General features: G+C 67.8%; 31 protein-coding genes and 1 pseudogene. 12 read left to right on the top strand and 20 right to left on the bottom strand.

What is annotated here, in order from left to right; translation table 11 throughout:
* Positions 1 to 2,835: CHAT domain-containing protein (locus ACFSNB_RS05345; protein WP_377315005.1), on the bottom strand; the 2,835-nt coding region annotated here is incomplete at its 3' end.
* Between the two features lie 322 nt (positions 2,836 to 3,157).
* Here ACFSNB_RS05345 and ACFSNB_RS05340 point away from each other — a divergent pair.
* From ACFSNB_RS05340 to ACFSNB_RS05300, 9 genes are all read left to right on the top strand, one after another.
* Complete coding sequence (locus ACFSNB_RS05340) at positions 3,158 to 3,748, top strand: TetR/AcrR family transcriptional regulator (protein WP_377315004.1); 591 nt, start codon at positions 3,158 to 3,160, stop codon at positions 3,746 to 3,748.
* Positions 3,749 to 4,027: 279 nt separating this feature from the next.
* A complete protein-coding gene (locus tag ACFSNB_RS05335; RefSeq protein WP_377315003.1) occupies positions 4,028 to 5,221 on the top strand; it encodes an efflux RND transporter periplasmic adaptor subunit in 1,194 nt (397 codons plus the stop codon).
* 42 nt (positions 5,222 to 5,263) lie between these two features.
* Positions 5,264 to 8,422 carry an efflux RND transporter permease subunit gene (locus tag ACFSNB_RS05330; RefSeq protein ID WP_377315002.1) on the top strand — a complete coding sequence of 1,053 codons (3,159 nt, stop codon included), beginning with the start codon at positions 5,264 to 5,266 and terminating at the stop codon, positions 8,420 to 8,422.
* Positions 8,415 to 9,836: an efflux transporter outer membrane subunit gene (locus tag ACFSNB_RS05325; protein WP_377315001.1), complete on the top strand. Its 1,422-nt coding sequence runs from the start codon at positions 8,415 to 8,417 to the stop codon at positions 9,834 to 9,836. Before ACFSNB_RS05330 ends, ACFSNB_RS05325 begins: the two co-directional genes overlap by 8 nt.
* Positions 9,837 to 10,418: 582 nt before the next feature.
* The gene (locus tag ACFSNB_RS05320; protein WP_377315000.1) at positions 10,419 to 12,503 is read left to right on the top strand and encodes a methyl-accepting chemotaxis protein; all 2,085 of its coding nucleotides are present in this window, start codon (positions 10,419 to 10,421) and stop codon (positions 12,501 to 12,503) included.
* Between the two features lie 181 nt (positions 12,504 to 12,684).
* Positions 12,685 to 13,044, top strand: a complete 360-nt coding sequence (locus tag ACFSNB_RS05315) for a hypothetical protein (RefSeq protein ID WP_377314999.1) — start codon at positions 12,685 to 12,687, stop codon at positions 13,042 to 13,044.
* A 49-nt stretch (positions 13,045 to 13,093) separates the two neighbouring features.
* Positions 13,094 to 14,575, top strand: a complete 1,482-nt coding sequence (locus ACFSNB_RS05310; protein WP_377314998.1) for a methyl-accepting chemotaxis protein — start codon at positions 13,094 to 13,096, stop codon at positions 14,573 to 14,575.
* Between the two features lie 178 nt (positions 14,576 to 14,753).
* The gene (locus tag ACFSNB_RS05305; RefSeq protein WP_377314997.1) at positions 14,754 to 15,566 is read left to right on the top strand and encodes an amino acid kinase family protein; all 813 of its coding nucleotides are present in this window, start codon (positions 14,754 to 14,756) and stop codon (positions 15,564 to 15,566) included.
* Between the two features lie 11 nt (positions 15,567 to 15,577).
* Positions 15,578 to 16,411 carry an amino acid kinase family protein gene (locus ACFSNB_RS05300; RefSeq protein ID WP_377314996.1) on the top strand — a complete coding sequence of 278 codons (834 nt, stop codon included), beginning with the start codon at positions 15,578 to 15,580 and terminating at the stop codon, positions 16,409 to 16,411.
* Between the two features lie 222 nt (positions 16,412 to 16,633).
* Here ACFSNB_RS05300 and ACFSNB_RS05295 read toward each other — a convergent pair whose 3' ends face one another.
* The 4 genes from ACFSNB_RS05295 to ACFSNB_RS05280 all read right to left on the bottom strand — a co-directional run bounded on the left by ACFSNB_RS05295 (position 16,634) and on the right by ACFSNB_RS05280 (position 20,583).
* Entirely contained in the window at positions 16,634 to 17,428 is a 795-nt protein-coding gene (locus ACFSNB_RS05295) for a MetQ/NlpA family ABC transporter substrate-binding protein (RefSeq protein WP_377314995.1), read from the bottom strand.
* Between the two features lie 42 nt (positions 17,429 to 17,470).
* The gene (locus tag ACFSNB_RS05290; RefSeq protein ID WP_377314994.1) at positions 17,471 to 18,811 is read right to left on the bottom strand and encodes a phenylacetate--CoA ligase family protein; all 1,341 of its coding nucleotides are present in this window, start codon (positions 18,809 to 18,811) and stop codon (positions 17,471 to 17,473) included.
* Between the two features lie 67 nt (positions 18,812 to 18,878).
* A complete protein-coding gene (locus ACFSNB_RS05285) occupies positions 18,879 to 19,556 on the bottom strand; it encodes a methionine ABC transporter permease (protein WP_377314993.1) in 678 nt (225 codons plus the stop codon).
* On the bottom strand, positions 19,525 to 20,583 hold the full coding sequence (locus ACFSNB_RS05280; protein WP_377314992.1) for a methionine ABC transporter ATP-binding protein: 1,059 nt from the start codon (positions 20,581 to 20,583) through the stop codon (positions 19,525 to 19,527). The genes ACFSNB_RS05285 and ACFSNB_RS05280 overlap by 32 nt, the downstream gene beginning before the upstream one ends.
* A gap of 136 nt (positions 20,584 to 20,719) precedes the next feature.
* On the opposite strand from ACFSNB_RS05280, the gene ACFSNB_RS05275 reads away from it, so the two are divergent.
* Complete coding sequence (locus ACFSNB_RS05275; protein WP_377314991.1) at positions 20,720 to 22,033, top strand: 3-hydroxyacyl-CoA dehydrogenase family protein; 1,314 nt, start codon at positions 20,720 to 20,722, stop codon at positions 22,031 to 22,033.
* Between the two features lie 115 nt (positions 22,034 to 22,148).
* Here ACFSNB_RS05275 and ACFSNB_RS05270 read toward each other — a convergent pair whose 3' ends face one another.
* The gene (locus ACFSNB_RS05270; protein WP_377314990.1) at positions 22,149 to 22,919 is read right to left on the bottom strand and encodes an alpha/beta fold hydrolase; all 771 of its coding nucleotides are present in this window, start codon (positions 22,917 to 22,919) and stop codon (positions 22,149 to 22,151) included.
* A gap of 5 nt (positions 22,920 to 22,924) precedes the next feature.
* Complete coding sequence (locus tag ACFSNB_RS05265; protein WP_377314989.1) at positions 22,925 to 24,223, bottom strand: O-acetylhomoserine aminocarboxypropyltransferase; 1,299 nt, start codon at positions 24,221 to 24,223, stop codon at positions 22,925 to 22,927.
* Positions 24,224 to 24,606: 383 nt separating this feature from the next.
* Here ACFSNB_RS05265 and ACFSNB_RS05260 point away from each other — a divergent pair, with 383 nt between their 5' ends.
* Both ACFSNB_RS05260 and ACFSNB_RS05255 read left to right on the top strand, forming a co-directional pair.
* Positions 24,607 to 28,902, top strand: a complete 4,296-nt coding sequence (locus tag ACFSNB_RS05260) for a PAS domain S-box protein (protein WP_377314988.1) — start codon at positions 24,607 to 24,609, stop codon at positions 28,900 to 28,902.
* Between the two features lie 222 nt (positions 28,903 to 29,124).
* Entirely contained in the window at positions 29,125 to 30,435 is a 1,311-nt protein-coding gene (locus ACFSNB_RS05255) for an aminotransferase class V-fold PLP-dependent enzyme (protein ID WP_377314987.1), read from the top strand.
* On the opposite strand, the gene ACFSNB_RS05250 is transcribed toward ACFSNB_RS05255, so the two are convergent.
* The 13 genes and pseudogenes from ACFSNB_RS05250 to ACFSNB_RS05190 all read right to left on the bottom strand — a co-directional run.
* Positions 30,416 to 32,197 carry a recombinase family protein gene (locus tag ACFSNB_RS05250; protein ID WP_377314986.1) on the bottom strand — a complete coding sequence of 594 codons (1,782 nt, stop codon included), beginning with the start codon at positions 32,195 to 32,197 and terminating at the stop codon, positions 30,416 to 30,418. The genes ACFSNB_RS05255 and ACFSNB_RS05250 overlap by 20 nt on opposite strands.
* A 397-nt stretch (positions 32,198 to 32,594) precedes the next feature.
* Positions 32,595 to 32,900 (bottom strand): type II toxin-antitoxin system RelE/ParE family toxin, encoded by a 306-nt coding sequence (locus ACFSNB_RS05245; RefSeq protein WP_377314985.1) that lies wholly within the window; start codon positions 32,898 to 32,900, stop codon positions 32,595 to 32,597.
* Positions 32,890 to 33,180, bottom strand: coding sequence for a type II toxin-antitoxin system ParD family antitoxin (locus tag ACFSNB_RS05240; protein WP_377314984.1), 291 nt, complete (start codon positions 33,178 to 33,180; stop codon positions 32,890 to 32,892). The genes ACFSNB_RS05245 and ACFSNB_RS05240 overlap by 11 nt, the downstream gene beginning before the upstream one ends.
* Before the next feature lie 105 nt (positions 33,181 to 33,285).
* The gene (locus tag ACFSNB_RS05235; RefSeq protein WP_377314983.1) at positions 33,286 to 34,065 is read right to left on the bottom strand and encodes an HNH endonuclease; all 780 of its coding nucleotides are present in this window, start codon (positions 34,063 to 34,065) and stop codon (positions 33,286 to 33,288) included.
* Complete coding sequence (locus ACFSNB_RS05230; protein WP_377314982.1) at positions 34,062 to 36,032, bottom strand: chromosome segregation protein SMC; 1,971 nt, start codon at positions 36,030 to 36,032, stop codon at positions 34,062 to 34,064. Before ACFSNB_RS05230 ends, ACFSNB_RS05235 begins: the two co-directional genes overlap by 4 nt.
* Positions 36,016 to 40,581, bottom strand: coding sequence for an Eco57I restriction-modification methylase domain-containing protein (locus ACFSNB_RS05225; protein WP_377314981.1), 4,566 nt, complete (start codon positions 40,579 to 40,581; stop codon positions 36,016 to 36,018). Before ACFSNB_RS05225 ends, ACFSNB_RS05230 begins: the two co-directional genes overlap by 17 nt.
* A 3-nt stretch (positions 40,582 to 40,584) precedes the next feature.
* Positions 40,585 to 43,347, bottom strand: coding sequence for a helicase-related protein (locus ACFSNB_RS05220; RefSeq protein WP_377314980.1), 2,763 nt, complete (start codon positions 43,345 to 43,347; stop codon positions 40,585 to 40,587).
* Positions 43,344 to 48,518: a DEAD/DEAH box helicase gene (locus ACFSNB_RS05215; protein WP_377314979.1), complete on the bottom strand. Its 5,175-nt coding sequence runs from the start codon at positions 48,516 to 48,518 to the stop codon at positions 43,344 to 43,346. Before ACFSNB_RS05215 ends, ACFSNB_RS05220 begins: the two co-directional genes overlap by 4 nt.
* 81 nt (positions 48,519 to 48,599) lie before the next feature.
* Positions 48,600 to 48,902 carry a DUF2274 domain-containing protein gene (locus tag ACFSNB_RS05210; RefSeq protein WP_377314978.1) on the bottom strand — a complete coding sequence of 101 codons (303 nt, stop codon included), beginning with the start codon at positions 48,900 to 48,902 and terminating at the stop codon, positions 48,600 to 48,602.
* Positions 48,903 to 48,914: 12 nt separating this feature from the next.
* Positions 48,915 to 50,105, bottom strand: a complete 1,191-nt coding sequence (locus ACFSNB_RS05205) for a TraB/TrbI/VirB10 family type IV secretion system protein (RefSeq protein ID WP_377314977.1) — start codon at positions 50,103 to 50,105, stop codon at positions 48,915 to 48,917.
* Entirely contained in the window at positions 50,102 to 51,079 is a 978-nt protein-coding gene (gene trbG, locus ACFSNB_RS05200; protein WP_377314976.1) for a P-type conjugative transfer protein TrbG, read from the bottom strand. Before trbG ends, ACFSNB_RS05205 begins: the two co-directional genes overlap by 4 nt.
* Positions 51,076 to 51,786 (bottom strand): conjugal transfer protein TrbF, encoded by a 711-nt coding sequence (trbF, locus tag ACFSNB_RS05195; RefSeq protein ID WP_377314975.1) that lies wholly within the window; start codon positions 51,784 to 51,786, stop codon positions 51,076 to 51,078. Before trbF ends, trbG begins: the two co-directional genes overlap by 4 nt.
* Before the next feature lie 2 nt (positions 51,787 to 51,788).
* Positions 51,789 to 52,147, bottom strand: a pseudogene (locus ACFSNB_RS05190) (P-type conjugative transfer protein TrbL); the annotation flags it as partial.

The following is a 52,147-nucleotide window of genomic DNA, read 5'->3' as shown; positions in this document are numbered from 1 at the left end:
CCGGCGCGAGCGCACATCACCGAGTCTGTCATAGACCGGCAGTTCTTCCTCCTGGCGGATCTTGAGCGCGGCATCCAGCTCGCCGCGGGCCTGAAGGATGTCGGCGATCTTGCCCATCGTCACCGCGCGCGAGCGCACGTCGCCGGCTTCGCCGAGTTGCTCGGCGGCACGGGCCAAGCGCGCCAAGGCGACCTCGGGACCATCAGTCGCCAAGGTCGCTTCCGCATGCAGAACCGCGACCTGGGCCAGCAGGACCGGGTCCCCATCGGTTTGGGACAAACCACGTGTCAACAGAGCAAGCCGCCGGTCGTTTTCGCCGATCCGCGCGGCACACTGCGCCGCGGCCATCAGCAGCTTAAGGGACAGCTCGCTTCCGGCCGCCTCCAAGCGGGACAAGGCCAGATCAAACACCGCCAGGGCCGCCAGGGCCTGATGCTGAACGCTAAACAGGTATCGCATTGCCGCCAGGGTGGTCGCATCAATCACCGGGCTGGGAGCACTGGCGAGCAAAGCGAGGCGGGCCGCTTCGACTCCGCGCGGGTCGATGACGATATCGCCCTCGTCGTCCCGCCACAGTTCGGCCAGAACCGTCATCGCCGCGCCGGCGAGGTGAGCCTGATCCCCGGGACTGAGCTCCCCACCACCCAGCGGCCGCGCCAGCGGGTTGGGGGCGGCCTGGGGGATGCCGTTGATCTCACCCCAATCATCGAGCAGGCCCAGCCCGAGCAGGCGGTCGAGCACCGGCTCCGGGTTCACCACTCCGGCCGCCTTGGCGACCGCGGCCAGCGCCGGACGCGGCAATGGGATCCCCTCGCTGAACAGACCGGCCGCCCGCAACGCGTTCGCTTCGGTCGAGGTCAAGGCGTTGCGGTAGATGTCGAACGACACCCGGCGGAAGAATTCCTGGGCGGCGTTGTCCTCGGCCGGCATTTCGCCGCTCTGCCGATAGGCCTCGACCGCCGCCACGGCCTGCTCGGCCAGCGTCCCCTCCCCGCACAACAACGGCCGGCACAGGATTTCTTGCAACCCGGGATTCCCCGCCGCCGCCGCCAGTGCCCGCGCCGCCACCGCGGCGGCGGTTTCCTCCGCGACGCCACCAACCGTCTGCGCCGCCCGCCACTGCTTGGCCCGCTCGCGCTCGTCCATCGGCCGGAGCTGGAGCGGGAACAACCGTCGCTCCCAGTCTCCGCCTTTGCCATCGGGCAAGGTGAAGCGATAGCGGCTGGTCAGCAGCAGGCGCGAGGCGCCGCCCCCCCGGTCGAAGGCCATGATCACCGCCGCCAGCGGATCACGATAGAGGTCCTGGACCGGAGTCCGCTCCTGCCCCGGGGCCGGGATGTCCAGGATCCGCTCCAGATCGTCGATCACCAGCAGGACCGGATGCCTGGCCAGCGGTCCGGTCAGCATCGCCTCCAAAGCGTCGGCCAGCTTGGCCGCCGAGCGCGCCACCGCCTCGCGCCAGCGCAGCACGCTCTCTTCGCGCGCGGCCACCGGCACCGCTTCGGTCACCGCATCGAAGATCGTCAGCGCGTCGTAGCGGCCGAAGATCACCACCGCCCGATGGCGCGGCGCCAGTCGCTGGACCACCCGATGGGCCAGGCTGGACTTGCCGAGATTGCCCATGCCATGCACCAGCACCCCGGCCGTTTTCCCCTCGGCGAACACCCGCAGCACGGTCTGAATCGCCCGGCGCCGGCCGACGAAGGTCCGGCTGCCGGCCACCGGCACCACCCCGGCCGCGGTCTTGACCAGGAACTCCCTGTCGCCCGCGTCCCGCGCCAGTGCTCGCGTTTCGCCGCCTTTCCGGCAGAGCGGGCCGCCCCCGTGCCGGCCGAGATAGACCCGGGCCAGATGCCAATCCCGGCCGCGTTGCGGGTCGGTGCGGTGGGCTTGCAGCACCGCCAGCCGCCCGGCCGCCGCCGCCTGCGGCACCGTTTTCGCTTCCGCCAGCCGGCGGTAGAACACCGAGGCGAACAGGATGGCGTCGCCGTCATTGACCGAACCGTCCCAGCCGACGACGTTGCCGTCGCCGCCCCGGGCCAACGCGCGGGCAAACGGCTCCATCCCTTCGTCTTCGGCGCTGCGACAGGCGGACAGGAACACCAGCGGCGGCAGTTGGTCCGCCAACTGGCCGGTGAAATCGGGCAACGGGACCTTATCGAGAGCGCCGACCGCGTCCTCCAGCGCCAGCACCGGCCCCTGGCCCTTGACGATCTCGCCATGGCAGGACAGATGCAGCGCCTCGAACGGGCCATCGGTGCCCAGACGCACCTCCAACCCCGCCAGGGAGCCGCTCTCCTCGACCGCCAGCGCCAGCGGCAAGCGGCAGGTCGCCTCCAGGATCGCCGCCTCCTCGGCCTCGAAATCGAGCAGGTGCTGGCCCTCCGGCGCGGCGGCCATGAACAGCACCGCCACATCGCCGTTTTCCGGCACGGCCGGGCGGGCCTCGGCGGGGGAGCCGAGCCGGCGCCACACCACCAGGGGCTGGGCTGGCTCGGCGGCCAGGAAGCCGTCCCGCGTCGCCAGCACCTCCCACGGCAGGTCAAGCAGGGCCGCCTCGGCCTCGGTCGGCTGCGCCGTGCGGCTGAACACCTCCAACTCGCGCGCGCCGCCGCCGCTGGCCCACGCCGTCAGCCAACCGTCCCGGTCGAGCCAGTCGGCCATCTCCCGCCCGACCGCGAACACCGCGCCCTCGTCCCTGGCGAGAACCGCACCGCCGTACCGACGGGACCAAGCCGTCATCAGGTCGAGGGCGTCGGACAGCGGCAGCCGGAGCTCGCGCGCCGCAGCTCCCGCCCCGGCGCGGCACAGAACATCTGAGCCGTAGACTTCCATACTGGCTTTCATTCCGTCCCCCGCGGCCGTGTAACCCAGGGAAACTATCCCTGGTCAGATCATCCCTGTAAAGGCGTGGCCGCCGGATGGGATGTCTTTCTTACGGGGGGCACTGCCATTAAAAAAAACCAAAAGGATAGACGTGCGCTTCCCGGCGATGCCGATGTTGCGGGAGGGGGGGACGAAGGCGGGACCCGACCCGTTGAGATGGCCCCCGCTTTGGCCTTGACCGATCGGTCAAGATGCGCCTAGTGTGACCCTCGTCCATCAACCGCAGAGGTCCACCGTCATGGGGCGGCCCGTATCCGATACCAAGCAGACCTTGATCGACACCGCCCTGGAACTGATCTGGAAGAACAGCTACGGGTCGGTCAGCGTCGATGATATCTGCAAGGCCGCGGATGTGAAGAAGGGGAGCTTCTACCACTTTTTCCCGTCGAAGGTAGACCTCGCCATCGCCGCGATGGAGGAATCCTACCGCGAGACCAAGCCGCTTTACGACGCGATGTTTTCGCCGGCCTCCCCGCCTGTGCGGCGGTTCGAGCAAATGGCCGACTTCATCCTCGCCAAGCAGGCCGAGGCCGCGGCGAAATATGGTCGGGTCTGTGGCTGTCCCTGCGCCTCGCTCGGCTCGGAAATGGCCGGGCAGGAAGAGGGCATCCGCGCCAAGTTCGAAGACATCGCCCACCGGCAGGAGCGGTACTACGAGAATGCGTTGCGCGACATGGTCGCCGAGGGCCTGCTGCCCGAGGCGACCGATGTCAAGGTCCTGGCGCAGGAGATCTACACCTATCTGCTGGGGCAGATCATGATCGCCCGCATCCAAAACGACCTGGAACCGCTCAAACGCGATCTGAAGCCCGGTTTGCTGCGGCTTCTGGGAATCGGGGAGCTGCCATCCCAGCCGGTCTGACGGTTCCCGATCGCGGCGCACCCTGGGTTGGCCTCTGCGTCGGCGGGCGCCCGGCGAGAGGCGACCAGGAGGATCAAATCATCGATCCTCCGCCTGACCCCATTTGCGCTCCGGACCACGGAGCGGTCGTCAACACCGGTTCGGGAAGCCCCCGAAGCCGCCGCGAAGGCGGCATTTTTTAGCCCCCTTTGTAAACCGACCGGTCAATTCAAAAGCAACTGCAATGCCGGGGCAGTCCCCCCAATTTCTCCGGCCCCACGCCTGTTCAGGAGAGCCTCGATGGCCAAGATGTCCCGTTTCGGCAAAAGCCGCTCCATCCTGCTCGGTTCCGTCGCCCTGATCGCCCTGATCGGCATCGGTGTGGCGGTCAGCGGCGCGTCAAGCGCCCGGACGCAACCGGCGACCGCCACGGCGGCCCCCGTCCTGGTCGGCGTCCAGACCATCACCGCGCAGCCGGTCCAGGTGTGGTCGTCCTTCTCGGGCCGGATGCGGGCGGTCGATCAGGCCGAAATCCGCCCCGAGGTCAGCGGACGCATCCTCGCGGTGCGGATCGACGACGGCCAGACCGTCAAGGCCGGGGACGTGATGTTCGTGATCGATCCGGCCCCGTTTGAAGCCGCCCTGGCCAAGGCCCAGGCCAGTCTGGCCTCGGCGCGGACCAATGCCGCCTATGCCCGGACCGAATTCGAGCGCGCCGCCGCCCTGATCAGGACCCAGGCCATCGCCCAGCGGCTGTATGACGAGCGCGCCAACGCCAGCCGGGTCGCCCAGGCTTCGGTCCTGGCGGCCGAGGCGGAGGTGCGGCAGGCCCGGATCAATCTCGATCACGCCTATGTCAAGGCGCCGATCTCGGGCCGGGTCAGCCGGGCCGAAATCACCCAGGGCAATCTGGTGCAGGCCGGACCGGGCGCGCCGCTGCTGACCTCGATCGTTTCCAACGACGGCATCTACGCCGATTTCGAGGTCGATGAGCAGACCTTCATGACGGGGCTCCGCGCCCAGACCGGCCCCCACGGCGAGGAGAAGCGGATTCCGGTCGTCGTCACCTTGCGCGGAGACGAAGCCCATCCCCACGAGGGGACGATTCACAGCTTCGACAACCGAATCGACACGGCGTCGGGCACCATCCGGGCGAGAGCGCGCTTCGCCAATCGCGACGGCACCCTGATGCCCGGCATGTTCGTCTCGGTCAAGGTGGCGAACGGCGGCGGCCCGGCCCTGCTGGTGCAGGAACGGGCGATCGGCAACGACCAGAGCAAGAAATTCGTCTACGTGGTCGGCGAGGACGGCAAGGTGGCCTATCGCGAGGTCGGGCTGGGGCCGCAGGTCGGGAGCCAGCGCATCGTGCTCAGCGGTCTGAGCGCGGGCGAGCGGGTGATCATCGACGGCCTGCAACATGTCCGTCCCGACATGACCGTCGCGGTCCGCGACGCCCTGGCGACCCGTGCCGCGCCTGACGTGGCGGCGAACTGAATCCCGACCAACCTTTCGCCCCGTGTCTGGAAAGGCCACGCCATGACTCTCTCCAAATTCTTCATCGACCGGCCGATTTTCGCCGGGGTGATCTCGGCGGTCATTCTGCTGGCGGGGTTGATCTCGATGTTCCTGCTGCCGATCTCGGAATATCCCGAGGTCGTGCCGCCGTCGGTGATCGTCAAGGCGCAGTTCCCCGGCGCCAACCCCAAGGTGATCGCCGAAACCGTCGCAACCCCGCTTGAGGAGCAGATCAACGGCGTCGAGAACATGCTCTACATGTTCTCGCAGGCCGCCAGCGACGGCACCCTGACCCTGACCATCAGTTTCAAACTCGGCACCGATCCCGATCTGGCGACCCAATTGGTCCAGAACCGGGTCAATCAGGCGCTGCCCCGGCTGCCCGACGTCACCCGCCAACTGGGTGTCACCACGGTCAAAAGCTCGCCCGACCTGACCATGGTGGTGCATCTGACCTCGCCCAACGAACGCTACGACATGCTCTACCTGCGCAATTACGCCCTGCTCAACGTCAAGGACCAGTTGGCGAAAATACAGGGCATCGGCAGCGTGCAGCTTTTCGGCTCGGGCGATTACGCGATGCGGATCTGGCTCGACCCGCAGAAGGTCGCCGAACGCGGCATGACCGCCAACGAGGTGGTCGCCGCCATCCGCCGCCAGAACGTCCAGGTCGCCGCCGGCGTGATCGGCGGGCCGCCTTATGGGGCCGGGGTCGAACTGCAATTGCCGATCAACGCCCAGGGCCGGCTGACCGATGCCGATCAGTTCGGCGAAATCATCATCAAGCGCAATGGCGGCGTCGTCACCCGGCTGAAGGATGTGGCGCGGATCGAGGTCGACGCGGCTCAGTACGGTCTGCGCTCGCTGCTCGACAACAAGCCCGCCGTCGCCATTCCGGTGTTCCAGTCGCCCGGCTCCAACGCCATCGAGATTTCCAATCGGGTCCGCGCCACCATGGAGGAACTGAAGAAGAATTTCCCAGAGGGGCTGGATTACCGGATCGTCTATGACCCCACCATCTTCGTGCGCGGCTCGATCGAGGCGGTGGTGCATACCCTGCTCGAAGCCGTCGCCCTGGTCGTGCTGGTGGTGATCCTGTTCCTGCAAACCTGGCGGGCGTCGATCATCCCCCTGCTGGCGGTGCCGATCTCGATCATCGGCACCTTCGGGGTGATGCATCTGTTCGGCTTCTCCATCAACGCCCTGTCGCTGTTCGGCCTGGTGCTGGCGATCGGCATCGTCGTCGATGACGCCATCGTCGTGGTCGAGAATGTCGAGCGCAACATCGAGAACGGCCTGGCCCCCCGCGACGCCACCGTCAAGGCGATGCGCGAGGTGACCGGCCCGATCATCGCCATCGCGCTGGTGCTGTGCGCGGTGTTCGTTCCCATCGCCTTCATCAGCGGGCTGACCGGTCAGTTTTATCGCCAGTTCGCCCTGACCATCGCCTTTTCCACGGTGATCTCCGCCTTCAACTCGCTGACCCTGTCGCCGGCTCTGGCGGTGACCCTGCTCAAAGGTCATGGCGCGCCGAAGGATGCCCTGACCCGGGTGATGGACCGGGGGCTCGGCCGCTTCTTCAACGGGTTCAACCGGGTGTTTCATCGCGGCTCGACCCGCTATGGCCGGGGCGTGTCCGGCATTCTGGGGCGCAAATCGCTGACCATGCTGGTCTATTGCCTGCTGCTGGGCGCGACCTATCTCGGCTTCGCCCAGGTTCCGCCCGGCTTCGTTCCGGCCCAGGACAAGCAATATCTGGTCGGGTTCGCCCAACTGCCCGATGGCGCGACGCTGGAGCGGACCGAAAACGTCATCCGCGCCATGTCGGACATCGCGCTGAAGGAACCCGGCGTCGAGAGCGCGGTGGCCTTTCCCGGCCTGTCGATCAACGGGTTCATCAACAGCCCCTCGGCCGGCATCGTGTTCGTGACGCTGAAACCGTTCGAGCAGCGCGCCACGGCCGACCTGTCGGGCTTTGCCATCTCGCAGCGGCTGCAACAGAAATATCTGGGGGTCAAGGACGCCTTCATCGCGATTTTCCCGCCACCGCCGGTTCAGGGGCTGGGCACCATCGGCGGCTTCAAGCTCCAGCTGGAAGACCGCACCGACCAGGGCTACGACGCCCTCGACCAGACGGTCAAGGCGGTGCTGGCCAAGGCCGCGACCACCCCGGAACTGGCCCGGGTGTTCTCCAGCTACAAGATCAGCACGCCCCAGCTCTACGCCGAACTCGACCGGACCAAGGCGGCCCAGCTCGGCGTCGACGTTCAGGACGTGTTCGATACGATGCAGATCTATCTGGGCTCGCTCTACATCAACGATTTCAACAAATTCGGACGGACCTATCAGGTGGTCGCCCAGGCCGACCGCCAGTTCCGCTCGCAGCCCGACGACATCCTGCGGCTTCAGACCCGGAACTTCGAAGGGCGGATGGTGCCGCTGGGCGCGCTGATCGACGTGTCGGAAACCACCGGTCCCGACAATGCGATGCGCTACAACGCCTTCCGCTCCGCCGACCTGAACGGCGGGCCGGCCCCGGGCTATTCCACCGGTCAGGCCCAGGCGGCGATGGTCCGGATCCTTGACGAAACCCTGCCCAAGGGCATGGGCTACGAATGGACCGAACTGACCTATCAGCAGATTCTGTCCGGCAACACCGCGATGATGGTGTTCCCCGTCTGTGTGCTGCTGGTGTTCCTGGTCCTGGCGGCGCAGTACGAAAGCCTGCTGCTGCCGCTGGCGATCATCCTGATCGTGCCGATGTGTCTGCTGTCGGCGATCACCGGGGTCTGGCTGACCGGCGGCGACAACAACATGTTCACCCAGATCGGCCTGTTCGTGCTGATCGGGCTGGCCTGCAAGAACGCCATCCTGATCGTCGAGTTCGCCCGCGAACTGGAAATCGGCGGCCAGGGAACCGTCGAGGCCGCCATCGAGGCGGCGCGGCTGCGGCTGCGGCCAATCCTGATGACCTCGTTCGCCTTCATCATGGGCGTGGTCCCCCTGGTCCTGTCATCGGGCGCCGGGGCGGAAATGCGCCACGCGATGGGGATCGCGGTGTTCTCGGGGATGCTGGGCGTCACCGCCTTCGGGCTGTTCCTGACCCCGGTGTTCTATGTCCTGATGCGCGGCCTGGAAAAGCGCCTCACCGGAACCGAAAAGGTGCATCACCATGTCTGATCCGATCAAGACGTCGCTGGCGGTGGCGCTGGCCGCCGCCCTGGTCTCGGCCTGCACCAGCCCGGTCGGGCCGCAGGAATCCGGGATCGGTCCCGTCTCGGGATGGGCCCGCCTGACCGGTGCGCCGGCACCGGCGGACGCCCCCCTGGTTTCCACCGCCGACGCCGAGGTCGAACAGCGTTGGTGGCGCCGCTTCGACGACCCGGTGCTGAACGGCCTGATCGTCGAGGCGCTGGAAGGCAGCAAGACCCTGCAAATCGCCAAGGCCCGGGTGGAGGAGGCGCGGGCCGCCCGCGGGGGAGCGCGGTCGCTTCTGTGGCCCGAGATCAGCGGCACCGCCGGGGGGCAGCGGGTCAATCAGGGCGTCTCCGGCAACGACAAGACGATCGGCCTCGCCGGTGCCGATCTCGAGGCGACGTGGGAACTCGATCTGTTCGGGCGCAATCAGGCCCGCGTCGCCGAAGCCACGGCCCTGCTCGACTCGGAGGAGGCCACCCGCCAGGGGGTTCGGGTCGGGCTGCTGGCGGACGTCGCCCGCAGCTATTTCGATCTGCGCAATTCCCAGCGTCAGATCGGATTGACCCGGCAGAATCTGGCCACCCAGACCCGGACGCTCGACCTGATCCGCGACCAGAGGCAAGGCGCGCTGGCCAGCGATTTCGATGTCGAACGGGCGGGGGCCCAGGTTTCCGCCACCGAGGCGCTGATCCCCGCCTGGGAGATCCGTCGCGACGCCGCCCTCAATCGGTTGAGCGTGCTGCTGGGCCATCCCCCCGGCAGCCATGACGCCCTGCTGGCGGCGGAGACCGGGGTCAAGCCGCTTGATCCGGGGATCGTCGTGGCCGCCCCGGCCAAGGTTCTGGCCGCCCGGCCCGACGTGCGGGCCGCCGAACGCCGCTTCGCCGCCAGCCTGTCGGCCAAGGACGCCGCCACCGCCGCGCTGTTTCCCAATATTTCCCTGACGGCGCTGTTCGGCGCCCAGGTCGCGACGCCGATGGAGGCGACGCCATGGGGGATCGGTCTCTCGCTGGCGCAGCCGATCCTCAATTTCGGTCGGATCCAATCGCAGATCGATGCCGCCGATGCCCGCCAGACCCAGGCCTTCCTGGCCTATCAGCAAACGGTGCTCGAAGCACTGGAGAACATGGAGACCGCGCTGGCGGGCTATGGCCACGAAGCCAGCCGCAACGCCGCGCTGACCACCGGCGTCGCACGGAACCGCAGGGCCGCCGACCTCGCCCGGCAACAATACGCCAACGGCTATACCGGCCTGCTTGACGTCCTGGTGGCCGAACGCGCGCTGCTGGAGGCGGAAGCCGCGCAAGCCGCCTCCGATGCCAGCCTGCGGCGCGATCTGGTCGATATCTATGCCGCGGCGGGGGGTGGCTGGAGCGACGGGGACGCGGCCCGGTGAACAAGAGCCCTGGCCCCCCTTCCTTTTCAAACAGAGGGGGAGGTCTGGAGGCGCCAGCCTCCAGGCGGGGCCGGGGCGGCAGCCCCGCTGAGGGCGGGAGCGGCCAACATCTCGTGGCCCCAAAAGAGGAACCCCGCGGGAGACGGATCTCGGCGCGGGGTCACTTCTTTGATGGGGCCTCCAGGACCCCGTGATTCCGGCACATGCGGCCGGCGGTAGAGTATCCAGCTATGTAGAAAGCGGCGGCACCAACTTTGCGGCGCCTCATTTCAAACCCGGTGGGGTCATATCCAACACGATGCCTTTCACACAGTGAAAACGATCGTCCAAGAGAAGCGCATCAACAGAAGTCGTTACTTTGTCGGGCCGATGGGGGATCTTTCCGATATCAGACCTCTTCTGTGATTTAAGTATCGCGCCACTTTCACCACGATGTCAAGCGATGACAAAGGCCGGATCGCCCTCCCCGCTCCGACCGCATCACACGTCCCCGCGCCGGCTCCAGACCAGGGAGGCACCCGGGGTTGATTCCGCCAGGAGGAGCCCCCTTATCCAAAGGATTATCGTCGGGAGGGCTCCGTCATGTTCGACCGTCTGCCTCTGGCCGCCAAATTGCTGGCCGCCTGCGCTCTTGTCGCTGTGGTCGCGATCACCATCACCGCCGCGGTTACGTTGTGGTATGCGGAACAATCAGCCAAGAAAACCCTGGAGGAGCAGGGGGCGCTGCTGACCGAAAGCCACGCCCACACCATCGCCGGCGAATACAGTGGCGCCCTTGAGGCGATCAAGACGGTGCGGGGCGCGATTCTCAGTGCCCGCGCCTCGGGCACCGCGACCCGGCCGGCGCTCGACCGTCTGCTGCACGATTTGCTGGTCGACCGGCCCGATTTCCTCGGCACCTGGGCCGGATTCGAGCCCAATGCCCTCGACGGCCAGGATGCCGCCTACGTCAACGCCCCTGGCTCCGACGCCACCGGCCGCTACCTGTCCTATTGGAATCGTGGCGGCGGAACGGTGGTGCGGGAGGCCCTGGTCGATTACGACCAGCCCGGCCCGGGCGATTACTACCAGATTCCCCGCCGGACCCGGATGGAGACGGTGATCGAGCCCTATCTGTATCGGGTCGCCGGCCAGGATGTTCTGATGACCTCGATCGCGGTGCCGATCATCGAGAACGGCACGGTGATCGGGGTGGTCGGCGCCGATCTCCGGCTCGACACGGTGTGGGATCGCCTCAAGACCCTGCGGCCGTTCGACACCGGGGCGGTCTATCTGGTGTCCAATGGCGGGCTGTGGATCGGCTATCACGATCCCGAGCAGCGCGCCAAGCCGCTCGAGTCCGCCCTGCCCGCGCTGGCCGCCGCCAAGCCGGCGATCCAGGCCGGACAGGTCTTCACCTCGCCGGTCTACCGCTCGCCCCGGCTGGGCCAGACCGTCCATGCCATGATCCATCCGGTCAAGATCGGCGCCGCGCCGACTCCCTGGGCCGTGGTCGCCGAATTGCCGACCCGCCCGGTCGAAGAGGCGGTGGCCCGGATCCACACCCTGGTGCTGGGCGGCGGCGGGCTGGTCGTCGTCGCCCTGCTCGGGGTGCTGTGGCTGACCATCGTGGTGGTGGTCCGCCGCCCGCTGGCCCGGATCATCGCCGTGATCACCGCCCTGACCGAGGGGCGGCAGGAGGTCGAGGTGCCGGAAACCGGACGTGACGACGAAATCGGCCGGATCAGCCGCGCGCTGGTGCAGTTCCGCGACACCAGCCGGGAAATGGCCCGGCTGCGCGACCAGCAGCGCGACCAGGACGCCCGCGGCGCGGCGGAGCGCCGCCAGGCGATGGCCGCCCTGGCCGACGCCTTCGAATCCTCGGTGCGGGCCGTCGCCCGCGACGTGGCCGACGCCGCCCGGGTGATGGCGGAAACGGCGGGCCAGATGGAGGGCAATGCCGGCAAGGCCAGCGCCTCGGCCGGGGTCGCGGCCGACGCCGCCGGTCAGGCCTCGGAGAACGTCAGCTCCGTCGCCGGCGCGTCGGAACAGCTGGCGGCCTCGATCCAGGAAATCAGCCGTCAGGTCGCGGCGTCGAGCGAGATCGCCCGTCAGGCGGTAACCGACGCCGAGGACACCAACCAGCGGATGGAGCGGCTGTCGGCCTCGGCCAAACAGATCGCCGAGGTGGTCGCCCTGATCGACGACATCGCCAGCCAGACCAACCTGCTGGCCTTGAACGCCACCATCGAGGCGGCGCGGGCCGGCGAGGCCGGCAAGGGTTTCGCCGTGGTCGCCAACGAGGTCAAGCAACTGGCCAACCAGACCGGGCGCGCCACCAGCGACATTCAGGGCCGGGTCAACGAGATCCGCGTCGCCACCGACGAGGCGGTCGCGGCGATCGCCGGCATCGGCCAGACCATCACCCGGATGAGCGGCATCGCCGCCTCGATCGCCGGCGCGGTCGAGCAGCAGGGGATGGCCACCCGGTCGATCGCCGGCAACGTCCAGGCGGCGGCCAGCGGAACCGCCCAGGTGCGGCAAACCGCGCTCGAAATCTCGCAGCGCACCGGCGACAACGCCCAGCTCGCCGCCCAGGTGCGTGGCTCGGCCGGCCGGCTGCAACAGACCTCGGCGCGGCTGGGCGAAGAGGTCGAGGGGTTCCTCGCCCGCATTCGCGCCGGCTGACCGCCGGTCCAGGCCGACCGGGTCGCGGGGGGGGGGGGGGGGTCGCCGTCCCTCCCCCCTTCTTCCGCCGCCCCCTGGACGCGGTCCCCCATCCAATCCATATGACATAGGACAGGCGGCCTAGCCGCCGCCCCCCCCCTCCCGGGCGGCCCGTCCGCCGCCCCGCGCCCCGAGTGCAGGCATGCCGACCGACCGCCGCCACCGCCGCCTTATCCGCCTGATCCAGACCGTGGTGGTGCTGGTCAGCACCGTCTGGCCGGTCGGCCTGTCGGTCTGGCCCCGCCCCGGTCAGGCGATGGCGGCGGTGTTTCCCCCCGGCGCCAGCGGCAACGCCGCCCTGTTCGCGGCGTGGCAGGCCGGGGCCGAGCAGGTGATGGCGTTCGGCGGCTGGCCCTGGGTGGTGCTGGTTCGCTCCGATGCGCCGGATTTCGTCGGCCAGCTCCATCACGCCGGGGCCTGGCTGGTGCTGCGGGTGCCGGCGGCGGGCGCGATCTGTGCGGCCGACACCCCCAGCCGTTCCCCTCTCACCCGGTTCCCCTGAGGCCGGCCGCCCCCGGCCGACCGCTCTCCCGACCGTCCAAGGATCGCCCATGCACGAAATAGACCGGATCCGCGCCACCGCCGCACAGGCCCTGACGATCTTCCTCTGGCTGCACGTCCCCCTGCTGGCGGTGACCGGCGCCCTCCTCGGCCAGAACTGGGGGCTGATGACCGCCGGCGCGGTGGTGCTGGCCGGGGCCGCGACGCTGGTCCGCCGGCTCGACGACACCGGCGAGGCCTGCCGCTCGACCATCGCCGTCGCCCTGATGGGGATGGTTGCCCTGATGGTCTACGCCTTCGAGGGCCATCCCTGGCAGATCGACATCCACATGTATTTCTTCGCCGCCGTGGCGATGCTGGTCGCGTTCTGCGACTGGAAGACCCTGGCGATCGCCGCCGTGATGGTCGCCCTGCACCATCTGGTGCTGAACGTCGCCTATCCCGCCGCGGTGTTTCCCGGCGGCGGATCGTTCGGCCGCGTCGTGCTGCATGCGGTGATCCTGGTGGCGCAGACCGTGGTGCTGGGATGGGTGGCGTGGCGGCTGAACCGCGCCTTCGCCCAGGTCGCCACCGCGCTGGGTCAGGCCGAGGAGGCCCGCACCGCCGTCGCCGCCGCCGCCGCCGAGCGCGAACGGCTGGCGCTCGACAGCCAGGGCCACCTGCGCGAGGAACGGCTGACGCTGGCGCGGCAGGTCCGCACCGCGGTCGGCGAGATCGCCGACGGCCTGTCGACCACCGCCGACGCGGCGCGCCAGTCCGCCCAGGACGTCGATCGGCGGATGACCGAGATCTTTACCCAGATCTCCGCCGCCAATGCCAGCATCGGCGACGTCCGCGTCAATGTCGAGACGATGGCGGCGACCACCGACACCCTGTCGCGCGGCCTCAAGGACGTCGATCACTCGGTGCGGACCTCGCGCGGGATGGCGGAAACCGCCGTGACCGAGATCGAGCGCACCAACGCCACGGTCGAGAGTCTGGCCGGCGCCGCCGACCGGATCGGCAATGTCGTCACCCTGATCAGCGACATCGCCAGCCAGACCAACCTGCTGGCCTTGAACGCGACGATCGAGGCGGCGCGGGCCGGCGACGCCGGCAAGGGCTTCGCGGTGGTGGCGGGCGAGGTCAAGAGCCTCGCCAACCAGACCGCCCGTGCCACCGAGGACATCGGCACCCAGGTGGCCGAGATCCAGTCCGCCACCTCCGGCGCGGTCGCGGCGATCCGCGAAATCGGCCGGATCATCGCCGAAATCGAGCAGGCGATCGGCGCCATCGCCCATTCGACCGACGCCCAGGGCGAGGCGATCGGCGAGATCCTGCACAATGCCAGGAACGCCACCGGCGGGGTCGAGACCGCCGGCGGCAGCGTCGAACGGCTGACCGCCCTGGCCCGCGACCTGGGCACGGTGGCCCAGAAGCGGACCCAACTGTCGATGCGGCTGTCGGAACAGGCGGGCGGGCTGGCCGAGCAGATCCACCAGTTCGTCGCCCGGATCGAGCAGGAAAGCCCGATTGCGGCCGCCTCCGCCTGATCCCGCCCGCCCCAAACTATGCCTATAACACTATATCATTTGACAGAATACGCGCCGTGTTGGCTATAAATATCGTCGTGCCCGACCGCCCGAGGGGCGGGCGGGTCCCGGGGGAGCATCCCCCGTCGTTCCCTCTTCATCCACCATGTCAGGCCGCGCGGCCCAGGGGAGGATCCCGATGAGCAACGGAACAACCGATCTCGAGGCGCTGCTGATGGAGCGGTCGCTGAGCGATCCGCAATTGCTGGCGGCGGCGGAAGCGGCGGCGGATTACCGCATCCTGCCGGATGCCACCGTGCTCAAGATCGGCGGGCAGAGCGTGATCGATCGCGGCCGGGCCGCCGTCCATCCGCTGCTCGACGAAATCGTCGCCGCGCGCAAGGCGCACAAGCTGCTGATCGGCACCGGCGCCGGCACCCGCGCCCGCCACCTTTATTCGATCGCCGCCGGGCTGAATCTGCCGACCGGGGTGCTGGCCCAGCTCGGCGCCTCGGTGGCCGACCAGAACGCGGCGATGCTGGGGCAATTGCTGGCCCGGCACGGCATCTCCTCGGTCGATGGCGCCGGCCTGTCGGCGGTGCCGCTGTTCTTGGCCGAGGTTCATGCGGTGGTGTTCAGCGGCATGCCGCCCTACACCCTGTGGATGCGCCCGGCCGCCGAGGGGGTGATCCCGCCCTACCGCACCGACGCCGGCTGCTTCCTGGTCGCCGAACAGTTCGGCTGCAAGGCGATGATCTACGTCAAGGACGAGAACGGGCTCTACACCGACAATCCGAAGACCGCCAAGCACGCCACCTTCATCCCGAAAATCTCGGTCGATGAGATGAAGGCGCGCGGCCTGCACGATTCGATCCTCGAATTCCCGCTGCTCGACCTGCTCCAGTCCGCCCGCCACCTCCACGAGGTCCAGGTGATCAATGGGCTGGTCCCCGGCAACCTGACCCGGGCGCTCGCCGGCGAGCATGTCGGCACCATCATCACCGCGCGTTAGGGGATCCCGTCATGACCGATACCGCCAACCGCATCAAACATGTCGCCTCGCCGCTCGCGCGCCAGACCCTGCTCGATGGCGACCTCACCCGGCCGATCGCCGGGCGGCGGCCGATCCCGATCCTGCCCTGGGTGCAGGTGGTGAAGATCGGCGGCCGCTCGATCATGGATCGCGGCGCCGAGGCGATCCTGCCCCTGGTGGCCGAACTGCGCCGGCTGCTGCCCGAACACCGCCTGCTGATCCTGACCGGCCCCGGCATCCGCGCCCGCCACCTCTACGGCGTCGGGCTCGATCTCGGCCTGCCGGTCGGCTCGCTCGCCCCGCTCGCCGCCAGCGAGGCCGGACAGAACGGCCACATCCTCGGCGCGCTGCTGGCGGCCGACGGGGTGTCCTATGTCGAGCATCCCACCCTGGCCAGCCAGCTGGCGATCCACCTCAACGCCGCCCGCGCGGTGGTCGGCAGCGCCTTCCCGCCCTATCATCACGCCGAATTCCCGACCTCGCGCCTGCCGATCCATCGCGCCGACACCGGCGCCTTCCTGCTGGCCGACGCGCTGGGCGCGGCCAGCCTGACCCTGGTCGAGGATGTTGACGGGGTGTTCACCGCCGACCCCAACGGTCCCGACGGCGGGCAGGCGCAGTTGATCAAGGACACCACCGCCGCCGCGCTGGCCCAGGGGCCGGCCACCCTGCCGGTTGACCCGGCCCTGCTGGAGGTGATGGCCAACGCCCGCCATCTGCGTCAGGTGCAGGTCGTCAACGGTCTGGTGCCGGGACGCCTCACCGCCGCCCTGCGCGGCGAGGCGGTGGGAACGATCATCCGCACCGGCGCGCCGCCGCTCTGAGACCAAGGCCAGACCTTTTGAAGGGAGGCGGAGTAATGTGGGCTCCGCCCACCCCCGCCAAGGGCCGCAAGGCCCTTGAAACCCTTTGATGGTCGGGCGCGGAGCGGCCTGTCAGCTTGGGCGCGGGCGTTGGCCGCGCGAAGGGCAAGGACAGGGATCCAAGGGCCTTGCGGCCCTTGGCGGGTGCGGGCAGAGCCCGCGAATGGGATGCCGACCTGACGCTCACCAGGTCGGGATGATGGTGCCGGCGAAGCGCCGCTCGATGAAGGCCTTGACCTCGGGCGAGCGGTAGGTGTCGATCAGGGCGCGCAGGGCGGGATCGTCCTTGCGCTTGGTCTGGGTGACGAACCACAGCCCCCACTGGGTGTCGGCGCCTTCGAGCAGCAGCGCCTTTTTCGGCTCAAGCCCGGCGCCGACCGCGTAATTGAGGGTCACCGCCGCGATCTCGACATCGTCGAGCGAGCGCGGCAGCTGGGCGGCATCGATCTCCTTGATCTTCAGCTTCTTCGGATTGTCGATCACGTCGGCCGGGGTGGCGGTGATGCCGACAGCCGGATCGACCTTCAGCAGCCCGGCCTGTTGCAGCAGCAGCAGCGCCCGCGCCCCGTTGGACGGATCGTTGGGGATAGCGACGCTGGCCCCGTCCGGCAGCGCGGCGAGGTTCGGGATCTTCTTCGAATAGATCCCGAGCGGCACCACGATGCTGCGCTCGACCGCGGTCAGGGCGTAGCCCCGGGTCTTGATCTGGTTGTCGAGATAGGGGCGGTGCTGGAAATTGTTGATGTCGATGTCGCCCTGGGCCAGCGCGGCGTTGGGCTGGGTGTAGTCGGAAAACTCGATCACCTTGACCGGCACCCCGGTACGCTGCTGGTGCAGCGTCGCGGTGTATTCGAGGATCTCGGTATAGGGGCCGGACGAAACGCCGATCCGGATCGGCTCGGCGGCGCCGGCGGGGACGGTCTGGCCGAGCGCGGCCAGGGTCAGCAACGCGGCCAGGATGGGACGCAGCAGGGTCATGCGGAGCGGTCCTCTCGAATCTCGGGATGAAACAGGGGCGGCTCAGGCCCAGACGGTGTCGCGCCGGTCCTCGACCCGCTTGGCCTTGTGGGTGGCGCGCGGCAGCGCCCCGGCGGCGAGGATCTCGACCCGCGCCCCCACCCCGGTCACCGCCTTGAGCCGGCGGGTCAGGCGGGCGGCGAGGTCCTCGACCGGCACCGCGCAGCCCTCGCGCCGCTCGGCCTCGACGGTCAGGCTGTCGAGATGGTGGTCGCGGGTCACCACCAGCCGGTATTCGCCGGTGAAATCCTCGTCCTGACGCACCAGGGCCTCGACGTCGCTGGGGAACAGGTTGACGCCCCGGATGATCAGCATGTCGTCGAGCCGGCCATGGACCCCGAGCAGGCGCTGCGAGGTGCGGCCGCAGCGGCAGGGCTCGGTGGTGAAGCTGACGATGTCGCCGGTGCGGAAACGGATCAGCGGCCGGGCCCGCTTCTTCAGCGTGGTCAGCACCAGTTCGCCGCGCTCGCCCTCGCGCACCGGCTCGTGGGTGACCGGGTCGAGCACCTCGGTCAGGATGTGATCCTCGGCCCAATGCAGGCCGTTCTTCTCCTCGCACATCCCGGCGCAGGAGCCGAAAATGTCCGACAGGCCGTAATAATCGTAGACCGAGGCGCCCCACAGCGATTCGATCCGCGCCCGGGTTTCGGGGATCGAGCCGCCCGGCTCGCCGGCGACGAAGATCCGCTTGACCGCAAGGTCGCGCGCCGGGTCGATCCCCTCCTTGCGCGCGGTCTCGCCCAGGTACCAGGCGTAGGACGGCGTGGTCCAGATCGCGGTGGCCTGGAACTGGCGCAGGATGGTCAGCAGCCGTTCCGACGGCACCGTACCGGCATGGATCGACAGCGCCCCCAGCTTCTGCGCCCCCAGCACGCAGGGGCCGCCGACGAACAGCGAGAAATTGAGCGAATGGCAATAGCGGTCGGTCGGACGCAGGCCGGACGACCAGAACTGCCGCGCCTCGTAATCCATCCAATCGTCGAAATCCTGGGCGGTGAAGGGCGACAGGGTCGGCACCCCGGTCGAACCCGACGAGGCCGAGACATAGACCACCTCGGACTCGGGCACGGCGGCGATGTCGCCCAGCAAGGGCACCGCCTGCTGGCGCTCGCGCAGGGTGCGCTTGTCGAGGAAGGGGAAGCGGCGCAGGTCGTCAAGGCTGCGGACGGACTCGGCGCTGACCCCGGCGGCGCGGAAGGCGGCGCGGTAATAAGGCGAGCCGGCCTCGGCATGGGCGAGGTGGCGCTTCAGCAGGTCGAGTTGCAACGCCCGCCATTCGGCGCGGCTCTGGGTTTCGAGCGTCGGCGCCCAGAAGCGTCGTTCGGCGGCGATATCGATGGTCATCGGGGGGAGGCTCCTCTGCGAGGAAACAAACGGACGGAACGAAGGGGGAGAACGCCGGACGGGCCGGTCAGCGCCGGGGCTCGGCGGCGCGGTGGCGGCGGTCGAGCCGGCGGGCGAAGCCGTCGCCCAGGCTCTGCACCCCCTGCACCAGCAGGATCAGCACCACCACCACCGCCGCCATCACCTCGCCCTGAAAGCGTTGATAGCCGTAGCGGATGCCGAGATCGCCGAGGCCGCCGCCGCCGACCGCGCCGGCCATCGCCGAATAGCCGATCAGGCTGACCACGGTGATGGTCAGGCCGACGGCGATGCCGGGCAGCGCCTCGGGCACCAGCACCTTGGCGACGATCTGGAGCGGGGTGGCGCCCATCGCCTGGGCCGCCTCGATCAGGCCGGGATCGACCTCGCGCAACGCCGCCTCGACCTGACGGGCGACGAACGGAGTCGCCGCGATCACCAGCGGCACGATCGCCGCGGCGGTGCCGATCGAGGTGCCGACCAGGGCGCGGGTCAGCGGGATGATCCCGACCATCAGGATGATGAACGGGGTCGAGCGGGTGGCGTTGACCACCAGCCCGGCGATGCGGTTGAACAGCGGCCGGGGCAGGATGTGGCCCGGCCCGGTCACCAGCAGCAGGATGCCGAGCGGCACCCCGAACAGGGTGGCGAGCAGACCGGACACCCCGACCATCGCCAGGGTTTCGGTCAGGGCGTCAAGCAACAGCTCGATCAGGCGCTGCGACACGGCCGAGAATCTCCGCTTTGAGGGATTTGAGGCGCACGTAATCGAGCGCCGCCTGAAGGCTGGCCTCGGCGCCGCCGACCTCGACGGTCAGGGTGCCGAACGGCGCGTCCTGGATGGTGTCGACCTGCCCGTGCAGGATGTTGATCGACAGGCCGAAGCGGCGGACCAGATCGCTCAGGATCGGCTCGCGCGCCGAGGGACCGGTGAAGGTGATCCGCACCACCAGCCCGGGCCCGGTCAGCGGGGCGTGGCGCAGCCGCGCCGCCACCGATTCGGGCAGATCGAGGCTCAGCACCTCGCGCACCAGCGCCCGGGTCACCGGGTGGGCCGGCTGGGTGAACAGGTCGAACACCCGGCCCTGCTCGACCACCCGGCCCTGATCCAGCACCGCGACGCGATGGGCGATCTCCTTGATCACCTGCATCTCGTGGGTGATCAGCACCACGGTCAGGCCCAGTGCCCGGTTGATCTCGGACAGCAGGGCCAGGATCGATTTGGTGGTTTCGGGGTCGAGCGCCGAGGTCGCCTCGTCGCACAGCAGCACCGACGGACGCGAGGCCAGGGCGCGGGCGATGCCGACCCGCTGCTTCTGCCCGCCCGACAATTGCGCCGGGTAGGCGTGGGCCTTGTCGGCCAGCCCGACCAGTTCCAGCATCTCATCGACCCGGCGCAGCCGCTGGCCCCGGGTCAGCCCGCCGATCAGTTCGAGCGGCAGGGCGACGTTGTCGCGCACGGTGCGCGACGACAGGATGTTGAAGTGCTGGAACACCATGCCGATGTCGTGGCGGGCGGCGCGCAGCGCGGCCCCCGACAGCGCCGAAATCTCGCGCCCGCCGACCACCACCCGCCCGGCGGTCGGCCGTTCGAGCAGGTTGAGGCAGCGGACCAGGGTGCTCTTGCCGGCGCCGGACCGGCCGATGATGCCGAAAATCTCGCCCTTGCCGATGGCAAGATCGATCCCGCGCAGGACGGGAACCGGCCCGGTCGGCCCGGGGAAGGCCTTTTCCAGGGCTTCGATCGCGATCACGCGCCCCTCCAGAAAGTCTATTTATCTGATGGGTTTTAGGCTATCTGGCGTTGACGCCCGCTGTCAATCATATTATCCAATAATCCACTCAATTGATCGATTGCTGGCGGACGGCCGGCGCGGGAGGAAACGAGGCATGGGACGCGAGATTCATTCGGTGGCGGTGATCGGCGGGGGCACGATGGGCAGCGGCATCGCCGCCGCCGCCGCCGCCGCCGGCTGGCGGGTGCTGCTGCTGGAGCGCGACCGCGAGGCCACCCGCCGCGCCCGCGAACGCACCCTGGCCCAGGCCCGCGACGCGGATGAACAGCAGGCGATCGACCGGCTGCTGGTCACCGGCACGCTCGACGAATCCCTGCGCGAGATCGGCGAGTTCGACTGGATCTGCGAGGCGATCGTCGAGGATCTCGACGCCAAGCGCGCTTTGTTCAGCCGGATCGAGCCGTGGCGGCGCGAGGGCTCGGTGGTCAGCACCAACACCTCGGGCATCCCGCTCCGCGCCATCACCGAAGGCCTGCCCGACCGGCTGGGGCGCGACATCGTCGTCACCCACTTCTTCAATCCGGTGCGGGTGATGAAGCTTTTGGAAATCGTCCCCGGCAACGACACCGACCCGGCAGTGGTGGCCAGCCTGTCCCGCTTCTGCGGCGACGTGCTGGGCAAGGGGGTGGTCCAGGCCAAGGACACCGTCAATTTCATCGCCAACCGCATCGGCTGCTTCTGGATGCTGTCGGGGCTGCATCACGCCCACCGCTTTCGCAACCAGGGGATCGGGATCGAGCGGGCCGACGCGCTGCTGTCGGCCCCGCTCGGCCTGCCGGCCACCGGGCTGTACGGACTGATCGACCTGATCGGACTGGACGTGATGGCGCTGGTCGGCCGCAACCTCGCCGCCAACCTGCCCGAGGGCGATGCCGGGCTGGCCTTCACCCGCTTCCCGGCCGAGGAAGCGGGACTGCTGGCGCGCGGCCAGCTCGGGCGCAAGAGCGGCGGCGGCTTCTACCGGGTGCTGAAGGGGGCCGACGGGCAGAAGAGCCGCGAGGTGTTCGATCTGGAAACCCAGCTCTGGCGCCCGCACGCCCCCGCTTCCCTCGCCCCCCATCAGACCGACGCCGCCGGCCTGCTGTTCGCCGACGATCCCGACGGCGCCTTCGCCTGGGCGGTGCATGGCGGCACCCTGCTCTATGCCGCCGACCTGCTGCCGGCCATCGCCGACGACATCGTCAATGTCGATCGGGCGCTGCGCTGGGGCTTCGGCTGGAAACGCGGCCCGTTCGAAACCCTCGACGATCTCGGCCCGACCCGGGTGATCGCCCGGCTGCGCGCCGAGGGGCGGCCGCTGCCGGCGCTGCTGCGCCTGCTCGAACAGACCGGCGGCGAGAGCTTCTACCGCGACCAGGGCCGCACCCATCTCGGCCTCGACGGCCGCTATCACACGGTCGAGGCCTAAGCCAAGGGGCGCGCCCCTTGGCAATCCCGCGGAGGGCCGTCCGGCCCTCCCCCCCCCGGGTTCGCGGGGCCGATGGCCCGGGGCGGAGAGCGCCGAGAGGCGGAGCCTTTCGGCTCTACCGCGTCAGCAGCGCGTCGAGCACCGCCTCGGGCCGATCGGCCATCAGCATGTGGCCCGCCCCCTCCAGCCGCGTCACCCGGGCGCCGGGAATCAGCCCGGCCAGCGCCTGCCCGGCCTTGGCCGGGCTCATCCGGTCGGCCCCACCCAGCAGCAGCAGGGTCGGCGCCCGCACCCGGGCGGCGGCCTCGGTGCCGTCATAGGCGTCGCAGGCGGCCAGCCCGGCGGCCAACGCCCCCGGCGGCGAGGCTTCGACCAGCCGGCGGGTCAGCGCGGGGGGATAAAGACCGGGCACGCCGCCCGCCCCGCCGCCATGGCCCCAGGCGGCGATCATCGCCGCCGCGCGGGGCAGATCGTCGCGCGCGGCGGCCAGCAGATCGGGATGAACCGGCATCCGCGCCGCCGCGCCGAGCAGGACCAGCCCACCGACCCGGTCGGGATGGCGGGCGGCGAGGTCGAGCGCGGCCAGCGCCCCCATCGAATGGCCGACCACCGTCGCCCGCGCCGCCCCGACGGCGGCGAGCAGTTCCGCCAGCCGGTCGGCGACGGCGGCAATGGTCGCGGGGGCCGTCCCGCCCGAGCGACCGTGGCCGGGCAGGTCGCAGGCCAGCACCGCGCAGCCGCGCCGGGCCAGCCCCCGGCTTTGCAGCGCCCACACCGAGTGATCGGCGCCGGCGCCATGCACCAGCAGCACCACCGGCCGGGCCGGATCGAACGGCACGCCGCCGGTGGCGACGAACACCCGTCCCGCGTCGAGATCGCACCACATCGCGCTTACCTCCGCTGGCTGGCGCGCAGGGCCTGGGCGAGGTCGGCGACGATGTCGTCGGCCGCCTCCAGCCCGACGCTGAGCCGGATCATGTCGGGGCCGACCCCGGCGGCGCGCAACTGGGCGTCGTCGAGCTGCTGGTGGGTGGTGCTGGCCGGGTGGATCACCAGGGTCTTGGCATCGCCGACATTGGCAAGATGGCTGGCGAGGCGCAGCGCCTCGATGAAGCGGCGGCCGGCCTCGCGCCCGCCCGCGACGCCGAAGGCGATCACCGCGCCGGCACCGTCGGGCAACTGGCGGGCGGCCAGGGCATGGTCGGGATGGTCGGGGCGCTCGGGATGGCTGACCCAGGCGATGCCGGGGGCCTCGGCCAGGAAGGCCAGCACGGCGCGGGTGTTGGCGATGTGCTGGCGCATCCGCAGCCCGAGGGTCTCGACCCCCTGCAACAGGTGGAAGGCGCTGGTGGGGGCGAGGCAGGCGCCGAAATCGCGCAGGATCTCGGCCCGCGCCCGCATCACGAAGGCGGCCGGGCCGAACTGCTCGACGAAATCGAGGCCGTGATAGCCGTCATAGGGCTCGGTCAGGGTGGGGAAGCGCCCGCTCGCCCGCCAGTCGAACCGCCCGGCATCGATCGCCACCCCGCCCAGCGCCACCCCATGCCCGCCCAGCCATTTGGTGACCGAATGCACCACCAGATCGGCGCCCTGCTCGAACGGCCGGCACAGCGCCGGGGTGGCGAAGGTGTTGTCGATCAGCAGCGGCAGGCCGTGTTGGTGCGCGATCGCGGCGACCGTGGCGATGTCGAGCACCTCCAGCCCGGGATTGCCGATGGTCTCGCCCAGCAGCAGCCGGGTTTCCGGCCGGATCGCCACGCGCCACGCGGCGGGGTCGCGCGGGGAGACGAAGCTGGTGGTGATGCCGAAGCGCGGCAGGGTGCGGGCCAGCAGGTTGAGGGTACCGCCATAGAGCGAGGCCGAGGCGACGATGTGCCCGCCCGCCCCCATCAGGGTGGCGATGGCCAGATGCAGCGCCGCCTGCCCCGAGGCGGTGCAGACCGCACCGACCCCGCCTTCCAGCGCGGCCAGCCGTTCCTCCAGCACCGCGACGGTCGGGTTGGACAGACGCGAATAAAGGTGGCCGGGCCGTTCCAGGTTGAACAGCGCCGCCGCGTGATCGGTGTCGGGGAAGACGAACGAGGAGGTCTGATGGATCGGCACCGCCCGCGACCCGGTGACGGGATCGGGGCTCTGGCCGGCATGCAGCGCCAGGGTATCGAGGGCGGGGAAAAAGGACGGACGGCTCATCGCGCGGCGCGACTCCCGGGGCGGGGGAAAGGGACACGGCCCCCGCCCCGACCACGCGAGGACGTCAAGGCGGGCGGACCGACGGCGCAGGATGGCGTCATGCCCGGCAAAAATCCATAAAAGAGTTGGATATATGCTCTGATCCGCCCGCGACCGCCGCCGGAAGACTCCGCCACGCCGGCCCCGACATTCAAAAGGAGATCTGAAACTGCTATAAAACCTTCCGTTGGTAGACAGCCTCCGTCGGGAAAGGGGAGGCATCGCTCCCCCGCACGGGGGAGGATGCGCAAGCGAAACGGGCGTTGGCCAGGGGAGAGAATCCGTCCGGATCAGAGTCGCTCCGGCGGTTTGGCGGCACCGCACCGCGCGGCCCGGGGAACGGGATGAAACGAGAGGACGGCGACGGCTGGACGCAACCGCCCCCCCTGGCGAACGGGCCGCCGCCGCTTGTCTCCATCCTGCCCCCCACGCCGCGCCAGAACCGCATCGCCGTCGGCACGATGGTCGCGGCGCTGCTGCTGTTCGCGGCGACCGCCCCGTTCGCCCAGCGCGATCTGCCGCCGCTTTGGGCGTTCCTGCCGATCTATCAATCGGCCTTCATCACCCTCAGCCTGATCGTCGCGTCGCTGCTGCTGTTCCAGTACCGGCTGACCCAGGGCGCGGGGGTCTTGTTCCTGGCCGGCGGCTTTCTGTTCAGCGCCGCGATGGCCGTCGCCCATGCCCTCAGCTTTCCCGGCCTGTTCGCCCCGGCCGGCCTGCTGCCCTCGGCCGGACCGCAAACCACCGCCTGGATCTATTTTTTCTGGCATGGCGGCTTTGCCCTGTTCGTGGTCGGACACGCGGTCTTTCACCACCGCCCGAGCCGGCTGTCGCCCCCGGGCCTGATCCTCGCCGCCCTGGCCCTGGCGCTGGGCGCGACCCTGCTGACCACCCTCGGCCACGATTCCCTGCCCGCCCTGATGAGCGGCAACCGCGACACCCCGGCCAAGATGGGGGTGGCGGTGCTGACCTGGGCAACCGGATTCCTGGCCCTGGGCCTGTTGTGGCGCCGCCACCCGCGCAGCCAGCTCGACCTGTGGCTGATGGTGATGCTGGGCGTCTGGATTTTCGACAGCGCGCTGGCCGCCGTGCTGAACCATGCCCGTTTCGACCTCGGCTGGTATGCCGGACGGATCTTCGGGCTGGTGGCGGAGGGACTGGCGCTGATCATCCTGCTGCGCGAGAACGGCGCCCTGTACCTCGAGCTGGCGCGGCTGCGGGCGCAGGAAAACCGCCACAGCGCCGCGCGACTGGAGGCCGGGGAAAAGCGGTTCGAGGCGACCTTCGAGCAGGCGGCGGTGGGGATCGCCCTGATGGGGCTGGACGGAACCTGCCTGCGGGCCAACCGCAAGCTGTACCGGATTCTCGGCCACGAGGGCGGCGCCCCGCCGCAGACCTCGGTCGGCAGCCTGCTCGCCCTGATCGATTGCGATCTCGACGCCGAGGTGATCCGGCCGATTCTGGCCGGCCGGGCCGAATCCCACGCGATCGAGACCCGCTTCCGCGACCGCGACGGCGTCCCCGGCTGGCTCACCCTGACGGTGGCGCCGGTGACCGGGGCCGAGGGGCGGCCGGATTATTTCCTCTGCGTGGTCGAGGACATCTCGCCCCGCAAGGCCGTCGAGGACCAGCGCCATCGGCTGGCCGAGGCGTTGGGACAGACCGCCCAGGCGGTAGTGATGATCGATACCGACGGCCGGATCGTCTATGCCAATCCCGCCTTCCTCGCCTTGACCGAATATCCCCCCGACGAGGCGATCGGGCTGCCGATCCGCCGCCTTGCCCCCGGCGACGCGGCCAGCCAGGCCCAGATCGACACGGTCCTCGACACGGTGCGGGCCGGCGGGCAATGGTCGGGAGAATGCCTGCGGATCAGCCGGAGCGGGCGGGTGATTCCGGTGCTGATGACCGTGGCCGGCATCCATGACCTGGGCGGCCGCCTGACCGGCTTCGTCTCCACCTATCTCGACATCAGCGAGCAGAAGCGGATCCGCGCCGAACTGGAGAGCGAACGGACCCTGTTGCGGACCCTGATCCACTCGATTCCCGATCTGATCTGGCTCAAGGACGTCAATGGGGTCTATCTCAGCGGCAATCATGCCTTTCAGCGGATGGTCGGCCGGTCGGAAGCGGCGATCATCGGCCGCACCGACCATGACCTGATGCCCGCCGATCGGGCCGATGCCTTCCGCGCCCAGGACATCATGGCGATCAAGGCCGGCGGTCCGATCTCCAACGAGGAATGGATCACCTTCGCCGACAACGGCCAGACCGCCCGGCTCGAAACCATCAAGGCGCCGATGATCGGACCCGACGGAACGGTGATCGGGGTGCTCGGCATCGGCCGCGACATCACCCGCCGCGAGCAGATGGAAGGCGCGCTGCGCGAAAGCGAGGAACGGTTCCGCACCTATGTCGAGGCGGCCCCGCTCGGCATCTTCGTCACCGACGGGGCGGGGCGCTTCCTTCTCGTCAACGCGGCCCTCGTCACCATGCTGGGCGGGAGCCGCGAGGACATCCTCGCCCGGACCATCGCCGAGCTGGTCGCCCCCGAGGATCGGGCGCGGATGTGCGACGACCTGCTCGGCCTGTCGGGCCGGGTGGACCGCATCGGCGCCGATTACCGCATGACCACCGCGACGGGGGCGCCACGCTGGATTTCGCTGTCGGCGGTGCGGATCGCCGCCGACCGGTTCGCCGCCTTCTGTCAGGACATCACCGCGCGCAAGGCGATCGAGGCCGAACTGGACCGCTATCGCCAGGGGCTGGAACAGGCGGTGGCCGCGCGCACCGCCGACCTCGAAAGCGCCGAGGCCCGGCTGCGGCTGATCCTCGAATCCAGCGGCGACGGCCTCTACGGCGTCGATGTCGAGGGACGCATCACCTTCGTCAATCCAGGGGTCGAGACCATCCTCGGCTGGCGGCCCGAACATTTGATCGGGCGCACCAGCCTCGAAATGCTGCATCACAGCTATCCCGACGGGCGCCCCTTCCCGCGCGAGGCCTGCCCGTTGCTCGAAACCCTGCGCACCGGCATCGTCGCCCGGTTCGACGAGGATTATTTCTGGAGCGCCGACGGGCGGCCGGTCCCGGTCAGTTTCTCGGTCCATCCGATGGTGCGCGACGGAGCGATCGTCGGGGCGGTGGTCAGCTTCAGCGACGGCTCCGCCCGCAAGGCGGCGGACGACGCCCGCAGGACCGCCCTGGCCGAAGCCAAGCGGCTGGCCACCCTGCGCCGCGCGTTCCTCGCCAACATGAGCCACGAGATCCGCACCCCGCTCGGGGCGATTCTCGGGCTGGCCGAAATCGGCGAACGCGGGACCTCGGACCGGACCGACCGGACCGCCTTTGCGCGGATTCGCGGCGCCGGCCTGACGCTCCAGGCGCTGATCGACGACATCCTCGATTTTTCCAAGATCGAATCCGGCAAGATGACGGTCGAATCGATCCCGTTCGAGCCCGGCGAGGTGATCGACCGCGCGGTCGAGATGCTGGCCCCACGGGCGATCGCCAAGGGGCTGCGCCTGATCGTCGATGAGGCCCCCGATCTGCCCTGGCGCTGCCTGGGGGATGCCAAGCGGCTGGGTCAGGTGCTGGTCAATCTGCTCAGTAACGCGATCAAGTTCACCCCGGCCGGGGGGGCGGTCACGCTGCGGGTCTGGCGCGCCGACAACCGCCTGATCCTGGCGGTGATCGATACCGGGATCGGCATCGCCCCCCAGGCGGCCGAGCGTCTGTTCCAACCCTTCGAGCAGGCCGACGGCTCGACCACCCGCCGCTTCGGCGGCACCGGCCTCGGCCTGTCGATCTCGCGCGATCTGGTGGCGCTGATGGGCGGAAGCGTCAGCCTCGACAGCGGGGTCGGCCAGGGCAGCACCTTCACCGTCACGCTGCCGCTTGCCGGGGCGGAGCCGGCGCCGCCCTGGCCGATCGACGCGCTGGCCCTGCTCGGCCTCGACGACGACGAGGCCGAACGGATGCGGCGCGCCCTGCCGCGCTCGCGCCGGATCGACGCCCCCGATGACGACAGCCCGCTGCTGATCGACCGCCGGGCGCTGGACGATCCCGCCCTGGCCGCCCGGCTGGCGGCGGACGCTGGCCGGGGACGGCGGATCGCGGTCCTGGTCGATCCGGGCAAGAGGGAGGATCTGGCCGCGCTGCTGCCCGGCGCGATCCCGATCGAACGGCCCCTGCGCCCGCGCCATCTCCGCCGCCTCGCCGACGAGGCCCCGCCCGGCCGCGATACGGTGGCGCCGAGCCGGGGACGGCTGGCCGGCCTGCGGGTGCTGGGCGCCGAGGACAATGAGGTCAACCGTCTGGTGCTCGACGACATGTTGCAGATCGAGGGGGCCCGCCTGACCTGCTTCGAGAACGGGCGGCTGGCCCTCGATCATCTGCGCGAGCAGGGCGCGGCGGCCTTTGACGTGGTGCTGACCGACGTGCAGATGCCGGAACTCGACGGCTATGATCTGGCGCGGGAAATCCGCGATTTTGCCCCCACGCTGCCGGTGATCGGCCTGACCGCCCACGCGATGGAGGAGGAACGGCGCCGCTGTCTCGAGGCCGGGATGATCGAACGGGTGGTCAAGCCGATCACCACCGATGCCCTGGTGGCGGCGATCCTGCGCCACACCCGGTGACGGGGGGGGGAGATGGGGGCGGGACTCCGGCCACCCGGCGACGCCCGCCGCCGCAGGCCATGCGCCAAAATCCCGTCATGGGACTGGACGGAATGCATAGAGCAACCAAAGATGGATGCCGCCCGCTTGCACGACGGGCGCCCGCAACCTACAATCATTGGATGATCATGCCATCGGCGGAGGCGAATCGTGTTGAGGCACCCAGGCGGCGATGAAGGACCCATGATTGCAAGCCGGCGCCAATTCCTCTGCGGCGGCGGCGCGGCGCTCCTCCCCCTGTTGGTGGCCGACACGGCGCTCGCCAAACCGGCGCCCCCCAACAAATGGGCCGCCCTACGCGGCCGCTTCTCCTTTCTGCCGGGGCTCACCTATCTGAATTCGGGGTCCGAGGGATCCCTGCCCACCGCCCTGCGGGCCCGCCTATCCCATCTGGTGACGGAATGGAGCGCCAGCCCGTCCTGGGCCTGTTTTTCCAGCCCCAATCTCGAACAGAGCCAAACCCAGAACCGCCGTCGCCTGGCGGAATTCGTCTCGGCCCCACCGGCGGATGTTGTCATCACCGACAACACCACGATGGGCTTGGCCATGGTGGTGCTCGGCCTGCCCTTCACGGCCGGCGACGAGGTCATCATCACCGACCACGAACATTACGCCCTGACGTCACCGCTCAAGGTCGCCTCCCTTCGCTCCGGCATCGTGGTCAAACAGGTGGCGATTCCCAGCCCCGCGACCTCGGCCGCGCAAATCCTTGACGTTTTCACGGCGGCCCTGACGCCGCGCACGCGCGCGATCTGTTTTTCCCATGTCAACTGGACCACCGGCCTGCGCATGCCGGTCGAGGCAATCTGCGCGTTGGGGCGCCAACATAACGTTCCGACCCTGGTCGATGGCGCCCATGGGCTGGGGATGATCGACCTCAACCTGCCCGCCCTGGGATGCGACTTTTATGCCTGTGCCGGCCACAAATGGCTGAACGGACCGCCGGCGACGGGCCTGCTCTACATCCGCGACGCCGTGACGAACCCCTGGAAACTGGTTCCGATCGTTTCGGAGGTCGCCGAGTATCTGGGACCGAAATTCAGCATCGCCGATGCCCTACAGATGCGTGGCAGCCCCAATGGCCCCGGTTTCGCGATCCTGGCGGCGATGTGCGATTTCTACGATGAGATCGGCAAATCCGCCGTTGAATCCCGCATCCTGTCGCTCGCGGCCACCGTCAAGGCCAGGGCGGCGGCCACCTGGGGCGAGGCCTGCGTCTACAGCCCATCCCCGGCGGTCATGGACTTGTCCTCCGGATTGTCGGCCTTCGTGCCCTCACGCGATCCGACGGCCGCCTATGACGCCGATTTTGTGCCGAAGCTGGCGGAAACCTTGATCAACAAACACAAGATCTGGGTGCGCGCGACGTCATTCCCCAGCCCTCCGGGCGCTCCCGCGCCCCGGATCAACACCCTGCGGGTGTCGACCAATATTTTCAACAATACCGCTGATATCGACCGTTTGTTTGCCGCCCTCACCCACGAAGTCGGCTGAGCCGGTTCGCCCGCAGGCAATCCGCCCCCCTGCCCCACCGGTGGGGGGGGGAACGGTTCCGCCTTGCCGGACAAACGAAAACGCCGCAGCGTATGAGGCTGCGGCGAGTTCGTTCAAGTTGGTTGCGGGGGCTCGCAAGCCCTTTCGTTATAACATCTGGCCTTCGGTGCCTCCGGAATTCCGTCGCCATGTCGAGAATTCCGACCAACTCGCCGCGTAATACCGCCCGCATGTCGCCACGCTTGTCGCCAGGGGTCAGCACCACCTCGCCCACCAGCGAACGGATATCCTCGGCCGCCTCCATTTGCAGTTCAGGATCAGCCAGGGCTTCCGCCAAATGCAGGACCCTGGCGCGATAGATCTCGGCGATGTTGGGATGAACGTCCGGCACATCCTCGGGGGCTTCCGCCAAACGGGCCAGGATTTCGGCTTTCTGGCGCTCCATATCCTCCATCCGGGCTTTCATCGACGGCTGGTACAAGCCATCCTCAATCGCGGCCATCATCCCGGCGATGCCACGTTCGATCTTGGCCAGCGCCCGATTGTCGATTTCCGCCTGAGCACGACGTTCATGGTTCTGACGGTTGAGCTCTTCCGCGAAAGCCCGCACGGCACTTGCCACGGCATCGGCGGAAACCAGCTTGTCGGTCAGCCCCGCCAGGACACGACGTTCGATATCGTCACGGCGCACGGTATGGCCGTTGGCGCAGGTGCCGCGACGGTACCGATTCAAGCAACCGTACCGGTCGCGTGTGATGATGCCGTATTGACCGCCGCAGCATCCGCAGGTCAGCAGGCCCGACAGCAGAAACGCCGGACGGCGCAATTCGTTGACATGCCGGGCGCGAGCCGCCCGCACGCCCCTGGTGGTTGCCTCGAACTGCCGTTCCAATTCGGCCTGACGGGCCCGGGCCGCCGCCCAGGTTTCATCATCGACGATCCGCAGTTCCGGAACTTCGGTTCTGATCCACTCTGATTCAGGGTTGATCCGCGAAACCCGCTTGCCGGTGGTCGGGTTCTTGATATAGCGCAAGCGGTTCCAGACCAGGACGCCGGCATAGAGTTCGTTGTTGAGAATGCCGGTCCCCCGGCAGACATGGCCACGAATGGTGGTGTCGCCCCAGTCCTTCGCGAACGGACCGGGGATGCCGTCGCCATTGAGGTCACCCGCGATCGCGCGCGGGCTTTTGCCGGCAGCAAACTCCCGGAAGATCCGCCGCACGATGACGGCTTCCGCCTCGTTGATTTTCCGCTCCCCGCGCACCGGCTCGCCATCGCTGTTGAGGCGTTTCACCACATCATAGCCGTAGCACAGGCCCCCGCCCGCCTTGCCCTTCTCGACCCGACCCCGCAGGCCACGATGGGTCTTGGCGGCAAGGTCCTTGAGGAACAGAGCGTTCATCGTGCCCTTGAGGCCGACATGCAGTTCGGAGATTTCGCCCTCGGCCAGGGTGATGATGCGAACCCGGGCGAAGGTGAGGTGCTTGAAGAGAATCGCCACGTCGGCCTGATCGCGACTGATCCGATCCAACGCCTCGGCCAGCACGATCTCGAATTTCCCGGCCTGGGCATCCTGCAGCAGGGACTGAATGCCGGGACGCAGGGTGATGCTGGCTCCGGAAATGGCCGCATCCTGGTAGGTGGCCCCCACCGCCCACTTCTCCCGCTCCGCCCGTTCCCGGCAGATGCGGACTTGGTCTTCGATCGACGAAACGCTCTGATTATCCGAGGAATAGCGAGCGTAGAGGACGACGCGGGTCATGAACGGCCTCCATTGTCTTCCTGGTTGTGCGCCCTGCCCTTCAGAAGAAGTTATCGGTGATTGTCATTTGACGCATTTTTCGGGATCTCCGCCCGTAGCCTCATGTGCTCACGCGCCAAGTGACGACCGATGGCTTCGGCAATGCGGCGAATATGCGGATCGAACGAGGCGGAAGTGTTGGTCCTGTTATCGTTGGCCGCGAGAGCGAGACGGCTTGACGTCTCCGGTTCCTTTCCTGGCATGGCGACACCTCTTCCCGTTTGTTCCAGGTCCAGGAAAAGCTTCGCCCGATAGCCCTAAAGTAAAAACCGCGCGGCCGCCCTCTCTCGCTGCATTTACACCGCATCTCACCCCGAACGCCTCGAACTCTTGCCCCAGCCAAGCTTATGCCGCTGGGTCAGTCTTCGTCAAAGACGGCGCCCAGGTCACGCCCGCCATAGAGGACTCGAACGAACGTCACAGTGTCGGAACCGACCAGGAAGGCAAGGGAGACTCTTCGCTCGAAGCCCACAACCCGTAGTCCCGGCACAAGATCATCCCGCCGCATCCCCCGTTCCGGGAGACTGGCAAAACCACGGCAATACGCTTCAATACGCTCGATATAGGCGAGCGCCCGCGCCGCGCCGGAATGCTCGGCAATAAAGAGATACATTTGGATCAGATCGTCCCGCGCCTCCGGCGAGAAGACGACCTCATGAGGCATTGCCATTCCCGTCGACGCGCTTGGCGTGGAGTGCCCGGATTTCATCAAACACCCGCTCGACCGGGATAGCCCGCTCCGGACTCGTTTGGATGGCGACCGCCACCGGCACGACCTCCTCACGCAACCATCGGTCCACTGCCGCGTCTCGCTCCTGTAGCGCACGCAGGCCAGCGCGGATCACTTCGCTGCTCGTGGCATAGGTGCCCGTGGCAACAAGGCTGTCGATGTAGCTCGCCTGCTCACGGGGCAGGCTGAATGTCCGTTTCTCGGCTGCGGCCATCACACACCTCATCCAGGGAATCCAGGCAATAGTATGACTTATTCATACCGCATGCCAAGGTTTTCTATCGGCGAATAGCCAACCGTAAAACCGCAACGACGAGGTCTACCGTTTCGGTTCAGCCAGATGCAGGCACCTATGCCATGCCAGATACCGTTGATGATCGAAAGTAATCCCTGGCAGAGTCCACCCCTCATCAATCGCTAACGCCGTCCGATCCGCCAGGGAAAAAGTGGCCGCGAACAGAATCGTCCCATCATCGGCGAAACTGATGAGACCAGCGTCGAAGGCTGCGTCGAGATGAGCCGCGAGCAACAGCCCGTTATGAACATCCAGGCGCTCGGCATCCGTTTCACAAGCGGCCCAGGGTTTGATGTGGCTGGCACGCAGCAAGCGACCATCGGTCACTCCAGACAACGGGCAGCGACCACCCCAATACTCGATCAGAGCCGCACGGAAGATATCTTGTCCAACGCGTTGAATCACCAAACGCTCGGCCTCGGTGCTTTGGGGCAGAGACATCGTTCGCGCCTTGAACTGGCGCAAAGGCAAATCGGGTAGGCTGCTCGCCAACCGATAAACATGGTTGAGTGCCGCGTCCAGAGAGGTCGTGGTGGGAAGCAGGAAAGCGGCTGCGCCCGGAGAAGGCACCCCAACCGCCCGAGACAAATCGGTCAGCTCCGCGATGACCCCGGTATGCTCCAGCGCCAGCAGCCACGGACCGTGCTTGGAGATCCCAGCGATCCAGATGTCGCCCTGGACGGTGGTCGAGGCGAAACCCAGCCAGCCGCCGGTTATTCCTCGTTCGAGCCGAAAGCCGTTATCAAAGGCCGCCTTCTGCGCCTCAGTGCGTACCACGAAGCCGGGCGGGTTTTCAGGAGTCATGTCGCGAGGTCCAACCCCAGCAACCGTTCTTCGGCCGGAGCGCCCCGCAGTCTCACCGGCGTCCACGGGGGATCCCGAAGCTCCTCAGGCGGCGGGGTCGTCGTTGTGACGATATATTGAAAAAGCGGTTGCCCCAACTGCTCCGGCAAATCCTTCACGAACCGGAAAAGTCGATAGTAAACCTCGATGTCGAGATCTGCGGTCCGTGGACTGTCGTGAATAAAGAAAGGTGCGATTTGAGCGTCTTTCTCAGTACTGAGACACAGAGCCGTTAGATCGAATGCCAAGATCCCGATGCATTCGGTGCCGGGCGTCTGGCGCAGTCCACCCAGGCGAACTTCCGGCTTCACTCCATCGCCAGTTAAGCGGACACTGCCGGAGGCTTCACGTCCAACAAGCTCGCGAACGACATGGTCGAAGATGCCTGAAATCTTCGTGAAAAGCTGCTGCTTTCGGCCGCGAAAGAGGGTCCGTTGCTCACGCTTGTCTTCAATTTTGTTAATAAGGGAATCAAGGTCTTCTCTTTTCGATGCATACTGCTGAAGCAGTTCCGCATAGCGGTCGGCATCGTCGACCATACGGCGCGCTTGGTACCAGGAATCCCTACGGGCATCGCGTGCTTCCTCGATCTGCCCTAACCGCGCCTCAAGGGTGGCAACCGCCGTCTGGGCCTCTTTATGCTCCTGCTCCATCGTGAAGATATTTTCCCGAAGGGCGGTAAGGTCTGCTTGTACCTTCTCCAGCCCCAGGCGATGGTTCTCCCGTTTCTGGCGGATGGATTCGAGGTCAGCCAGCTTGTGGGAAAGCTTGCAGCCTTCCGCCAGCACACGATCGATCGGCTCCTCACAAATCGGGCACGATGGATTTTCCTCCTCGTCTGTTGAGAGGACGAGCCCAACGACCTCATTCCTCATGCGATCGAATGTTTTTTTCTTTTCCTCCAACCGCCCTTTCATGCCAGCAAGGCGCTCACTGAGGCTCTTCTCTTTCGCCTGGGCCTCCTTGAGTTCCGCACGAAGCGGCTCTGGATCGACAATTTCGCAGCTCGGAGAAACACGAGCAACTTCCGCGAACTTCTTGCGCGCCGTCTGTTTCAAATCCTCCGCAGCGAGGGGACCGTCCAACTTCGCTTTTTTCATTTCCAAGGCGATGGCAAGGCGGTTTTTCTTCTGGTCCGCTTCCCAAAGCCGGTGAGCGATCTCTTGCTTGACCTGATCGCGTTCGGCTTCCATCGCCTTGATTTCATCGCTGAGAGCCCGTTCTTCCGGCGTGATCGCCTTCAGGAAAACACGCAGGGCAAAGAACTTCGCTTCGTCGGTCGCAAGGCTGCGGGCAGGAGATTCTGACCGCGAGGCCGCATCCCGCCATTCCTGAACCTTCTTGAAATCGCACTCCTGGTCCCGGCTCAACCACGCCAATTCGGTAAGCCACACTTGCCCGCCAGGAATCAGGGCGATGCTCTCGGGCGTGAAGAAGGCGTTCTCCACGGCTGTGATGAAGGGTTCCATGCTGGTATGGCTTCCCTCGCCCGCGGCAATCGCGTCGAGGTTGCCGTTCGCCACCGCAACATGCCGCTGGCGTTGCCCGAGGGGCCTCACCACGGCCCAGCAGATTCCGTCAAGCATGATCTCGGCACCAACCAGTCCTTCTGGGAATTGAGTGCCGATGGCGTCCCGCAGCTCCTCGGATGCAAAACGCCTCTCGCCAAGACAATACCGGATCAGTCGGCACAGGAGGGTCTTGCCGCTGCCGTGACCGATGACACCATCCTGCTCTCCCGTGGTCTCGCGGACGCTGAGCGACCAGACAATGTTGAGACCGGGGTGAAAGGAATAATCCCGGAAAGGGGATGTCCCCGGTTCCCGCCAGATTGCCAACCTTCGGACCCACAGACGTGGCTGAGACCTCTCGAGGTCTGGCGCAAGGGAGAACTGGCCGCCAAAAAGATCATCAGGCTGCTTCGGCATTCCTCCACCTGTCGAGTTGGGGTGAGAACAGGTTTATGATCTCTGCCTTGTCGCCGATCCGGCGCATCGCATCCCATGTGATGGCGGCCCGGCCGGCCGCCCAGTCTCCGGGCTGTTGAGTACCAAGGTTGTCGCCCGCTCGCCAATTGCCAGACGCATCATCGAGCCACCTGCGACTGCGGAAATACCGAACAGCGGCTCCCCAATGCCCGGCGAGTTCCGCATTATCGGTGGTGGGCCCAGCTGCCTCGCCGCCGATGACGCGCCCCCAGTCTGTCTTCTGGTCAGCCTCCAGGTGCGGCCCCAGCAAATAGGGTTCCAGCGCCAGAAGGACGGCAAGACGGACTCTTTCGGCGGGCATGGGCCGATCCATGGCCTCGAGGACGGCGAGCAACACCTCCATTGTCTCGCCGCGCGGGTTCGACATGGGACGCGCCCAGGCGCCGTCCACGACAGAACTCATAATCGGCAAAGGCCGTGACTGCCGCACCGGGGTAGGAAGAGAAACGACGATGGGCGGAGATGTGTCGTGGACGGCGCCACACTCCAGCCGGTCCCAGGCGGCGAGGACCAGACGGGCGGTGCGGTACTCGCCGAACCTGCGGATCTCGTTGGTTTTCAGACCCCGGAAGGTTTCGGAGGGGTAGTCCGCTCCCCTGACCTCGGCGGGGTCGAGGATGAAGCGCAGTTCGTCGCGGGTCAGGCCATAGGCGCGGGCGTACCAGGCGTCGAGCTCGGCGCGCAGCAGGGCACGGCGTTCCTCGTCCCAGGCGAAGGGCGGGCCGTCGAAACCCAGGTCGCGGGCGAAGGGGGCCATCGCCCGGCTGGTGTAGGTCAGTTCCAGCACCTGAGGGACGATAACGGCGAGGTCGGCCTCGGTGTAGGTGGAGGGAGGAAGAATGGGGAACTGGGCCAGATAGCCATAGGTGAGATGTGTTCCGCCGACCTTCTGCCTGGCTACATAATCAAGGACCAGACTGCTCAAATTTCCGAGAAGCGCGGTAACCAATCGCGGTGCGGCGGTGGTGAACATCAGGGGGGCAGTGTGCCCCACCGCAACCCTTGGGGTGACGGATGCTATCACCGTCCGTTCGTCGGTGGCGCGACAGATATCTCGCCATCCCATCAACCAGTCGCGGGTCCAGCCCTTGGCGGACAGGCGATCCCGAACTTCCCGTTCCGGCACCCAATAGCGGGGGGTGGGTTCGAACGACGGGTCGGCGTGTTCGGCCGGGGTGGCGTCGCGGCATTCGTCACCGTCGTAGGTGGCCCAGCGATGATCGAAATGGTGGATCATCTTGGCTTCGTAGAGAGGAACATAGCGGTCGGCCGGCCGGGTGGTTCCCCCACCGACCAGGGGCAGGTGGAGGCCGTCACGGCCGCCATCGAGCGGCAAGGCCGCCTGCGGGGGGCGAAAGCCGGCGGCCGACACCCAATCGGTTCCGTCGCGAACATACCCCGCCGCCGTCAACTGACCGGCGGAGCGGAACAGCCCGCTGTCGTTGGCCATGTGAAGCATAGCCATAAATGACCCCCCCCAAGGATTGCCGGCCGGCCCCTTGGATTCGTCAATCAGCACCGAGACACGAGAATAGATGCGGGCGGTCAGGGCGGCATCGGTTTCAGTCCGGAACACCGGGGTAGTCTTGGTGTTGGGGTTCAGGCGTTCGATCGTCGGCCGATCCAGCCGGAAATGACGACGGCGGTCAGCGAAATCCTCCATGGTACGGGAAAAGAAGCTGAAATCGGGCGCCTCCGGTCCTGTTCCAGCGTCGCAGGTGGTGATCAGGCTGAATTTGAAGCGAGCATGGCCGATCCGGTCGAAGAACCCCATGCCCGTCTGGAAGTCATGCAGGCTGACCAACCGCCGGTTTTCGATCAATGCAGCGAAGAACGGCGCGGTGGTGGCGTCTGTGGCGATGCCGGTGGGGACGACCAGACCCGCGCGGCCGCGCGGGCTGGTGAGGCGGGTGAACAGTTCGGCGAACAGGGCGTAGGTGTTGACGTCGCCGCGCCCGGTCAGCGGAAAGCGGCCCCCGTCCTCCTGCGGCACCCGGGCGAACACCGAGGCCGCCTCGGCGACGCGTTTTTCCGTCTCGAAGGCGGCGAACAGGCGGCGGTCGCGCGAATCCTCGGGGGCGTCGGCCAGGGCCTTGATCAGGCGGCCACGAGCGGCGGCGGTGGGGGCCTGGGCGATCTCGGGGGCACGGGCGGCGAAAAATTCCTGTTCCTGCAGCTTGATCCGCTCCCACGGCGGATTGCCCAACACGACATCGAAGCCACCGGCCTCGAACATTTCGGGAAACTCCAGCGGCCAGTGGAAGGCGCGGGCCTCGGCGGCGAGGTCGAGCGCGCGGGCCATCAGCGGCGGATGGACCTGATGCCCGGCCAGCACCTGCCAGAGATGGCCGCTGGTCGGGATGGCGACGGCGGTGTGGCTGGCAGGAACCCCGCCGGTCTTGGCCGTCAGGAAGGCGGTGACGTAAAGGTCGCAGGCCTGCTTCCACGCCCAGGTACGGGGATCAGCGCGCGTCGCCTCGAAGCGGCGGCGTTTGTCGGCGATCTGCTCGGGGCTGTCTTCGGGCAGGATGCGCCAGTCGAGGTTCAGCCGGGCCAGGGGCGGCGGCGCCGGCATCGACCAGCCCTGCCCGCCGAGGGCCAGGGTGCCCTGTCCCTCGCGCTCAGATCTGTTGCGTTTGGCGAAATGCCGGGCGGTTTCCTTGTCGTCGCCGGTCAGCGGCTTGTAGGCAGCATCGGGAATGCCCTGGCGCAGGACATCGAGATCATAGATTCCGAGCAGGCTGTCGCCGCAACGGAGGTTGGCATCCAGGAATCCAAGCGGCTTGCCCGGCTCGACCGTTTCGATCCACAGCGCCACCTTGGCCAGTTCGATCGCCATCGGGTTGCGGTCGACGCCATAGAGGCAGGAGCGGGCGACATCGCGCAGGGCATGGCGGTATTCCTCGGCCGACGCGACCCCGCCGGCCCGGTGGCGGGCGATCCGAGTGGCAAGACGGCGGGCGGCGGCGAGCAGGAAATGGCCGGAACCGCAGGCGGGATCGAGCACGCTGACCTTGAGCAGGGCGGCGACCGGATCCGCTGCCTCGGCCTCGACACGAGCCAGCACCGGGTCAAGCGCGCTGTCGAGCAGGGTCTGGACCAGGGAATCGGGGGTGTAGTAACTGCCGCTGGTCTTGCGGGCGTGCCCCTTGCTCTCGGCGCCCTCGGCAAAGGCAAGCTTGCGCCCATCCTCGACCAGCAGCGGATTGAGCTCCAGCAGGCTTTCGTAGACCGAGCCCAGTTCCTCGGTCTCCATGTCGCGCCAGTTGACCGGGGCAAGTCCATTGCCGTCGCGCAACCAGGCGAGGTGGAACATCGCCGTCATCAACGCCCGGTTCGACAGATGCGCCGAATCGAGATCCGGCATCACATCGGGCGCGAACAGCCCGCCCAACGCCGGCAAGGCCAGGCGAGGTTCACCCCGGGCCAGCGCGGCGAACACCACCCGCAGGCCCTGCCACTGGTCACGGTGCCCATCACGGGCAGCCCGACGGATGGCACGGTCGCGCAGACGCGACAGGGCATAGCCGCCGGCATAGAGCCGCCGCGCCGCGGCTGGGGCCTCGGGCGGATGCAGCAGGCCGCGGTCCTCGGCGACCAGCAGGAAGATCAGGCGATAGACCAGCCGCAGCAGTTGGCCGAAGAAGGCGGTGCGCGGCAGAGCGCCGTCCTTGACCCGCTGGCGCAGATCGGGCGTGTCAGACAGGAAGCCGGATCCCAGCGCCAGCAGCGCCGCCTCGACCCCCTCGCTCAGGCGCTCGCGCGCGGCGGCCCCTTCCTTGCCCCCGGCGTCGCGCCAGCGTTCAAGCGCGCAATCGGTGGGCAGCGTGCCCGCCTTGCCGAAGCGGCTGGCGTGAATCAGCAGCCACAATGCACTAAAATCGGCGAAGGCATCGGCCTCGAACATCCGGGCAAGGTCGGCTTCGATGAAGGCCGGACGGGTCAGGCTGTCATTGTCGCGCAGCAGCCGCAGGCGGTCGCCGTTGCAGCATAGACCCCACAGCGAGTCCGGATCGGCGTTGAGCCAGTCCTGCGCCGCCGAGGCGGCCGACCGTCGGCGTCCGTCGAAGGCAAGGCTGGGACTGGCCTTGTCGAGCGGATCGGTGGGCGGCACCACCACCACCGGCAGCCGACCGCCCAATCCTTGCAGTGTCAGCGGATAAGTGCGACCGTCCCGCTCGCGGTGGCCGACCCGATCGAGGTCGGACACCTCGAACACCTCGCGCAGCAGGGCTTCGACGAAGCTGGAGGTGGCCGCCAGCGAGGGGGTCGGGCTGGCTTTCAGATCGGCATAGAGCGCTTGGCCGATGCGGAAGAAGCGGGCGACCTCGTCGCGGAGGTTGAGGCCCTTGCGGATGCCGTAATCGGTCTCGGCCTGCTGAGGGGCGGTGCGGGTAGAGATCCGGGTCAGCATCGCCGGAGCGATCAGGGCGCCCTCGACGGTGAGAGCGTCGAAGGCGGTGGTATGGGGGTGACGGGGGCGGCGCATCAATCACACTCCCGCCGGAACCAGGACGAACAGGCCGATCACGTCGACCGGCAGCACCGGGGCGACGCTGATCCGCGCCGAACCGGTCGCGGCGGCACGGACCCGGGCATGATCCTCGGCAAGGGCCTGAGCGCGGTCGTGGGCATGGGCGGCGAGGATGGTGCCGCGCGCCGCCGTCACCCGCTGCATCGCCGCCGTCAGCAGGCGGGCGCGGGCGGAGTCGAGCAGATTGCCGGCGGCCTCCCCCTCCAGCAGGGCACGGGCGACGTCACCGCTGGCCACCGGGTTGGGATCGGTTGCGGCGAAGGCGAGCGCCTCGGCTTCCTCGACCAGCAGCAGCCGCTCCCGGCGGCCACGGACGGTCAGGGTGTGGCGCAGGCGCAGGATCAGCACGGTGGTCATCACTGTGACGGCGGCGCTGCTCCACGCCCCCAGGCGCCCAAGCGGCGGCACGCTGACGGCGCCGGGATCGAGCGCCGATTCCAGCAGTGATTCGGCCAGAATAGACGGCAGCGGATGGCTGCGGCTGATCATCTCGGCCGCCGGGGGCGCCGGTTCCTCGAAGGCAAGACGAATCGTGTTCTCCAGGCCACGCGCCGCCAGACGTTCCGTGACCGTGGCGGGAAGCGCATGCAAATGGGCGCGGATGCGACCGTTCGCAGCGATTTCCAACGGCGCGTTTAGGCGACTCATCGCCCGCTCGACGAACCGGCGGACGGCATCGGGGCCACCCAGCAACTCCCGCCACCGCTTCCATTCCGGCGCCACCGCCTCCGGCTTGATGGCGTTCTGAGCGAAGCGGGCGCGGGATCGCTTTTCACCCTCGGCAGCGTCGCGCCACGTCGTCTCGACCTCGGCCGCGGCGGCGGCCAGGCCGAAATCGAAGCTGAGCTGCTGGCGCTTGCCGCCGTCGCGCAACAACACCGCATTCATCAGCGCCCCGGTGATCGCGCCGCGATCCTCGGGCAACGGCACGGTCACCCCGGTCGCGGAGCGGATCGAGGCCGCCTTGCGCAGGATCACATCGAGCACCGCGCCGTCGATGGCGCTGTCCGGCGAATAGAGCAGCACCGACCGCACCAGGGTCGCCGGCTGGCCGAAGCGGTCGACCCGGCCTTCCCGCTGCTGGTGGCGAGTGGGATTCCACGACAGGTCATAGTGGATCACCGTGTCAAACAGGCCTTGCAGGTTGATGCCTTCGGACAGGCAGTCGGTGGCGACCAGCAGGCGCTGCTCGGCATCGGCCATCTCTTCGACCCGAGCGCGGCGCTCCTCGGACGGCAGCGCCCCGGTGACCACCTCGATCCGCAGCTCGGGAAAGGCTTTGCTCAATCCGGCGGCGACATAATCGGCCGTGGCGATGAAGCGGCAGAACACCACCGGATTAGCGCCACCGGCCACCAACGGCTTCAGCACCTCGATCGCGGCATCACGCTTGGGGTCCGCCGCCTTGAGCAGGCGTTCGGCCCGGGCCACAAGGGCCGCAAGCGGGCCTGCATCGTCGAGACCAGCTGCCGGCTCGACGTCGAGAGCCTCGCTCTCATCACCGTCATCGTCAAATACCTGCCCTTCCAGCCGATCAAGGTCGCTGGCCAGACGGTTGCGCAACGCCGATGCCGCGGCAGCGGGCGAGGACCCGACGCAGCGCATCAGCGCCAGGGTGCCCCAGAAGGCCAAACGGCGTCGGCGTTGGTCGGGCCCGGCCCCTTCGACCACACCAAGGCAGTACTCCAGCACCGCGTCATGGAACGCCCGATGTTCGCGGGTCAGCGCATAGGATCGTTCGGCGCTCTCGTGACGGGGAAAGGCCCGGTCTTCCCCCCAGTCGCGGCCGGTGATATCGGCGCGCCGCCGCTGGACGAAATGGTTGGCCAACCGGACGCGGACCGACTCCGCCTCCAGCCCCTGGCCGGAGAAACCAGTGTCGAGCAAGCCGAGCAATCGGTCGAACGCCGCAGCGTCGCCGCTGTGCGGGGTCGCGGTCAACAGGATCAGATGGCGCTCGGGATCGGCGCTAAGGCGGCTCAACAGGTCATAGCGCTGCTGCCGCCCCTGATGGGTGCCAACGCAGGCATGGGCCTCGTCGACCACCACCAAACCGGGGCAAACGCGAGCGAAATTCTCCCGTCGCCGCTCGGCTTTGATGTAATCGAGGCTGACCACGGTGAACGGGTGGGCATCGAACAGGGTTTGCGAAGGGGCAAGGCCGCGCTCCAGCCGCGCCGCCGAGGCGGCGGTCACCGCGACCGCGTCGATGTCGAACTTGGTGGCGAGTTCGGCGGTCCATTGCTCGACCAGATGCGGCGGGCACAACACGGCCAAGCGGTCGACCTCTCCCCGGTCGATCAACTCGCGCAGGATCAGCCCGGCCTCGATGGTCTTGCCGATGCCGACGTCGTCGGCGATCAGCAGCCGGACCACCGTCTGGCGGAGCGCCATCAGCAAGGGCACCAACTGATAGGCCCGCGGCTCGAACGACAGCCGGGCCGCCGAACGGAACGGCCCCGCGCCTCGCCGCAGCGACATCCGCAAGGCATCGGACAGCAGGCGGGCCGCGTCCTGGGTGGCGATCTGGTCCAAGCCCGGCAGGTCGAAACTGGCCGGCCGCACCGGCTCCGTTTCCAGCGCCGGATCAAGAATCTGCACGTCGGCCTCGGCCCCCGACAGCGGCCGCAACATCAACCAGTCGGTTTCCGGTGAGGGCAGAACCACCCATTCCCGCCCCCGGGCCTGGACAAGATCGCCGGGGGCGAAAACATTGGTCATGACGTCATCCCCAGCAGATCAAGCAGTGGTTTTGGCGGGGTCTCGCCCGGCTGCTCAGGCAGGTCGACCAGGGTGAAGCCGAGTGCCTCAACCGCCGCAGACAATCCTCCTGGCGGCTGACCGACGCAAGCGGCAACCAAGGCCGCCCTCCAGACCAGGGCGAGCGAACCATCTCCGACCTGAAGCGGGGTGGAATCGGGAGCGACCACCCCCCACCGGGCCAGGGCCGCGCGCCAGGAATCCCCATGATGGTCCTTGGGGGCCGGCTTGACCGGGGTGACGCTCGACCGGGCCAGACGCAGCAACAGGATCAGCAGATCGCGATCGTGGCGGTCGATCAACTCGTGATCCGGCTGGTTGAAGTAGGACAGCAGGCAGCGGTAGCAGGCCTTGACGCAGGCCGCGTCAGGGTCGTCAACCAGCAGGTCCGGATCGGCGGCGGCGATCGCCGCGTCGATGTTGGAAAAGTGCATCAGCGCGAGGGCGGCGCGCGCCACCTGCGCCAGGGCGTTGTTCTCCACCCCCAGCCGCCCCAACACGCCCGCACCGCCTTCGGTCGCCTCGAAGGCCAGGATCGCTTTGCGGCGGTCGCGCGACGGCACCGGTTCGCTCAGAGTCTCGCCTTCCTCGAGCTGGAAGACCAGATCGAGGCCTCGCGCCAGGGCGTGCTGGAGTGTCGCCATCGTTGCCGGGGCCTGTTCCCCGGCGAGGATCCGGATCAGGGCGGCGTTCTTGCTATCCTGCACAAAGGGAACAATCCGCTGCTTCGCCACTTTCCCATCTGCATCAAGCTGAGCTTCGTCGTCAGGATTGTCGGTCCAGCGCCCCGTGGCCGGGTCGATGCCGAACCCGAGAACTGATTTCTCCTTGCGACGGCGCAGGCCCTTGTTGATCCGACTGATGGTGGCACCAGCGGCGTAATCGACGCGAAGGATCTGCCCGTCACCATCGACGGCGACCGAGGACGAAACGTCGATGGTGCCGTCACGCTCGGGCCACGAGAACACGGTCTGTATCTCGAATCCTTTGCGCTGACGTTCCTCGTCGTTGGCGGTGATCCGCTCGGAAGGCAGGGTCTCGACATTGTCGATGCGCAAGACATTCCGAATCGGATGGATGCCAGCCATCCGCGCGCCACACACCTGACACCGCTCGGGCTCATGGTCGTGCGCCGCGCCGCATTGGTCGCAAACGTAGATCACTGTGGTGGACAGCAGGCCGGTATCCGCGATCTGCGCCCCCGGCGGCAGCTTGGCCTTGTGAACGCGGTACGCCCGTCCTTCGTGGTAGATCAGGCTACCCGGACCGAACTCGGCGATCGCCAGGAATCGGGCGCGTTGCAGATAGGTCGCCTTGCCGCCACCACTGCCGACGCCGGGGACATAAGCGTAGAGTGGCAGGCGTGGGAAGTTGTAGCCGGGCAGGAACCCTTCGGTGGCAAGATAGCGATAGGTGTAGAAGTCCGACCCGCCGCTGGCCTTGCCTTGTTCCAGCAGGGTGATCTGTTCGTTGGCCTGGGCCTGCTGCATCTTGGCGTCTTTGCGCTCTCGTGCCGACAGTCCGTGCATCTCGGAACGGCGATTGGCTTCGATCAACTGAGCGCGGGCGCTCAGGTACAGATCGCGCCAGCGGTCAAAGGCACGATCGAACCGCTCGAACGCGGCTTCGGCAACGGACACTATATAAGCGTCACGATCGACCGCCCACGGCGCCCTCTCCGGCGACAACTCGGCCTCGATCGATGCCAAATGCTGACGCATGGCGACGACAGCCCGTTGCGTGACTTCAGGCGCGCGCATGACCTCAGCCAACGCGGCACGCACCGGCAGCCCTTCCAGCGCCAGATCAAGGACCTCCGGGATATCGGCGCGCAGTTCCTGTCGTGTCTCGGCCAGCCAGACTGAATGCAGATGCGATTCTACCAAATCGCGGTTGGCCAACTCCAGAGACGGAGGGCGAACCACGCCGCGGACCATCTGGACGGGATCGGCAAAATAATAGCGGTCGTGCGGGCTCTGCGCGGCGCAATAGGACACGATCAGCGCCGGCTGGCCCGACCGACCGGCGCGGCCGGCACGCTGAGCGTAGTTCGCTGGGGTCGGGGGAACATTGCGGAGATAGACGGCGTTGAGCGCAGAGATATCGACTCCCAATTCCATTGTCGGCGAGCAGAACAGGGCCGGCAGAAAGGTGGTCGATTCGCCGGCCACGCGCATCTGAACGCGGTTATCTGTGATCGCAGCCTGATCGTCTTCGCCCCACCGGAACCGGCATTCGCGCCAGATCCTGCGCTCCTGATCGACCTGGGCGGTGTGCTCCCGCCCCTCAAGCCCGAATAACCCGACGCCACCTTTGGACAGGGTATCGGCCAGAGTCTCATAAAGGTGGATGAAATAAGGGTTGGGAGTGCGCCCGTCCTCCCGACCGTCGCCGGCAACAAGCCGGACAGCATTGGCTGCCAGCCGCCATCCCGGCGTATCGAAGGCGGTGGGAACCTCCCGAATAATTTCGTAACTGTTCAAGGACTCCAGCAGTGACTGGATCACCTCGACATACCGTTCGCTCTTCAGCCGCCGGCCCCAGTGTTCGACCCGATTGATCGACCGGGCCAAGGAACCACGCGGTCCTCCGCGAAGGATCAGGCTTTCCCCCTGCAGCCCCGCCTCCTCGCGCTTCGGCGGATCGATATAAAGCGCGGCAGCGCTGCGCAGGATCTCTTGGGCCGAGATCGACCAGGGATCGCGCAGGACCTGCCTCGCGGCGTTGGCTACGGCCTCCATGGTGGAAGGCTCAAGCGATTCGCTGGTAACCGCCAACCCTCGCCTCAGCGCGTCGAGGACGATCTTCAGCACCTTCCGGCGAAGATCGGGGGATGCGAGTCGCAGTTCCTCGGGCGCACGAGCAAAGGCAGCCTCATCCTCGGCTAGATCATCCAGGGAGAGATAATGGACGGTAACGAGGCCCAGTTCCTCGAGGTTGGGATTGGTGAAGCGCCAACCACGCCGTTGATCAACCCAAATGCGATGGGCAAGCACCTTGGAAAGAACGCTTTCCGCCGTGTTCAGACCAACACCTCTGGCGTCAGGGTCAAGCATCCATTCCGGTCGACGCTCCCGTCTGGCGGCGGTGAAGCCGAGGACGGCCTTCACCCGGCGGCCGAAATCCTCGTCGGCAAGACCATCGGGGCCGGCGGCCCGCACCGCCGCCAGGGTGGCGGCGCGCAGCAGCGAGACGAACAGGAAGTCATTGAAGTGCCCGGCTTGGAGGGCGGCATCCTGGCGGTTGTCGGTGAAGCCGAGGATCTTGCGCTTGTCGGCGGGAATAGCGCTGGCCGCACCGTTCATCCATCGCAGGATGCTGGAGGTCAGCAGCGTTGTCGCCGAACTGCGTCCCTCCGCCGACAGGCCGGCCAATTTATTGATCTCGCGGGCCCGAGCCGGGGGCAGGTCGCGGCAGGTCGGGCAGAACTGAAACTTTCCAGGCAGGAACAGCATGTCATGGCCGCCGGGGCCGATAGTCCCATCTGGGGCAACCGAGAGACGGCGCGGGGCCTGTTTACGGCGAGTGGATTTCAGACGCAAACCGCTGCCAGCCGGCTCTGTCCATTCCTCGGGATACTCGTCCGGTGCCCCAGAAAAGGGTTCCTCCCCCTCAGGATCAGGCATCAGGTAACCCGCCTGTTCATCCTCATCCGGATCAGACAGCGGGGCATCGTCGATCGACCGGGGAACTGCCATCTGCCGCCCGGATTCATCGACCAGGGTCACCGGATGGTATTCCTGACCGCAGGCACGACAGAAGAATGTCGCGTAAAGGCGGGCGCCCGGGTCCAACGGGTCGAAACGCTGGCCATCCAAGGTGACCCGGCGAGCCCCCGGTCGCTTCAGGGTGGCATAGACATGGCCGGCGCCAGAAATAAACCGATGCAACTTGAAGGCCAGGAAGGAACGGCCCCCGGTTCCGCCCCGCTGGTCACCCGGCTGACTGAGCAACATCAGCATTGCCTGGAGCTGATCACGGCATCGGTCCAGAGGGCGTCCAGTCTGCGTGGCAAGGCGCGCGGCGGCCTCCTCCAATGTCGTAGGGGGGCGACGCTCAAGTTTCTGTCCATCCTTGAGGCCAATTTCAATCTCGACCCACACCGCCAGTGGATGCACCCGTAGGGCTGCGTCGCTGATAGTCTCAGGAAGTGCTTGATCGACGGCCCGGACCAATGCTTCGCCCTGCGCTCCAGCAGAAATAGAGGGATCCGTCGCGCGCTTAAGGCTCTCGACGATGACCGCATCGGGCGGGATCCCAACCCCGAACAGGCGAGACGCCACCTCGGCGACGGCCTTCATCGAGACTTCCCCGCCCTCGCTTGCCATAGTCGCCGAGGTGCCGATGCAGACCGGGGCACGCCCCGGGCACAACCGATTCTGCACCCGGCGAACCAGCATCGCGACATCGGCTCCCTGGCGACCTCGGTAGGTGTGCAACTCGTCGAGGACGATGAAGTCGAGCCCCTCGGCATTGGCGATAACTTGGTTGTCGAGCTGGTTCTGCCGGGTCATCAGCAGTTCGAGCATCATAAAGTTGGTCAGTAAGATGTCCGGCTTCAGTCGGCGGACATCCTCGCGGGCCGGTTCCCCTTCCTGGCCGGTGAAACGGGCAAAGGTGGGGCGCAGGTCCGTCGGCAAGCCCGATTGGGCAACAAACTTCTCGAGTTCCTTGATCTGGCTGTTGGCCAGGGCGTTCATCGGGTAAACGACGATGGCGCGGGTTCGCCGGGGCTCACCCGCAGCCCTGGCTCGAACGGCAGCATCAATGATAGGAATAAAGAAGCACAGCGACTTGCCCGAACCAGTCCCAGTGGTAACAACAAAGCTCTGTCGCGCTGCTGCCCTGGCCACCGCCTGCGCTTGGTGAAGATGAAGCGTAAGAGGCCGACCATCGATATGGAATATCTCTGACGTGGCGGGATGCAGCGTGCCGTCGCTAACTAGATCTTGGATTCCCGCTCCCTGCTCAAAATGAGGGTTGATGGTGATCAGCGGCTCCGGCCAGAACGCTCCGCTGGCATAGAGCTCACTAACCCGGGAACGGATATCCTCTGCACGTATGCGGGTGAACGACCGAGCAAAACCTTCATAGTCCGTGACCAAAGTGCGGTCGAGGTTAAAAATTTGCACCGCATCCCCCGATGAATATTCTCGGTTTAGGATACGACAGCATCAGAAGGTCACGCCAGGGGGGAACGCACCAGATCACACTCACGATGCCCCCTCTCCTCCCATCGGGATCGAATCCGGCGCAGTTCGCTTCCGCCCCCGCCGCCGCGCAGGTTCGACGGCATCCGCCGTGATCACCCCGTCCTGGCGGGCCTTGGCAAACCCTCGGTCACTGGCGAGGAACGCCGCCAGCATCGGCGGGATCAGGTCGGCGACGGCTTCGGCTTGGCCGTAGGCCTGACGATAGGCCTCGGCATAGGCGGCGAGATCGCGGGCGAGGTCGGGACTGACGGTGATGACGATGCGGACCGGGGTGCGGTCAGGCAGTTTGCCGAGCTTCAACATGACGGCCTCCGTTCAGCCCCGATAGGGGCGCAGGATCAGATCCTTGTGGACGATGACGCGGAGCGGCCAGCCGGGACGGACGGTCAGGGTCGGCTGGACGTTGAGATTTTTCTCGGTCAGGCGCTGACCGGCGCGGTCGGCGCTCTGCTGGGTCGATTGGCGCAGGGCGCGGACCAGATCGCTCTCGTTGGCGCCGGTGCTGGTCTCGGTGCCGATTCCGAGCAGGGTGGCGAGGACGATGCCCTTCAGCAGGGTCCCGGTATGGTAATCGACCTCGTCCGCCAGCCCGGTGTAGCCGGCCTCATCGCTGGCGGGGAGGTTTTCAACCTGGATCGAGGTCCCATCGGGCAGGATGATCCGCCGCCACACCAGCAGGGCGCGGGACTGGCCAAAGGCGACGACGCTGTCGTAATGCCCGATCAGCCGCGCCCCCTGCGGGATCAGCAGGGTACGGCCGGTGACGCTGTCATAAACGTTCTCGGTCACCTGGGCCACTACCGGCCCGGGCAGATCGGAGTTGAGCCCGGTGATCAGGCTGGCGGGGATCACGCTGCCGGCCATCAATTGCCAGGGCGAGGCCGGCTGCTGCAGGGCATGCGGATTGTAGATCCCGGTCTCCGGCTTCTGGCCGAGGAAATCAAGCTTGCGCTGCTGGGCGTTGGGATCGCGCTCGGGATCAAGGGGCAACCGATTTGGCTCCGTCTGGGCGGCGTCCGCCATCGGTGCCGCAGCGGCGGCGGGTGCCGCCGGGGCCGGCCGGGTGGTGATCTGGACCATCACCCCGGCCTCGCGGGCCTTGAGCGCCTGGGCGGCGAGCCGCTGGCGTTCGGCCGCGGCGGCCTGATCGACTGGCTCGGCGCCCGGGGCGATGCCCATCTGCCGCTGGTGCTCAAGGATCGGCCGGCCGAGATCCCCGGGCAAAGGCGGCCCCAGGGGTGGCGGCGGGGCCGGTTTGATCCGGTCATAGGAGCCGGGCAAGGCGGCCAGCCCGTCGGGGGTACTCTTGCGCCCGGTGTCGTAGAGTTCCTGGGCGGGCGGGCCGAGCCGCAGCGCCGCCCCCCGCAGGCCCCACCAAGTCAGGCCGAAGATCGCCGCCGCCCCACTCGCGGCAATCCCGATCAGCAGAGCCCGCCGGTAGCGGCGGACCGGCGACGGCGCCCCGCGCAGCACCAGCGCGGCCGGATCGACCTTGTTCTCGGTCATGACCGCCCCCCGCCGCTGGCGCCATCGGTGCGCCCGATGCGAACCACCTGCTGGGGATCGGCACCGAGACGCAGTTCGGCGGCGGCGAACAGCCGGTCGACGATGTAGAAGTTGCGGCGCACCCGGTAATTGACCAGTTGGGCCCCGCCGTCCGGTCCGACCACGAACAAGGGTGGCGCCTCGCCCTGATCGAGCCGGGCGGGGAACTCGATATAGACCTTGGCCCCGTCGTCGAAGGCGCGCAGCGGCCGCCAAGGCGGGCTGTCGCCGGAAATGGCGTAACGGAACCGGAGCGATTCGAGGGCGATGCCACCGGCGACCGGAGCCGCCGCCTCGGCCGACGCGTTGCGCCGTTGCAGCGCGAGCAGGGTCCCTTGCGGATAGGTCCAGGAGATCGCCGCCATGCTGGTGCGAACCGTGCTTTCCAACTGGAGGTGATAGAAGCGACGGTCGGTGGTGATGATCAGGTTGGTCCGGAGCCCCGGCGCGAACGGCTTGACCAGGACATGGACCCGCCGCCCCTCCCCTGCCCCGCTGGTGGTGTCGCCGATCACCCAGCGCACCGTGTCGCCAGCCGACACCGCGGTCAGTTGCTCGCCGGGTTCGAGCGCGATGTCGCTGACCATCTCCGGCGCGGCATAGAGGCGGTAGAGCGCGCCCTCGCTGTAGGGATAGACCTGGATCGCGTTGATATAACCGGGAGCGACCGGCTCGCGCAGGGCGGCGCGGTTGGCGGCAGCAACCCGGACCGTCGCCGTGCGCCGGTCGGCCTTGCCCGGGGACGGCAGCGGCTGCAACTGTCCGGGCAGCGGCAAAGGCGTCGGGATCTCGACCACCTCCACCGGCCGGGGCGCCTCGGGTGCCAGAGTGGCCGGGCGCAGCGGCAGATCGTCATAGGCGATCGGGGGCGGCGGCTCTTTGGCGGCGCAGGCGGCGAGCAGCAGAACGAGCAGGATCGGGGCGAGACGGGTCATGGCGTTTTCCCTTCCGAAACGGCGGGATCGAGATCGCGGGTCCAGGCCAGGGCGGTGACGTAAAGGCCGAGCGGGTTCTTGCGCACTATTTCGGCGGTGCGGGGCGGCTGGATCACGATCGTCAGGATCGCGGTCCAGCGGCTGGTGGCGGCAAGGCTGCCGCGCTCGAAGGCCTGCTCGGTCCATTTGACCTGGAACGAGGAGTCGGAGGCGCGCACCACGCTGGTGACCTGGACCGAGACGGTGCGGGTGCCGATCTGGGCGAACGGGTCGCTGGCGCGGGCCTGCTCGGTGAGGAACAGGGCGGCGCGGTCGGTGACGAAATCGTAGGCCTCGAGCCAGTTCTGGCGCACCAGCACCGGATCGGACGACAAGGCGCGGACATCGGTGATGATGCGGGCGAGATACCAGGCGATCTGGGCGTCGCTGGGCCGATAGGCCTCGATGGCGGGGCCCACCGCCCGCACCTGGCCGAGGGTGTCGACCTCGACGACATAGGGGACGATCCGGCTGCGTGTCCCCTGCCAGATCAGACCGCCGGCGAGGCCGAGGCTCAGAGCCAGCGCGCCGAAGGCCATCAGCCGCCAATTGCGGGCCTGGACCCGGGCGGAGCCGATCCGCTCGTCCCACGCCTGGGCCGCTTTCTGGTAGGGGGTCACCGGTACCGGAGTCTCGCCGTAACGCTGGAGGGCGCGTCGGAACCGCATGGTCAGTCCTCCTTGCTGGAGAGATCGGGATTGGCCGGCGCGCCGGGCCGATCGCCATCCCGGATCGCCTGGGCGGCGGCATGATGGTGGGCCCGCCGCGCCTGCTCGGCCCGCAACTGCCGCGCCCAGGCCGGAGCCGTGGCGGCACCACCCGAGGAGGGCGACGATCCCGACGAAGGCGAACCGGATAGAGCCCCGTCGCCGCCCCCTGATCCGAGACGGCTGCCGGCACGGATCGCGGCGAGACCGCCCGCCCGGGCCAGACCGGCCGCGCCGACGGCGGCCCCGCCGACCAGCACCGCCGCCCCCGCTGCCGCGCCGACGGTGCCAATCGTGGCCCCGGCGCCGAGCTGGGGCGCGC

Source organism: Phaeospirillum tilakii (genome assembly GCF_042683125.1).
Classification (GTDB): domain Bacteria; phylum Pseudomonadota; class Alphaproteobacteria; order Rhodospirillales; family Magnetospirillaceae; genus Phaeospirillum; species Phaeospirillum tilakii.
This window is presented reverse-complemented; position numbering and strand designations above follow the sequence as displayed.

Bases quoted from the DNA above. Each gene is read 5' to 3' on its own strand.
- ACFSNB_RS05265 (WP_377314989.1), bottom strand. From the start codon at position 24,223: ATGAGCCGTCCGTCCTTTTTCCCCGCCCTCGATACCCTGGCGCTGCAT.
- ACFSNB_RS05315 (WP_377314999.1), top strand. From the start codon at position 12,685: ATGCCGACCGACCGCCGCCACCGCCGCCTTATCCGCCTGATCCAGACC.
- trbF (WP_377314975.1), bottom strand. From the start codon at position 51,786: ATGCGGTTCCGACGCGCCCTCCAGCGTTACGGCGAGACTCCGGTACCG.
- ACFSNB_RS05250 (WP_377314986.1), bottom strand. From the start codon at position 32,197: ATGACCCGCGTCGTCCTCTACGCTCGCTATTCCTCGGATAATCAGAGC.
- ACFSNB_RS05225 (WP_377314981.1), bottom strand. From the start codon at position 40,581: ATGCGCCGCCCCCGTCACCCCCATACCACCGCCTTCGACGCTCTCACC.
- ACFSNB_RS05270 (WP_377314990.1), bottom strand. From the start codon at position 22,919: ATGTGGTGCGATCTCGACGCGGGACGGGTGTTCGTCGCCACCGGCGGC.
- ACFSNB_RS05290 (WP_377314994.1), bottom strand. From the start codon at position 18,811: ATGACCATCGATATCGCCGCCGAACGACGCTTCTGGGCGCCGACGCTC.
- ACFSNB_RS05210 (WP_377314978.1), bottom strand. From the start codon at position 48,902: ATGTTGAAGCTCGGCAAACTGCCTGACCGCACCCCGGTCCGCATCGTC.
- ACFSNB_RS05330 (WP_377315002.1), top strand. From the start codon at position 5,264: ATGACTCTCTCCAAATTCTTCATCGACCGGCCGATTTTCGCCGGGGTG.
- ACFSNB_RS05320 (WP_377315000.1), top strand. From the start codon at position 10,419: ATGTTCGACCGTCTGCCTCTGGCCGCCAAATTGCTGGCCGCCTGCGCT.
- ACFSNB_RS05260 (WP_377314988.1), top strand. From the start codon at position 24,607: ATGAAACGAGAGGACGGCGACGGCTGGACGCAACCGCCCCCCCTGGCG.
- ACFSNB_RS05220 (WP_377314980.1), bottom strand. From the start codon at position 43,347: ATGACCAATGTTTTCGCCCCCGGCGATCTTGTCCAGGCCCGGGGGCGG.
- ACFSNB_RS05240 (WP_377314984.1), bottom strand. From the start codon at position 33,180: ATGGCCGCAGCCGAGAAACGGACATTCAGCCTGCCCCGTGAGCAGGCG.
- ACFSNB_RS05245 (WP_377314985.1), bottom strand. From the start codon at position 32,900: ATGCCTCATGAGGTCGTCTTCTCGCCGGAGGCGCGGGACGATCTGATC.
- ACFSNB_RS05335 (WP_377315003.1), top strand. From the start codon at position 4,028: ATGGCCAAGATGTCCCGTTTCGGCAAAAGCCGCTCCATCCTGCTCGGT.
- ACFSNB_RS05205 (WP_377314977.1), bottom strand. From the start codon at position 50,105: ATGACCGAGAACAAGGTCGATCCGGCCGCGCTGGTGCTGCGCGGGGCG.
- ACFSNB_RS05300 (WP_377314996.1), top strand. From the start codon at position 15,578: ATGACCGATACCGCCAACCGCATCAAACATGTCGCCTCGCCGCTCGCG.
- ACFSNB_RS05305 (WP_377314997.1), top strand. From the start codon at position 14,754: ATGAGCAACGGAACAACCGATCTCGAGGCGCTGCTGATGGAGCGGTCG.
- ACFSNB_RS05275 (WP_377314991.1), top strand. From the start codon at position 20,720: ATGGGACGCGAGATTCATTCGGTGGCGGTGATCGGCGGGGGCACGATG.
- ACFSNB_RS05325 (WP_377315001.1), top strand. From the start codon at position 8,415: ATGTCTGATCCGATCAAGACGTCGCTGGCGGTGGCGCTGGCCGCCGCC.
- ACFSNB_RS05295 (WP_377314995.1), bottom strand. From the start codon at position 17,428: ATGACCCTGCTGCGTCCCATCCTGGCCGCGTTGCTGACCCTGGCCGCG.
- ACFSNB_RS05255 (WP_377314987.1), top strand. From the start codon at position 29,125: ATGATTGCAAGCCGGCGCCAATTCCTCTGCGGCGGCGGCGCGGCGCTC.
- ACFSNB_RS05310 (WP_377314998.1), top strand. From the start codon at position 13,094: ATGCACGAAATAGACCGGATCCGCGCCACCGCCGCACAGGCCCTGACG.
- ACFSNB_RS05230 (WP_377314982.1), bottom strand. From the start codon at position 36,032: ATGCCGAAGCAGCCTGATGATCTTTTTGGCGGCCAGTTCTCCCTTGCG.
- ACFSNB_RS05235 (WP_377314983.1), bottom strand. From the start codon at position 34,065: ATGACTCCTGAAAACCCGCCCGGCTTCGTGGTACGCACTGAGGCGCAG.
- trbG (WP_377314976.1), bottom strand. From the start codon at position 51,079: ATGACCCGTCTCGCCCCGATCCTGCTCGTTCTGCTGCTCGCCGCCTGC.